General features: G+C 45.2%; 47 protein-coding genes and 1 rRNA gene (1 of these 48 cut by a window edge). 27 read left to right on the top strand and 21 right to left on the bottom strand.

Annotated elements, in window-relative coordinates:
• From rrf to ACXAGP_RS06265, 5 genes are all read left to right on the top strand, one after another.
• Positions 1 to 80: ribosomal RNA gene (gene rrf / locus ACXAGP_RS06285) — 5S ribosomal RNA — on the top strand; the annotation flags it as partial.
• Between the two features lie 1,121 nt (positions 81 to 1,201).
• A complete protein-coding gene (locus ACXAGP_RS06280) occupies positions 1,202 to 1,621 on the top strand; it encodes a hypothetical protein (RefSeq protein ID WP_475260240.1) in 420 nt (139 codons plus the stop codon).
• 69 nt (positions 1,622 to 1,690) lie between these two features.
• Complete coding sequence (locus tag ACXAGP_RS06275; RefSeq protein WP_475260238.1) at positions 1,691 to 2,365, top strand: YjbF family lipoprotein; 675 nt, start codon at positions 1,691 to 1,693, stop codon at positions 2,363 to 2,365.
• Between the two features lie 2 nt (positions 2,366 to 2,367).
• On the top strand, positions 2,368 to 3,093 hold the full coding sequence (locus tag ACXAGP_RS06270) for a capsule biosynthesis GfcC D2 domain-containing protein (protein ID WP_475260237.1): 726 nt from the start codon (positions 2,368 to 2,370) through the stop codon (positions 3,091 to 3,093).
• The gene (locus tag ACXAGP_RS06265) at positions 3,090 to 5,210 is read left to right on the top strand and encodes a YjbH domain-containing protein (protein WP_475260236.1); all 2,121 of its coding nucleotides are present in this window, start codon (positions 3,090 to 3,092) and stop codon (positions 5,208 to 5,210) included. The genes ACXAGP_RS06270 and ACXAGP_RS06265 overlap by 4 nt, the downstream gene beginning before the upstream one ends.
• Before the next feature lie 77 nt (positions 5,211 to 5,287).
• On the opposite strand, the gene ACXAGP_RS06260 is transcribed toward ACXAGP_RS06265, so the two are convergent.
• From ACXAGP_RS06260 to imuA, 3 genes are read right to left on the bottom strand one after another with little or no spacing between them, the layout of a single operon-like run.
• Positions 5,288 to 8,371, bottom strand: coding sequence for an error-prone DNA polymerase (locus ACXAGP_RS06260; RefSeq protein ID WP_475260234.1), 3,084 nt, complete (start codon positions 8,369 to 8,371; stop codon positions 5,288 to 5,290).
• A gap of 9 nt (positions 8,372 to 8,380) precedes the next feature.
• Positions 8,381 to 9,784, bottom strand: coding sequence for a Y-family DNA polymerase (locus ACXAGP_RS06255; RefSeq protein ID WP_475260232.1), 1,404 nt, complete (start codon positions 9,782 to 9,784; stop codon positions 8,381 to 8,383).
• 20 nt (positions 9,785 to 9,804) lie between these two features.
• Positions 9,805 to 10,497, bottom strand: coding sequence for a translesion DNA synthesis-associated protein ImuA (gene imuA, locus ACXAGP_RS06250; RefSeq protein ID WP_475260230.1), 693 nt, complete (start codon positions 10,495 to 10,497; stop codon positions 9,805 to 9,807).
• Positions 10,498 to 10,631: 134 nt separating this feature from the next.
• Between imuA and ACXAGP_RS06245 the strand changes: the two genes are divergently transcribed.
• Positions 10,632 to 11,093, top strand: a complete 462-nt coding sequence (locus ACXAGP_RS06245; RefSeq protein ID WP_475260229.1) for an EVE domain-containing protein — start codon at positions 10,632 to 10,634, stop codon at positions 11,091 to 11,093.
• On the opposite strand, the gene ACXAGP_RS06240 is transcribed toward ACXAGP_RS06245, so the two are convergent.
• The 5 genes from ACXAGP_RS06240 to ACXAGP_RS06220 form a co-directional block, all read right to left on the bottom strand.
• A complete protein-coding gene (locus ACXAGP_RS06240; RefSeq protein ID WP_475260227.1) occupies positions 11,090 to 11,605 on the bottom strand; it encodes a hypothetical protein in 516 nt (171 codons plus the stop codon). The genes ACXAGP_RS06245 and ACXAGP_RS06240 overlap by 4 nt on opposite strands.
• A gap of 114 nt (positions 11,606 to 11,719) precedes the next feature.
• Positions 11,720 to 13,471, bottom strand: a complete 1,752-nt coding sequence (locus tag ACXAGP_RS06235) for a DUF885 domain-containing protein (RefSeq protein WP_475260226.1) — start codon at positions 13,469 to 13,471, stop codon at positions 11,720 to 11,722.
• Between the two features lie 70 nt (positions 13,472 to 13,541).
• Positions 13,542 to 13,865, bottom strand: coding sequence for a DUF1820 family protein (locus ACXAGP_RS06230; protein ID WP_475260224.1), 324 nt, complete (start codon positions 13,863 to 13,865; stop codon positions 13,542 to 13,544).
• 76 nt (positions 13,866 to 13,941) lie between these two features.
• Positions 13,942 to 14,628, bottom strand: a complete 687-nt coding sequence (locus ACXAGP_RS06225) for a TetR/AcrR family transcriptional regulator (protein ID WP_475260223.1) — start codon at positions 14,626 to 14,628, stop codon at positions 13,942 to 13,944.
• A gap of 9 nt (positions 14,629 to 14,637) precedes the next feature.
• Positions 14,638 to 15,207, bottom strand: coding sequence for a TetR/AcrR family transcriptional regulator (locus ACXAGP_RS06220; protein ID WP_475260221.1), 570 nt, complete (start codon positions 15,205 to 15,207; stop codon positions 14,638 to 14,640).
• A 174-nt stretch (positions 15,208 to 15,381) separates the two neighbouring features.
• On the opposite strand from ACXAGP_RS06220, the gene ACXAGP_RS06215 reads away from it, so the two are divergent.
• The gene (locus ACXAGP_RS06215) at positions 15,382 to 17,004 is read left to right on the top strand and encodes a M28 family metallopeptidase (protein ID WP_475260220.1); all 1,623 of its coding nucleotides are present in this window, start codon (positions 15,382 to 15,384) and stop codon (positions 17,002 to 17,004) included.
• A 64-nt stretch (positions 17,005 to 17,068) separates the two neighbouring features.
• Here the strand turns inward: ACXAGP_RS06215 and slmA are convergent, their stop codons facing one another.
• From slmA to coaBC, 3 genes are read right to left on the bottom strand one after another with little or no spacing between them, the layout of a single operon-like run.
• On the bottom strand, positions 17,069 to 17,659 hold the full coding sequence (gene slmA, locus ACXAGP_RS06210) for a nucleoid occlusion factor SlmA (protein ID WP_338290303.1): 591 nt from the start codon (positions 17,657 to 17,659) through the stop codon (positions 17,069 to 17,071).
• A gap of 31 nt (positions 17,660 to 17,690) precedes the next feature.
• On the bottom strand, positions 17,691 to 18,146 hold the full coding sequence (gene dut / locus ACXAGP_RS06205; RefSeq protein ID WP_338290305.1) for a dUTP diphosphatase: 456 nt from the start codon (positions 18,144 to 18,146) through the stop codon (positions 17,691 to 17,693).
• A 1-nt stretch (position 18,147) separates the two neighbouring features.
• Positions 18,148 to 19,353 (bottom strand): bifunctional phosphopantothenoylcysteine decarboxylase/phosphopantothenate--cysteine ligase CoaBC, encoded by a 1,206-nt coding sequence (gene coaBC / locus ACXAGP_RS06200; RefSeq protein WP_475260218.1) that lies wholly within the window; start codon positions 19,351 to 19,353, stop codon positions 18,148 to 18,150.
• Between the two features lie 130 nt (positions 19,354 to 19,483).
• Between coaBC and radC the strand changes: the two genes are divergently transcribed.
• The 4 genes from radC to ACXAGP_RS06180 all read left to right on the top strand — a co-directional run bounded on the left by radC (position 19,484) and on the right by ACXAGP_RS06180 (position 21,312).
• Positions 19,484 to 20,158 carry a RadC family protein gene (gene radC, locus ACXAGP_RS06195; protein ID WP_475260256.1) on the top strand — a complete coding sequence of 225 codons (675 nt, stop codon included), beginning with the start codon at positions 19,484 to 19,486 and terminating at the stop codon, positions 20,156 to 20,158.
• A 155-nt stretch (positions 20,159 to 20,313) separates the two neighbouring features.
• A complete protein-coding gene (gene rpmB / locus ACXAGP_RS06190; RefSeq protein WP_229529674.1) occupies positions 20,314 to 20,550 on the top strand; it encodes a 50S ribosomal protein L28 in 237 nt (78 codons plus the stop codon).
• A 12-nt stretch (positions 20,551 to 20,562) separates the two neighbouring features.
• A complete protein-coding gene (gene rpmG, locus ACXAGP_RS06185; protein ID WP_229529675.1) occupies positions 20,563 to 20,718 on the top strand; it encodes a 50S ribosomal protein L33 in 156 nt (51 codons plus the stop codon).
• Between the two features lie 126 nt (positions 20,719 to 20,844).
• Positions 20,845 to 21,312 carry a hypothetical protein gene (locus tag ACXAGP_RS06180; protein ID WP_475260217.1) on the top strand — a complete coding sequence of 156 codons (468 nt, stop codon included), beginning with the start codon at positions 20,845 to 20,847 and terminating at the stop codon, positions 21,310 to 21,312.
• Position 21,313: 1 nt separating this feature from the next.
• Here the strand turns inward: ACXAGP_RS06180 and ACXAGP_RS06175 are convergent, their stop codons facing one another.
• From ACXAGP_RS06175 to ACXAGP_RS06160, 4 genes are all read right to left on the bottom strand, one after another.
• On the bottom strand, positions 21,314 to 21,619 hold the full coding sequence (locus tag ACXAGP_RS06175) for a hypothetical protein (RefSeq protein WP_475260216.1): 306 nt from the start codon (positions 21,617 to 21,619) through the stop codon (positions 21,314 to 21,316).
• A complete protein-coding gene (gene mutM / locus ACXAGP_RS06170; protein WP_475260214.1) occupies positions 21,607 to 22,431 on the bottom strand; it encodes a bifunctional DNA-formamidopyrimidine glycosylase/DNA-(apurinic or apyrimidinic site) lyase in 825 nt (274 codons plus the stop codon). Before mutM ends, ACXAGP_RS06175 begins: the two co-directional genes overlap by 13 nt.
• A gap of 9 nt (positions 22,432 to 22,440) precedes the next feature.
• The gene (gene coaD, locus ACXAGP_RS06165; RefSeq protein ID WP_475260212.1) at positions 22,441 to 22,929 is read right to left on the bottom strand and encodes a pantetheine-phosphate adenylyltransferase; all 489 of its coding nucleotides are present in this window, start codon (positions 22,927 to 22,929) and stop codon (positions 22,441 to 22,443) included.
• 75 nt (positions 22,930 to 23,004) lie between these two features.
• Positions 23,005 to 24,399, bottom strand: coding sequence for a capsule assembly Wzi family protein (locus tag ACXAGP_RS06160; RefSeq protein WP_475260210.1), 1,395 nt, complete (start codon positions 24,397 to 24,399; stop codon positions 23,005 to 23,007).
• 155 nt (positions 24,400 to 24,554) lie between these two features.
• Here ACXAGP_RS06160 and ACXAGP_RS06155 point away from each other — a divergent pair, with 155 nt between their 5' ends.
• The 3 genes from ACXAGP_RS06155 (at position 24,555) to nhaA (ending at position 27,356) form a co-directional block, all read left to right on the top strand.
• The gene (locus tag ACXAGP_RS06155; protein WP_475260209.1) at positions 24,555 to 25,328 is read left to right on the top strand and encodes a glycosyltransferase family 2 protein; all 774 of its coding nucleotides are present in this window, start codon (positions 24,555 to 24,557) and stop codon (positions 25,326 to 25,328) included.
• Positions 25,325 to 26,098, top strand: a complete 774-nt coding sequence (locus ACXAGP_RS06150) for a glycosyltransferase family 2 protein (protein WP_475260208.1) — start codon at positions 25,325 to 25,327, stop codon at positions 26,096 to 26,098. Before ACXAGP_RS06155 ends, ACXAGP_RS06150 begins: the two co-directional genes overlap by 4 nt.
• 73 nt (positions 26,099 to 26,171) lie before the next feature.
• Positions 26,172 to 27,356: a Na+/H+ antiporter NhaA gene (gene nhaA, locus ACXAGP_RS06145; RefSeq protein ID WP_475260207.1), complete on the top strand. Its 1,185-nt coding sequence runs from the start codon at positions 26,172 to 26,174 to the stop codon at positions 27,354 to 27,356.
• A gap of 32 nt (positions 27,357 to 27,388) precedes the next feature.
• Here nhaA and ACXAGP_RS06140 read toward each other — a convergent pair whose 3' ends face one another.
• Both ACXAGP_RS06140 and ACXAGP_RS06135 read right to left on the bottom strand, forming a co-directional pair.
• Positions 27,389 to 27,823 (bottom strand): hypothetical protein, encoded by a 435-nt coding sequence (locus ACXAGP_RS06140; RefSeq protein ID WP_475260205.1) that lies wholly within the window; start codon positions 27,821 to 27,823, stop codon positions 27,389 to 27,391.
• Positions 27,824 to 27,892: 69 nt separating this feature from the next.
• Complete coding sequence (locus tag ACXAGP_RS06135) at positions 27,893 to 28,654, bottom strand: 3-deoxy-D-manno-octulosonic acid kinase (protein ID WP_475260204.1); 762 nt, start codon at positions 28,652 to 28,654, stop codon at positions 27,893 to 27,895.
• 93 nt (positions 28,655 to 28,747) lie between these two features.
• Between ACXAGP_RS06135 and ACXAGP_RS06130 the strand changes: the two genes are divergently transcribed.
• Complete coding sequence (locus ACXAGP_RS06130) at positions 28,748 to 29,782, top strand: glycosyltransferase family 9 protein (RefSeq protein ID WP_475260202.1); 1,035 nt, start codon at positions 28,748 to 28,750, stop codon at positions 29,780 to 29,782.
• Here ACXAGP_RS06130 and ACXAGP_RS06125 read toward each other — a convergent pair.
• The gene (locus ACXAGP_RS06125; protein ID WP_475260201.1) at positions 29,751 to 30,455 is read right to left on the bottom strand and encodes a DUF2306 domain-containing protein; all 705 of its coding nucleotides are present in this window, start codon (positions 30,453 to 30,455) and stop codon (positions 29,751 to 29,753) included. The genes ACXAGP_RS06130 and ACXAGP_RS06125 overlap by 32 nt on opposite strands.
• 118 nt (positions 30,456 to 30,573) lie before the next feature.
• On the opposite strand from ACXAGP_RS06125, the gene ACXAGP_RS06120 reads away from it, so the two are divergent.
• The gene (locus ACXAGP_RS06120) at positions 30,574 to 31,767 is read left to right on the top strand and encodes a helix-turn-helix domain-containing protein (RefSeq protein ID WP_475260199.1); all 1,194 of its coding nucleotides are present in this window, start codon (positions 30,574 to 30,576) and stop codon (positions 31,765 to 31,767) included.
• 1 nt (position 31,768) lies between these two features.
• Here the strand turns inward: ACXAGP_RS06120 and waaA are convergent, their stop codons facing one another.
• Positions 31,769 to 33,070, bottom strand: a complete 1,302-nt coding sequence (waaA, locus tag ACXAGP_RS06115; protein ID WP_475260197.1) for a lipid IV(A) 3-deoxy-D-manno-octulosonic acid transferase — start codon at positions 33,068 to 33,070, stop codon at positions 31,769 to 31,771.
• 140 nt (positions 33,071 to 33,210) lie between these two features.
• Here waaA and ACXAGP_RS06110 point away from each other — a divergent pair, with 140 nt between their 5' ends.
• The 7 genes from ACXAGP_RS06110 (at position 33,211) to ACXAGP_RS06080 (ending at position 39,497) form a co-directional block, all read left to right on the top strand.
• Positions 33,211 to 34,266, top strand: coding sequence for a glycosyltransferase family 9 protein (locus ACXAGP_RS06110; RefSeq protein WP_475260196.1), 1,056 nt, complete (start codon positions 33,211 to 33,213; stop codon positions 34,264 to 34,266).
• Positions 34,263 to 35,366, top strand: a complete 1,104-nt coding sequence (locus tag ACXAGP_RS06105) for a glycosyltransferase family 4 protein (protein WP_475260194.1) — start codon at positions 34,263 to 34,265, stop codon at positions 35,364 to 35,366. The genes ACXAGP_RS06110 and ACXAGP_RS06105 overlap by 4 nt, the downstream gene beginning before the upstream one ends.
• A 152-nt stretch (positions 35,367 to 35,518) precedes the next feature.
• Positions 35,519 to 36,706 carry a glycine C-acetyltransferase gene (locus ACXAGP_RS06100; RefSeq protein ID WP_475260193.1) on the top strand — a complete coding sequence of 396 codons (1,188 nt, stop codon included), beginning with the start codon at positions 35,519 to 35,521 and terminating at the stop codon, positions 36,704 to 36,706.
• Entirely contained in the window at positions 36,706 to 37,728 is a 1,023-nt protein-coding gene (gene tdh, locus ACXAGP_RS06095; protein WP_475260191.1) for an L-threonine 3-dehydrogenase, read from the top strand. Before ACXAGP_RS06100 ends, tdh begins: the two co-directional genes overlap by 1 nt.
• 14 nt (positions 37,729 to 37,742) lie before the next feature.
• Entirely contained in the window at positions 37,743 to 38,054 is a 312-nt protein-coding gene (gene glpE / locus ACXAGP_RS06090; protein WP_475260190.1) for a thiosulfate sulfurtransferase GlpE, read from the top strand.
• Positions 38,054 to 38,893: a rhomboid family intramembrane serine protease GlpG gene (glpG, locus tag ACXAGP_RS06085; RefSeq protein WP_475260188.1), complete on the top strand. Its 840-nt coding sequence runs from the start codon at positions 38,054 to 38,056 to the stop codon at positions 38,891 to 38,893. Before glpE ends, glpG begins: the two co-directional genes overlap by 1 nt.
• Before the next feature lie 121 nt (positions 38,894 to 39,014).
• A complete protein-coding gene (locus ACXAGP_RS06080) occupies positions 39,015 to 39,497 on the top strand; it encodes a hypothetical protein (protein ID WP_475260187.1) in 483 nt (160 codons plus the stop codon).
• A 70-nt stretch (positions 39,498 to 39,567) separates the two neighbouring features.
• On the opposite strand, the gene ACXAGP_RS06075 is transcribed toward ACXAGP_RS06080, so the two are convergent.
• Entirely contained in the window at positions 39,568 to 39,927 is a 360-nt protein-coding gene (locus ACXAGP_RS06075; RefSeq protein ID WP_475260255.1) for a flagellar basal body-associated protein FliL, read from the bottom strand.
• 172 nt (positions 39,928 to 40,099) lie between these two features.
• On the opposite strand from ACXAGP_RS06075, the gene ACXAGP_RS06070 reads away from it, so the two are divergent.
• Both ACXAGP_RS06070 and ubiA read left to right on the top strand, forming a co-directional pair.
• Positions 40,100 to 40,672, top strand: a complete 573-nt coding sequence (locus ACXAGP_RS06070) for a chorismate--pyruvate lyase family protein (RefSeq protein WP_475260186.1) — start codon at positions 40,100 to 40,102, stop codon at positions 40,670 to 40,672.
• Between the two features lie 18 nt (positions 40,673 to 40,690).
• The gene (gene ubiA, locus ACXAGP_RS06065) at positions 40,691 to 41,560 is read left to right on the top strand and encodes a 4-hydroxybenzoate octaprenyltransferase (RefSeq protein ID WP_475260184.1); all 870 of its coding nucleotides are present in this window, start codon (positions 40,691 to 40,693) and stop codon (positions 41,558 to 41,560) included.
• Between the two features lie 21 nt (positions 41,561 to 41,581).
• Here the strand turns inward: ubiA and plsB are convergent, their stop codons facing one another.
• On the bottom strand, positions 41,582 to 44,020 hold the full coding sequence (gene plsB / locus ACXAGP_RS06060) for a glycerol-3-phosphate 1-O-acyltransferase PlsB (protein ID WP_475260254.1): 2,439 nt from the start codon (positions 44,018 to 44,020) through the stop codon (positions 41,582 to 41,584).
• Between the two features lie 158 nt (positions 44,021 to 44,178).
• Here plsB and lexA point away from each other — a divergent pair, with 158 nt between their 5' ends.
• On the top strand, positions 44,179 to 44,802 hold the full coding sequence (lexA, locus tag ACXAGP_RS06055; RefSeq protein ID WP_475260183.1) for a transcriptional repressor LexA: 624 nt from the start codon (positions 44,179 to 44,181) through the stop codon (positions 44,800 to 44,802).
• 390 nt (positions 44,803 to 45,192) lie between these two features.
• Positions 45,193 to 45,267 carry the beginning of a cytochrome c oxidase subunit II gene (gene coxB / locus ACXAGP_RS06050; RefSeq protein WP_475260253.1) on the top strand. It continues 1,041 nt past the right edge of the window, so only the first 75 of its 1,116 coding nucleotides appear in the window; the start codon lies at positions 45,193 to 45,195; its stop codon lies off the right edge, out of view.

Genomic DNA, 45,267 nt, shown 5'->3' with positions numbered 1-45,267 from the left:
ATTCCGAACTCAGTAGTGAAACGTATTAGCGGCGATGGTAGTGTGGGGCTTCCCCATGTGAGAGTAGCACACCGCCAGGCTCCTATTTAGAGAAAGGGCTATCCGAAAGGATAGCCCTTTTTTGCATTTGCGATTCTGAAAAGTCCTGTTGTTGCATCAGTTGTCAATGGATAGCCCTTCCCCTAAATAGAACATTACGTGCTACTTCATGGGAAACCTAACCCATTGTTTATCATGGTTATACTTGTTATCTGATTAGTGTACGGGGAACAATCATCCCTGAAGTGGCTTCCTGCCTCGCCATCCATGGCGAATCGTTCAGGCGGGCGCTGCTTCGCAGCTAAAGAATCCGCCTTCACCCCCATGTGAGAGTAGGTCGGGATTGTTCCCGACAATCCTTCGACACTTCCGAGATCCATGGCGGGCGCTATCGACAACTGTTCCAGACGTTGTTCTACCCCCTACATCCATGTAGGGGACCGCCAGGCTCCTATTTAGAGAAAGGGCTATCCGAAAGGATAGCCCTTTTTTGCATTTGCGATTCTCAAAAGTCCTGTTGTTGCATCAGTTGTCAATGGATAGCCCTTCCCCTAAATAGAACATTACGTGCTACTTCATGGGAAACCTAACCCATTGTTTATCATGGTTATACTTGTTATCTGATTAGGGTACGGGGAACAATCATCCCTGAAGTGGCTTCCTGCCTCGCCATCCATGGCGAATCGTTCAGGCGGGCGCTGCTTCGCAGCTAAAGAATCCGCCTTCACCCCCATGTTCGAGTAGGTCGGGATTGTTCCCTGCAATCCTTCGACACTTCCGCCATCCATGGCGGGCGCTATCGACAACTGTTCCAGACGTTGTTCTACCCCCTACATCCATGTAGGGGACCGCCAGGCTCCTATTTAGAGAAAGGGCTACCAGACTCAATGTCATATCCGGTGCAATATCTGAAACGGTATGGCTCCGACTTACACTCATGGGAAAGAGAAAAGATACAAACCGTTACAGCTTCATAACTTTTAAATGGAATAATATTTTTGGTGGTGCGTTATATTGGTATATGGTCCACAACGTGTCTGAAAATGGTTTAAATCGCCAAAATAAATTAAATTTATGTGAAGGATCAAAAATTGATGTTGCAGGTACACAGTTGATCTTGTAGCATTCATATTAGTTAATTATATTTACTTGAGAGCAAACAATGAAAAAATTTATTTCTATAATGATGGTCGCTCTCTTGTCGCTGGGAGCAAACGTATCAGCACAAGAGGAAGCAGGAGCTGGTACAGCAGCAGGTTCAACAATTGGTGGAATCGCAACCTCTACTGTAGTTATCGGGGCCGTTGCAGTGGGTGTTGCTGCTGCAATTATTTCAAATAATGATGGCGGTGGGGTAGATTGTCGTACAGATCAAATCAATTCTGGCGGCGTCTGTGTTTGTCCCGCTGGACAAGAAGAAGTTAACGGTGTTTGTCAAGATATCGTAAATCCACCTTCTTGTAATGCTGGTGATGAGTTAATTGATGGTGTTTGCTACGGTACAGTGCTAACTGAGACACTTTCTGGTACGACAACTGTATTGGTTCCAGTTACTGTAACTTATTTACCTACCGTTCAGTAAAGATTGTACTTCGATTAAATAAAGCCGCCTTCTGGCGGCTTTTTTGTTGACAATAAGACATCAATTACCATGAAAACACATTTCTCATTTTTCTTAATACTTCTGCTTATTGCCGGTTGTACAAATCCCATCCGCTCTCATATCACCACATTAGAGCTAGCTTTCAGGCTAAATCAAGATGCTGAAATTAACTTGCAAGAAGTACAGGAATCTTCAGTTGATCTCGCTTTGATTCGAAGTGGCGAACGCCCTTTAGCAGTTATCGCCAAGGCGTTTTCTGAAGAGGGTAAAGACAAGTGGATATCTAAGGATAAGGCTTTGTTGGTTGTTGAATCTGGGCGTGTTATCAGGACGCAGGGGTTTAAAAATGATTTATTGGCGCTAAATGGTATTGGTGCCGACCCTTTAGCAAACCCGTCTAGCTTAGACGGTGCAAACTGGCGTGCAATTGCTGATTGGGAAGCTGGAGAGTACGGTTATCTGAGTGAATCAAGTTTTAGTATTAGTGAAGACGATATTCTTATCTTTGACAAATCGTTTGCTACATTGAAAGTAACTGAAACCATTCAATATAAAGCGAGTAAAAACTGGTTGGTTGGAGAGCAAAGTTGGGAAAATGTTTATTGGTTCGAAAAAAACAGTAAAAAATTACTAAAATCCAGGCAAAAGGCTGCGCCTCACTCTAACCAGTTTGTAATCACTTATGTAAGCCAGGCTGCATCATTAGTTTCACAAGGAGAGTAAAGGTGAAATATCTACTGTCGCTTGTCATAGCGCTAGTTCCATTTACGACGCCTGCTAACGTCACCATTGATTATTTGGGCAATCAATTGGTTTACGAAGGCAACCCGAGATTAGAAACAGTTCTCAAAGGGACGGTTAAGAGTCGAGACATTTATTGGCCTGCAGCAGCTTTATTTAACTACAAAGCACCAGAAGAAATGAAGCTTAAGCAGCAATTAATGCAAAAGCTTGCTGAGGTAAAGCTAAGAACAGGCACTAAAACAGCTAAGTATAAGGCGCTATTGTCTTTAGAGGCTCAAATCGAAAGTTGGTCGATTGCCCACCGTGTACCAATCCCAATTGATTATGATTTTGCTCGAGTACGAGAAGAATTGAATCCGCGTATAGATGATGGTCATTTCGCTTTGTTTTTGCCTGCCAGAAGCCCTCAGATCAAAGTTTTTGGTGTGTTAGAGAATGAGTTGCAAATTAATCATGTGGGGGCATTACCTGTACAGTCCTATAAAGACAAAATTGACCAGTTGGACTATGCAGATAGTGAGTTCGTTTTTGTTATTTTTCTTGATGGTCATTTTAAAAAGGTTTCTACAAGTACTCATAGTCAGCAACGAGTCGAGGTTCCCCCCGGAGGTAGTATTTACATCCCTTTGAAGGAGCTTCCTTTCGACTCTGAAAATTCTCAGATAAATCAAATGGTCGTTAAGTTGGCAGGGAGTAGATTACAGTGAACGCATACAAAATCTCACTGTTGAGTGCAGCTGTCACGTTTTTGCTATTGGCTGGCAAGGGACATGCTGACCAGGCGGATAAGGCATACCATCACAAGGTGCAATCATTATCACAAAATGATTTAGGCGGGGTTGGACTGTTGCAAACGCCGACAGCCCGTATGCTAGAAGAAGGCGACCTGACATTAGGGTATAAGGACAATGGAGAATATCGCTTTTGGACGGCCAGTTTGCAGTTGTTCCCATGGATGGAGGCCACAGTAAGATATACCGACTTTAGAAATCTTTTGTACAGCAATGTACCTGAGTTCAGTGGCGATCAAACGGCAAAAGATAAGGGGATAGATGTTAAATTTCGGTTGTTGAAAGAGTCTATGTATTTTCCTCAAGTCGCTGTCGGCTTTCGAGATTTTGGTGGTACAGGCTTTTTTGAAAGTGAGTATATAACCGCCAGCAAAAGAGTCGGGGATTTTGATATACATCTTGGCGTGGGATTTGGTTATTTAGGGAACGCCGGGTCCATAAAAAATCCATTTTGTGAAGTCGCCGATCGATTTTGTGAGCGAAAAGGATTTGGAGGTTTTGGTGAAGATCAGGGCGGACAAATTAACTTTGATGATTTCTTTAGTGGCAACGCATCTCTTATTGGCGGAATTGAGTACCAAACTCCATGGGATCCGCTGAGAGTAAAAATCGAATACGAAGGCAATGATTATACTGACGAGCGCGCATCTCCTCTGGATCAAGACAGCCGTTGGAATTTTGGTGTTAACTATCGGTATAAAGACTTTGATTTAGGATTGTCTTGGGAAAGAGGTAATACACTCGGCTTTAGTGTCAATTACGCTTTTAATTTCCACACGGCAAAACAAGTTAAGGTACAGCCGGAGCCTCAATCTTTAAAAGAGAGAGAGGTAAACCAAAGTGTCAACGACGTAGAACAGTACAAATTGTTGGCGAAAGTGTCTCAATCAGGAATGATAGTATCTAACACGGTACTCAATGAAGAACAATTTATAGTCTATGGTACCCGAACTCGTTACAGGGACGAAGACGAGGCGATTGAGAGAATGGGGCGCGCCGCAGCGGCTATGTTACCTGATAGTGTAAAAAGCTATCACATCGTAGAAACTGCGATGGGCATACCTGCGGTAGAAACCGTGATAGATGCTCCTGAATTTATTAAAGTCGCTAATTATGACACTTTAGAGCGTGATATTACTAAGACCTGGAAACGCCAACAGCCTGACGAGAAAATTGTAGCTAAACAGCCAGAAAATGAAATCAGTGGTTTTTATGCCGACATTAATACGTTTTGGATCCAAACATTTGGTTCTCCTGAGGCATTTTACATATATCAAGGTGGGCTTTATGGCACGGGTGGATATGCTTTTAATTCAAACTTCAGGATCTCCGCTGGCGTAAAAGCGACGCTGTTGGAGAATATGGATAAGTTTAATTTCGGAGTTGATAACTTCGATTCTCCAGTTCCCAGAGTCAGAACTTATATACGTGAATACGTCAGAAAGAGTCGCGTCTCCCTCGATACGCTATACGCCAGTTGGGTGGATCAGATAGCTCCAAATACCTATGCTCAAGTGTATGCTGGTTATTTGGAAACCATGTATGGCGGTATTGGTGGCGAAGTCTTTTATCAGGAAGTAGACAGTAATATTGGTTTTGGACTTGACTTAAATTATGTCAAGCAGCGTTCATTCGAAAACGATTACGATTTTAGAGATTATGAAGCGCTGACTGGTCATGCAAGTATTTATTGGAAACCCGCTTTTTGGAAGGATGTGCAGTTGAGTTTCAACGTAGGTCAATTCCTTGCTGAAGACAAAGGGGTTAACATTGAATTTGCGCGGCGATTTGATAGCGGCATTGTGGTTGGTGCCTACGCAGCACTCACTGATATTTCGGCTGAAGATTATGGCGAGGGTAGCTTTACTAAAGGCTTTTATATCTCAATACCTTTCGATCTGTTCTCTCTAAGACCTTCAACAGGTAGAGGACGGATTCCATGGGTGCCCATTGCTCGAGATGGTGGCCAACCGTTAATACGACCGGTTAAGTTAAGTTCTATTGCTGATATTCGCAGCCCATTTGTGGACTAATAACCCACATGTTACGAAGTTAAGGCACTCAATAGAGTGCCTTATTAATTTATACTCTAGGAATGGGTTGTGAGGTACTAGCGGAAATTTCTGCTGCGTGTGTCCAGTTGCGCCAACAAGTGGCTTTGATCTTCCAGTTTGCCGGCAATCAGGTGAGTAACCCCGCCATCACCTCGTTCCAGAATACCCGTTACTTTTAGTATTTGAGCTTTCAGATAGGCTTGTTTCTGGGCTCTGGCAGTGGCTCTCCAGACGATAACGTTAATATTGCCCGTATGATCTTCTAAGGTGATAAAGGTTACGCCTGAAGCCGTTCCGGGAGCCTGACGACCTGTTACCATGCCTATAGCGGTAATAATTGATTGATGACGTGCATTAGCCAGTTCGCGAGCGCAGGTAAACTTGCTAAGCTGCCCTTGTGCTTGTAACAGGGCTATTGGATGTTGTTTTAGTGTTAGTCGGGTAGACTGATAATCCTCTAACAGATTTTCAATATCGTCAGGTTGGTGCTGATAACCTTGCGCTGGCTCGTGCAGTTCGTTGAACAGTGGCAATTCAGATTCGCGATTTAATAGCGCCCAGCGGGTTTGATATCGGTTTTGTTCAATCTGATGCATGGCATCCGCGCTGGCCAGGGCCTGCAGTTCGTTGCTTTTAATGGCGAGTTGTTTTAGCTCACTGACATATCGATACCCCTCTTTAGGGCGGTTCCCCAGTAGTACATGGGCTGCGCTTTCTGAAAAGCCTTTCACTTGCCTCAAGCCCAGGCGCAGAGCATAACCTTTGCTTTGTTTTTCCATCTGATGATCCCAGCTTGAGTGGTTTATACACACAGGCAATACCTTGATATTGTGCTGTCTGGCATCCTGAACCAGTTGCGAAGGCGTATAGAAGCCCATCGGCCAGCTATTCATCAAACCGGTATAAAAGGCTTCGGGATAATAATATTTTAGCCAAGAAGATACATAAGCCAGAATGGCAAATGAAGCGGAATGGGACTCGGGAAAACCGTATTCGCCAAAACCACAGATCTGTTTAAAAATACGCTCAGCGTATTCGTAGTTGTAGCCGCGATTCATCATGCCGCTGATGAGCTTACTTTTGAACTTCAGCAGTTCACCATTTTTTTTCCAGGAGGCCATCGCTCGTCGTAGCTGGTCTGCTTCGCCGCCGGTAAAACCCGCAGCTACCATAGCCAATTTGATTACTTGTTCCTGAAAGATGGGTACGCCTCGGGTGCGTTTAAGTACAGATTTAACCTCTTCTGAGGGATAGGTTTCAGGCTCTTTGCCGTCACGACGGCGTAAAAAGGGATGTACCATATCGCCTTGAATAGGGCCTGGTCGCACAATGGCTATCTGGATCACCAGATCGTAATAATTACGAGGCTTCAGGCGGGGCAACATACTCATTTGCGCCCGGGATTCAATCTGAAATACTCCCACGGTGTCAGCTTGTTGGATCATGCGATACACATTGGCATCGTCTTGTTCGCGGGTAATGTCGGCAATACTGAGTTTACGCCCATAATGTTGCCATACAAGTTGGAACATCTTACGTATGGCAGTGAGCATGCCCAAGGCCAAAACATCCACTTTCAGTAGTGCCAGACTTTCCAGGTCGTCTTTATCCCATTGGATCACTGTGCGTTCTGGCATGGCAGCATTCTCTACGGGAACAAGCTGGTACAGTGGCCCCGCGGATATCACGAAGCCGCCAACATGCTGCGATAAATGGCGCGGAAAGCCTTTTAGTTCTTCTACCAGGTTCACCAGTTTTTCGCTTTGACTGGCACTACTGGCAAGGCCCAGTTCCACGATTTGTGCCTGCCAGTCCAGACCGCGATCCCGGCGGTTTATATTTTTAATAAAATAATCTAATTGTACTTCGGCAATCCCCAAGGCTTTTCCCACCTCGCGCAAGGCACTTTTGAAGCGGTAAGTGGTGACGGTGGCCGCGAGCGCCGTGCGCTCCCGACCGTATTTCTGATAGATGTATTGAATGACCTCTTCGCGTCGTTCGTGTTCAAAATCCACATCAATATCTGGCGGTTCATTGCGTTCTTTGGAAATGAAACGCTCAAAGAGCACCGAAATCTGTCTGGGATCGACGGCGGTGATCTCCAGGCAATAACATACAACTGAATTGGCGGCAGAGCCGCGTCCTTGATAGAGAATGCGTTGTTGCTTGGCAAACTGTACGATGTCGTAAATAGTCAGAAAGAAGTATTCGTACTCCATCTCGGCGATGAGTTTGAGCTCTTTGGCAATAATGCGTTTGATGGCAAAGTAGTTCTCTGGAGGCTGAGCAAAACGCACTTGCATACCTTTTAATACGCATTCTCGTAAGTATTTCTTGGGGGTATAACCTGCGGGGATCAGCTCTTGCGGATATTGATACTTAAGCTCCTGTGGGCTAAAGCTACACCGTTGTGCAATGTGAGTACTTGCTTCTATCCATTCGCTTGGGAATAGACTTTTTATCTTATCGATTGGCCTTAAACAACGCTCAGCATTACTGAGTAAATTACGACCTAATTGCGCCACTGGCGCACCCGCTTTAATGGCGCTGACAATATGTTGTAACGGTAAACGCTCTGCTTCGTGCATGAGCACCCCGCCACAGGCGCTGATGGGAATGTGCCATTGATTAGCAAGCTGTTTGCAGTGAGACAGGTAGTTTTGCTCGTTAGCCTTTAAATGTCTTTGCACACCCAGCCACAAACGCTGTTTATAATGTTTTTTTAACCATTCTGCCCAGTGTTTGTCAGTCTCCCTGTCTCCGTGGGGAAGCCACAGTACCAGGCAGTGTTGGCAGGTTTTCAGATCCCATTCCTGTAATTGATATTCGCCTTTGGGCGAACGTCGTCTGGCGTTGGTGATAATACGGCACAGTTCACTGTAGGCTTCTTTATGAGGACACAGCAATACCAACTGCAATTCATCCTGAAAGCGAAAGTAACTGCCAACAATAAGTTTGATGGGTAAATCGTGTTTTTGCTGTTCGCTATAAGCGCGAACAATGCCTGCCACCGAGCATTCATCGGTGATCGCCAGCGCCTGATACCTTAAAAAATGGGCGCGCTGAATCAATTCCTCCGGATGTGAAGCTCCGCTGAGAAACGAAAAATTGCTCTGACAAAACAATTCAGCATAAGACATAGGTTTGGCTCAACTGAAAATGCCGTGCAGGAACCATTGCTGTTTTGCGCTGCGGAACACCCAGTACCAGCGCCCCTGCACAGAATGGGCGATAAAATAATCTCGCAGTACCTGATGATCGTCCCACCAACCGGACAGAATACGCTCCGGCCCTTGCACCAGCTGAACTTTTTCGGTCAACCGCTGTGGTTCTGCGAGCAAAAAGAAGGGCCGATTGGCTTGCAATTGGGGGATTGCTGGTAAAGGTTTTCCGGCAGCCTGATAACAATTGATGTACTCAGGACGAAAATCATCTTGCAAACTAACTGTCTGTACCTTTTCCAAACCCAGTCTGGCTTGCAATAAGCTAATCAGCTGTGCTTGAGATAAAACACTTTTTTTGCCGCTAAACAAATCATTGCTTTGTGCTGTTTTGAGTCTGACATTGCCGGTTTCCAATGACAGGGCATATACAGGAGATTGTAGTTGTACATTTTCCAACTTTAATTTTAACAGGGCCTGCCATGTGGTTGCCCGATATTCACCTTCAGCACTATTGATCTGTACGGGCAAGCTAGCTTGCTCACGTTGGTGCAGGCTCAAGATAATTTCTTCGGTAACTTGCTCCCTGATAAGTAAAAAGTCTTCCAGCGCTTCCAAAAGCAATGTCGCTGGAGGTAATAATATCTGGGTATTGTCGATTTCGTAAAGCAACTCAAGGCGACGGTTAAAGCGCTTCTCCGGATGATAAAAATTCACACTGTGATGTAATTCACCCAGCAAGCGCCCCATGTAAGTCAGAAGCTGGATATCAAAGCGCTTGGCGATATCATTGAGAGAAATTGCCGCCAGATCGCCAACCAATCGGATACCGACGCGTTTCAGATTTTCAATGGTTTTGTTATCTAGCTCACTTGCCTCTATAGGTTGTGCTAGTACCTGTTTGCGCATATTGGGATGATTATCGGTGATTGTATCCCAACCTGATTCGGCCAGTAGCTTGGCAGCAAAAGGAGTTGAACCTGTTGCGTAATGAAACCTCACCAGGTTGTTATACAGGGTTCTGGAGATGGCTTGCCAGTAGTTATCCAGGCCTTGATAAAAACGCAGCATGGTATGAATGCGCAATAAAATGCCATTGGGCGAAAATGGCACTATATCGGAAGTGAGTTGGTACAAACTATCGCAAAGATGTTTTATTTTATTGGCTTCATAATCTGAGTTATAAGGCTCTACCTGGAGCTCATGACACAAAGCACTGGCGGTGCCCAGACCCATACCCGGCTTGAGTCCAGCCTGTTGCGCCTTGCTGTTTAACTGGCGGATACGGTTGTCTTTGGCATCCAGAATAATAATAGATTTATCGCTTTCCGTTGCAAATTGACAGTCCATTTGCAGAGCAGGGAAATGCAGGTATAACCACAGTTTCTTCATACGCCACCCGATATTGATGCTTAACTGGCGTGTCTTTTCGGGAAAGGGATGACGTTATTATGATTATTATGACTTTCCGTGAGTTGCAATGCCGGCCAGTGGGGCTGCATATTTACATGGATGTTGCGATGTACCCAGCTACCAATGCGCTTATTGATTTTAACTTCTAAACCTTTGGGTTGTGCACTTAACGACATGGCTAAGGTGACGGGCAGTGACAAACCCCGGGTGAGTTGTGGTCGAAAGATAAATTGCACCGCATTACTTTGTTTTGCCGCCAGCTGTAAGCGCTTAATTTGATGTATTTCTAAATCTTGCAACCAGCTTAATACGGTATGGCAACAATCACTTTTTAAGCATTGTTCTGCGGCCCATAAGGCTTGTTGTTGGTCGCCAGGTGTGATTAACAGCACCAGACTTAAATCAATGCCCATTTGCGCTAACATTTCACCATTAATTAGCAATGGCGGAGCAATAATTACCAGCAGGCGTTGCTGTTGCTCTTGACGGCTTAACAGGTAAGGTAAAAACAAGCGTAGCTCACCAATACCAATATCACTGTGAACATCGATAACACCTTGTCCCGGTAACCCGCCGTCTAACTCAGCATCCAGCTCAGGGTAGCCAGACAAGCCTCCTTCACCGGGCTCGTGTAACGCTTTTCCCTGCCATATCAAATGCTTATTTTTAAGATAGCTAAGGATATTATTCACTGGAAACACCTGAAGAAACGATATAAATATACTGTATTTATATACAGTATATTTGTTGTCGAAAAACTTGCAAGTTTTGTTTTGGCTTGCCGCTTGTTAAAGTCATATCTCTTTGAACTGTGGTGAAAAATATAATGGGATATTGGCTATTTAAAACTGAACCCGATGCGTTTGGCATTGATGATTTGGCGGCTCGGCCGGATCAAACTGAACCTTGGGATGGGGTCCGCAACTATCAGGCGCGCAACTTCTTAAGAGACGATATCAAGCTTGGCGATCAGGTGTTTATTTACCACTCCAGCTGTAAAAATGTGGGTATTGTGGGATTGGCTGAGGTGGTTAAAGAGGGCTATGTGGATGGCAGCCAATTTGACCCTGAGGCGAAATATTACGATCCAAAAGCAAAAACAGAGAATCCTCGTTGGTACCGGGTGGACATTAAGTTCATCAAAAAATATGCGAATTTATTGCCTTTGGCAGAGATAAAATCCATGCCGGAGATTCAGGAATTGGCGCTAGTGAAAAAAGGCGCGAGGTTGTCGGTAATGCCAGTACCTGAGCAGGAAGCTCAGGCGTTACTGAAACGGCTTGCTTAGCTTGCTTCCGATTGATCTGAGATTTCTTTTTTGGAACTGGGATTAGTAAAGTGGTTAACGATGTTGGTGCAGGCAATCACAAAACTGCCCACATTATTTTTAACCCAAGGGACACGCACTTCTGAAGGCATCTCAGAGATAAACTTTCTAACGTCATCCAGTGATTTTCCTTCACTGGCAAGAGCGCGTGTTAAGGCTTCCTCTACAGTGGCACCGTGCTCGCAGCACTGCATTACAACGGTTTCAAAGCCTTTAAAAATTGCTGAGGTGTGTTCGTACTGCTCACCTTTGATCAAGCCGCGTTTATGAGCCGATTCCAGCTGCGAAGTGAGCATCTTCTGAATTTGTGCCGCCAGTGAATCTACCGTGGTCAGGGCAAACCTTGAGCGGTTTTCTGCGCTACGGGCCAAATGCCGGAATTCTCTGAGTTCTTTTGCCATGGTTTGGTTTTTCACAACAAAATAAATCAGGATCATCACCATAAACATAATTATGGAGACTGCTGCAATCATTTTCTTTTTTCCTTTGACGCTAACAAAAGGGCGATACACAAAATAAGGTATCGCCCTGATTCTAAATAAACTGAGTTTAAACTCAACCAGCCTGAATCTTTTTTTTGTATCCGGCTATTTATCTTTCTGCTTGAGGGTCTCGCTAATATAACGAGCGATGTTTTCTTCCAGTGTGGTTAATGGCACAGAACCGTGGGCTAAAACGGCTTTGTGAAAGGCCCGTACATCAAACTTATCCGCCAGCTTAGTTTCGGCTTCCTGACGCAAACGCTTAATGGTGAGTTCCCCTATTTTGTAAGAAAGTGCTTGTGCAGGCCAGGTAATGTAACGATCTACTTCAGTACGCACGTTATGCTCAGACAGCGCCGTATTTTCAAGCATGTAGTTAACAGCTTGTTGACGTGTCCAACCTTTTGTATGAATACCGGTATCCACCACTAATCGCGTTGCGCGCCACATTTCATAACTCAGACGACCAAATTCATCGTAAGGTGTTTCGTAAAAATCCACTTCTTTACCCAGATACTCAGAATACAAGCCCCAGCCCTCACCAAAGGCAGAGATATAGGTGTAGCGTCGCACGTTGGGTAAATCGTTCAGTTCTTGTGAAAGGGCGATCTGTAAGTGGTGGCCAGGAACCGCTTCATGCAGGGTCAGCGCGGGTAATGCGTATAGAGGCCGTTTGTCCAAAGCATAAGTGTTAACCCAGTAATAACCCGGCTCTGTGTCGTTAGTAGGTGAGATGTAGCGACCCGTGGTGTAATTGGGAGCAATGCTCTCTGGTACCGGGGCTACACCATAGGGAGTGCGCGGTAAGTAAGAAAACAATTTCGGTAGCCTGGCATCAATGCGCTTTGATAAATAAGCAGCGTAACGCAAAATTTCGTCTTCAGTTTCGGCGTAAAACTGTGGGTCGGTACGCAAAAACTGAATAAACTGTGCCAGATCGCCTTCATACTGTAACGAGTCAATTACATCCTGCATCTCTGAACGGATACGCTTTACTTCGCTTAAGCCCAGCTGGTGGATCTCATCTGCGGTAAGACTGGTGGTGGTGTAATAGGCAGCGCGATTCTGATAGTAAGCTTCACCATCTGGCCAGCTTATTGCTCCTAAGGTTTTTTTGGCACCGGGAAGGTACTCTTCATTGAGAAATTCATAGAACTTTTGATAGGCCACAATAACGCGATTAGAAATAACCTGTTGTGCTTGTTTTTGTAGCGCCAGCCAGTCATCGTCATTCATAAACGCCACGCCGTCTTTTGCAAATGGCCCATAAAAACCACTTTCCGTTGGGTTTTCATGGATAAAGTTTTGCACTAGTTGTGGCACGATATCCAGCACTTCTCTTGGCTGAGTCTTTCCCGACTTTAAGCCTTCCTTGAGCCAGTGGGTTTGCTCGGCAAAATAACGAGGAAAGTCACTGAGACGCTGCAAATAAAATTCATAATCGGCGGCGCTGTTAAACTTGTGAGTATTGGGTAAAAACGCCAGTCCGCTGTAAAAACCTGATTCGGAGGTAAAAGGCAGATAATGACCTTTGAATTGATACTCATCAATTTGGTTTTGCAGTCGCAGTTTTTGCACAGAAAGTGATATTTGCTCTGATACATCCAGTCGTTTAACTTTGATCTTGTTAAGAGACTGCATGTATTGCAACGCCTGTTGATGTTGCGTTGCCAGTCCCTCTGGCGACAAATCAGCCAGCCGGCCAAATTCTTGTTTCTGGCCCATACGCGTGGCCAGTACCGGGCTGTTATTCAGCTCCCATGTCCAGATGGTATTCAGTAGTTCATTGAGTTTTTTGCTTTCTGAAGCAAAGCTGGTGCCGCTCACCAACAGCAAGGCAAGGAGAAGATGTTTCATTTTTGATTATCATTATTTTACAGATGGCTTAGTGTAAGCCACCTGAGAAGAAATACAAATTTGCTGATGATCAGTTTTTGGGAGTGTAAATGGGAGAGGGGAACTGCGTCACCTTGTCACCCAGCTCAGTGATTTTTGCTGTGCCTTGCTTTTTCACTTCATCAACTTTGAGCACGCTGTGCAAAGGGATGTAAGTGCGGTTAACGTTAGCGTACTCGGATTTGAGTTTTTCATGGCTAGGATCCACCACTAAACTTGTATGGTTATCCCAAACGAAATCTCCGATTTCGATAAAACCAAACAAATTGCCCTGAGTCACTTCGCGCACATAGAGCTCATAGCGCTCACTATTGGCAATAAACTGGATCCGATATAAGGGTTGCTTGTCACTCATGGTCGACCGTCAATTCTAAAAAGAGTCATAATTCGCCATTAAATGGCGCTGATTTGGCGCTTTTCAAGATGGCTGTTTAAGAAAACAGCTTTTTCCAGATACCACTTTTTTCAGGTTTGTTATTGACAATAGTGGCTCGCCAAAGCTGCTCTAAAGCGTGACGTGCCGAGGTGCTAAAGTCAGGCTTCAGTATCTGCAGGCTAGGTGACATTAGCACCTTTGCGATATTGTCAGTGGGATGAGACAACTGCCATAAGCCCAGTAACAACGCATAACTGCGCACAATTAATGAGGCCGCATCTTCTTCGGGTAAGGCGGGTAACATGGCTGATATTGAACGAGCAGCCTGTTTTGTGGCCTTTGCTTGTTCATTCTTATGCGCCAGCAATACTTTGCTATCAACATTTTGTTCGATAACACTGGTGCTCATGCAGGCAAGCTGCATAAAGACCGGGTTGTCTTCCATGTAGGCACAACAGGTATCCAACAAAGTGAGCATGATGGATTCATCAAATTGCCCGTTTTTATGGAAGGTCTTGAGCCAGTTAAGGTGATATTCCTCCAGAATGGCCAGAAAAATCTCTTCCTTACTGCGAAAGTATAGATATAGCGTACCTTTCGCAACACCGGCATCTTTGCCGATTTGCGCTGTAGTAGGCAAAACACCGGGGTTGTTTTGATAAAGCGTGATGGCCGATTGCAGAATGGCTTTGCGCCGAACTTCTTTTTCTTTTGCGCCACGCGCCCGTTTAAATTCAGTCATATCAACCTTCTATGCAGCCAATGGCCCAAGTAGCGCTTCGGTAGCGAGTTCCAATTCATCTGTGGCACCTGCAATGATGCCAGTTACGGCAAAACCCTGCACATAATTACACAGTTGCAGCGCCGTTGCTTCAATATTGATATCAGCGCGAACCTGTTTGTGCTCAATGGCGCGCTCCAGGCAGCCGATAAAACCAATTTCTAATTGGTCAACATAATGCCGACCAATACTGCGTATGTGTTTGTCATCATAGCCCAGCTCTGTCACCGTATTCACCAATAAGCAGCCTTTGCCTTTCACCAGGCTGACATAGTCATTAAAAAACTGCGTAATGGAGCTCAAACCTTGATTGCGTTCCAGGTTACCGAGTATTTGTTGCAGTACGGTGGCCTGGTAGTGTGCTAATACCTTGTACAAAAAAGACTGTTTGGAGCCAAACTCCAGATAAAAGCCCCGGCGATTAAAGCCGGTACGGGCGATAATTTCGTCCATCACGGCGCCATTGTAGCCGTGCTCTAAGAAAATCTGCACGGCTTCGGTGAGTACTTCATCAACATCGTATTGTGGTCTTCTCGCCATTTATACGGTTCCTAAGAATAGCTGTTCTCTTAGCATAAATTATCAACAATGCCTGTCAAGCTGGAAAAAAAGAAACTTATGCCCTAAGGTAGGCGGCATGCGAACACATGGCTCTAATGCGACATGATAAGCCAGTGCTCGAAAAACCAACCCATTCTGGAACGATAAGCCTCTATGAAAAAAATAAAACTCACTCTTTGTTTGCTGCTCGGTGCATTTATCAGCACTGCCAGCCATGCTGACATTCTTAAAGCGGATGACAGCCGTATAAAAGCGCATTTGCGCTTCTTATCTCACGATTTGCTTGAGGGCCGTGATACTGGCTCGCAAGGATTGGAAATTGCATCTTTGTACATTGCTTCACAGTTTGAGCAGTATGGCTTGTTACCCGCGGGTGACAATGGTAGTTACATGCAGCGTGTTACCTTTCGCCAGTCTTTTCTTGATCAAGATTCGCCTGAATTTGTATTGAACAAAGGTGGCGAGACTACAGAGTTGAAATATCCGAAAGAGTTTCTGGTTAGCCCCAGTGCAATGTATGAAGATGCCCATGTTTCAGGGGAATTGGTCTTTGTCGGATACGGAATCATTGCGCCGGAGTTGGAGCACAATGACTATGCGGGAGTTGATGTCGACGGTAAAATTGTGGTGATGCTTTCAGGCAAGCCGCAGTCTTTCCCCAGTGAAGAGGGTGCTCATTTCGCTTCGGGTTACCAGAAGGGCAAATACGCCGCCGAAAATGGTGCTATTGGCACTATTGTAATCCCTACGCCGCGCAGTGAAAAAGCACGTCCTTACGAACGTTCATTAAATTATATTCACGTACCTCGTGTGCGCTGGTTAAAAGAAGATGGTATGCCTGCAAACACCTTTGCTGAACTCAAAAATGGCGCTTCTTTAAGCCCTGAGACAGCGAAAATGTTATTCGCTGATGAGCAAATGAGCCTGGACGATATCTACGCGGAACTGGAAGATGATAAATCTCCCAAAGGTTTTGCCATGCAATCCAGCATCGAATTGAGCAAAAAGAGCGAATTCAAAGAAATTACCAGCCCTAATGTTGTGGCAATATTGCCCGGTAGCGACCCTGAGTTAGCGAAAGAGTATGTTTCGTTTTCTGCCCACCACGATCATATTGGCATCGCCAAAACGGTTGAAAAAGACAAGATCAATAACGGCGCATTAGACAATGCCAGCGGTACGTCAGTATTGTTAGAAACTGCGCGTTTATTAGCCCAAGCACCGGCGCCGAAGCGCTCAATTTTGTTTGTAGCAGTAACGGGCGAAGAAAAGGGTTTACTGGGTTCGGATTATTACGCGCAAAACCCAACCGTACCAATTGAAAGCATTGTGGCCAACGTTAATCTCGATATGCCGGTATTAACCTATGAGTTTGCCGATGTGATTGCCTTCGGCGCAGAACACAGTAGTTTGAAAGCATCAGTGACTGCTGCAGCTAAATACCATGACTTAACTCTCGGACCTGATCCAATGCCCGACCAGGCGATTTTCACCCGCTCAGACCACTACAGCTTCGTTAAACAAGGTGTACCCTCTGTATTTGTGATCCCCGGTTGGACTGCTGTCGATCCTGAAGTAGATGGCGCTAAGAAGTTTGGTGAATTTTTCGGTAAGTGTTACCACAAACCTTGTGACGAATTCTCCGAAGACTTCAATTGGAAAGCGGCTGTGAAGTTTGCGGAAGTGAATATTCAGATAGGCCAAACCATTGCGAATCAAATGGAAAAGCCCACCTGGAATGACGATAGCTTCTTTGGTAATACCTTTGGACGCTAATACAATACGCCATTGAAAAAGGCTGCGAATGCAGCCTTTTTTGTGATTATTTTACAGTCTCAGTTTAGCCAAAAAAACGCTCTCGCATAAACTTCCACTGCGCACCAAAGCCATCAGTGGGGCGGGCGCTGAACTCTGAACGCACAAACTGATTGATGCGGCCATCCACATAGCAAATCAGAATATTGGCAATCAATGTTTCGTCGGCGGGCAGGGCTTTGCCTTCGCGTAATTTACGCTCCCTCAGGATTTGTCTGAGTTGGGTTTCAAGGCGTTCGAAAAGCTGCGCAATGCGAGTGCGTAAGCGCTCCTGTTCACCCTGTAAGGCGTCACCGTTGAGAATACGGGTTATACCGGGGTTTTTCTCAGCAAAACCCAGAATCAAATGCAAGATTAACTGGCAGCGGTTACCGGTATCTTTTTCTTCATCGACAATCTTATTGATGCGGCTGAACAGGGTTTCTTCAATAAACTCTATCAAACCTTCAAACATGCGCGCCTTACTGGGAAAGTGACGATAAAGTGCAGCTTCTGAAACGCCCACTTTTTCCGCCAGTTTGGCCGTTGTTATGCGTTGTCCATGATGGGTTTCCAACATTACCGCGAGTGATTGTAATATCTGGGCTTTGCGGTTGTTTTTACGAGTTGCTGGCATAATGGTGTCCTGAGGTATTCTCGTCCTTGGATTAATGCGTGCCAGAGGAGCCAAAGCCACCCTGACCTCTTTCGCTTTCGGTAAATTCTTCTACAACTTCAAATTGTGCCTGAATTACTGGCAATATCACAAGCTGAGCAATGCGCTCACCGGGATTAATTTGCTGGCTTTGTTGCCCACGATTCCAAACTGACACCATCAGTTGCCCTTGGTAATCAGAATCGATTAACCCTACCAGGTTACCCAGCACTAAGCCTTTTTTATGGCCCAGTCCAGAACGCGGTAAAATGGTGGCGCATAAGCCCGGATCGCCAATATACATGGCAAGACCGGTAGGTATTAACTCAGTTTGACCTGGCTCCAGGGTTAATGTGTTATCCAAACAGGCACGCAGATCCATACCGGCTGAACCCGGAGTGGCGTATTCTGGCAGTGGAAATTCATTACCCAGTCGTGGGTCCAGTATTTTAAGGTCGATTTTGTGCATATCAGCTGTGTTTCTGGTTAAATCGTTGTGCAACTGCTTCTAATAATTGCAGCGCAATTTGTTGTTTATTCGCCTTCGCCAATGGTTGCTCACCATCCGCCCAATACAAAGTGAGCGCGTTTTCATCACTATTAAAGCCAATGTCTAAACGCGATACGTCGTTTGCGGCAATTAAGTCTAACTTTTTACGGGCCAGCTTATCCTTGGCATATTGCGCCACATTTTGTGTTTCAGCGGCGAAGCCAACAGTAAAAGGTGGTTTGGGTAAAGCTGCCACCGAAGCAAGAATATCGGGATTTCTAACAAAAGTAAGTGTTAACTCAATATTACTTTTTTTAATCTTGTGATCAACTGCTTGTGTCGGTTTGTAATCCGCCACAGCAGCACAGCCAATAAATATATCGCAATCCTGAACTTCTGCCATTACCGCGCTCAACATTTCTTCCGCAGTATTCACGTTGTGCAGTGATGCTTGGGGGGGCGCATTAATATTCACCGGGCCGGACACCAGGCAAACTTCAGCTCCGAGTTTGAGTGCAGCCTCTGCAATCGCATAGCCCATTTTTCCGGAGCTGTGATTACTCATGTAGCGCACTGGGTCAATATGCTCACGGGTAGGACCCGCGGTAATAATGACTTTTTTACCGGCCAGTAACTGGCTGCTGGTTTGCGCATCCAATAACTCAGCAATCTCTTCTGGCTCTATCATTCTGCCAGGTCCAATGTCGCCACAGGCTTGTTCTCCCTGGTCCGGGCCGATGAAACTGACATTGCGTTTAGCCAGGATTGCTAAATTTTCTTGGGTAGCCGGGGCACGCCACATTTGCTGGTTCATGGCCGGGGCTAAGTGAATTGGTGCGGTGGTAGCTAATACCAAGGTAGTGAGAAGATCATCTGCCAGGCCATGGGCTAATTTGGCAATGGTATTGGCTGTTGCTGGCGCAATCAGTAATAGATCTGCCCATTTGGCCAGTTCTATATGTCCCATAGCGGCCTCTGCGGCAGGATCGAGTAAATCATCGGAGACAATATTGCCAGAGACGGCTTGCAAGGAGAGAGGACTAACAAACTCTTTGGCGGATTGAGTTAAAACCACTCTAACGTTGGCGCCCCGCGCTTTGAGTTTACGCACCAGATCAGGCGTTTTATAAGCCGCGATTCCACCGCTGATACCCAGAAGAATATTGGTGTTGAGCAAAGATCCCATAGAAGAAATGATGTTGTTCTTTTTCGACTAATTATGTAGATTAACACGAAAGCACAGGAACTGCTTTGTTAATACTGTTAACCAGCACTATTTTTGAATAAAAATTTTGCTTTATACATGGAACGTAATGATGAAACTATCTCAATGGCCCGAGGCGGAAAGACCTCGTGAAAAACTACTCAATTTAGGTCCTCAATCTCTCAGTGACGCTGAATTATTAGCGATATTTTTGCGTACTGGTATTCCCGGCTTTAATGCCGTTGAACTGGCGCGTCAGTTGCTGGTGGAATTTGGCTCTGTAAAGCGCCTGTTAAGCGCCAATCTGGCGCAATTCTGCCAAGGTAAAGGGTTAGGCAAAGCGAAATTTGTGCAACTGCAGGCTGTATTAGAGCTGTCCCGCAGATATTTTGAGTCTGAACCTCAAAGCAAAACACAATTTACCTCTTCGTCGTTTACATGTGAATTTATCAGTCGCAGAATGGCGGGATACAGTCAGGAGGTGTTTGCCATGCTGATGTTAGACTCTCAGCATCAGTATCTGCATTTTCAGCCGGTTTTCTTTGGCACTATTAATGCCGCCCCGGTTTACCCAAGAGAGCTGGTTAAACTGGCGCTTTCTTACAATGCTGCAGCCGTTATTTTGTCTCATAATCATCCTTCGGGTATTGCTGAGCCAAGTCAAGCTGACAAACATATCACTCAGCGTATTGTGCAAGCCATGGAGTTAATGGATATTCGGGTGCTAGACCATATTGTGATAGGCGATGGGCAACATACATCAATGGCAGAGCGGGGAATGATGTAAAGTGTTGAAAATGGCCCATTAATTCAACTTTTACTTGAATCTGCTGATTTTATACTGTATAAAGTGCGCCCTCTTGTATGAGCATCTTCTGACCAGCGGCAATTTGCCGAGTTGAAAAGGTCGGGTTAAGTAAGTAATTTTTGGAGACAACAACAATGTCCAGAGTATGTCAAGTTACTGGCAAACGTCCTGCGGTAGGTAACAACCGCTCTCACGCGAACAATGCAACGCGTCGTCGCTTTTTGCCAAACCTACAATCTCACCGTTTTTGGGTTGAGTCTGAAAACCGTTTCGTTAAACTGCGTGTTTCTACTAAAGGCATGCGTATTATCGATAAGAAAGGCATCGATTCAGTATTAACTGAAATGCGTGCTCGCGGCGAAAAAGTTTAAGGAGTCTGAGTAATGCGCGATAAAATTAAATTAGTATCTACAGCTAACACAGGCTATTACTACACGACAGACAAAAACAAGCGTAACATGCCGGGCAAAATGGAGATCAAAAAGTACGATCCCGTTGTTCGCAAACACGTGCTTTTTAAGGAAGCAAAGATTAAGTAATCTTTTTGGTTTTTGTCTCCCGAAAAACCCGGTTAATTCCGGGTTTTTTGCGTTATCTCGCTGAAAAATTTTAATTTTTCTGTTAAATCGTTACACTGCAGCCATCGCAACTCATATATCAATTCAATGCTCAGACTCAGCCATCGCGCCTGGAACAATGTCGTTATTCTGGCCATGTTATTTATGGTTTATCTGTTTACCCTCAGCAATGACATGATTAACAGCGATGAGGGCATTCCTGAAGAGCTTATGCCACTTTTTCCACCCTTTAGTGTCATCATGACGCTAGATTTTGGTATCGCGCGCATAGAACGAATAGGACAGGATTGGCGCATTCAGGACAACGCAGAAGCGCCACTCAATGATCTTGTGCAAATCTGTGAAAACTGGCGCTCGTTAGAGGTGCGTCCTACAGCAATCATACCGGAACAATCCCCTTATATCGTCTCTGTATTGCTGGCGGGTGAAGATAAAAAGCGGGTTTTCCAGCTGTTTCCTGAAGAGAGTGGGCTCGTTCTACATTCCAATGGTCAACACTATCAAGTCGACAATGTTGCCATTCAGTCTCTATTCCCCATTGCTTTAGTGGATTAGGTTAAAAACCAACAAACAAGGGCTGCAGCGTTAATAGCAACATCAATATCAACGCTGCATGAGTGATTAGGTTGCCTGCAGTCAGCGGTTTGTTTAACTGGCATAGTTTTATGATTATTACACCATAAAAAACAGATTCTAACGCCAATTTACTCGTTACCAGTGATGTGATGGGGTGGCGGGAATAATCGATGAAATACTCAAAAGCCAGAAACCACAACAACTGCCAGGCAAACCATATCGGTATAATGCGCTGCCATAATAGTCGATAAAAGGTCGCCTTGGGTGGTCGCTCTATTTTTGGCATTGACCGCAATAAACAGAGCTGCGGTTAGATAGACGGATCTCTTTTAGTGTTGTCGCGCAGTTGGGGCAGGGCTCCCCCTTGCGACCGTACACCAGCAGTTGTTGTGCGAAGTAACCCGGCTTGCCGTCACCACCGACAAAATCTCTCAGGGTGGTGCCACCTTGGGTAATGGAGCGTTCCAGGGTGCGTTTGGCGTCCGTTACGAATAAGGCATATTTGGCTTTTGACACCTTGCCTGCTGCTTTGTTGGGGTGTATGCCGGCCGTGAATAGTGCTTCAGTGGCGTAAATATTACCGATGCCAGTTACCACCTTTTGATCCATGACAAATTGCTTTACGGCAATGGATTTGCCGCGCGATTTTTGCCATAGATATTCGCCATTAAACTCTTCTGATAGTGGCTCTGGCCCCAAATGACTGAGTAGTTTGTTTTCTAAAGGCGGCGTGTCCAGCCATAAAATACAGCCAAAACGGCGTGGATCGGAATAGCGCAATATCAAGCCGTTTTCAAAGCCAATATCCGCATGATCGTGTTTCAAAATGGCATCATCTGGTTTGGCAATGCGCAAGCTTCCGGACATGCCCAAATGAATAAGCAAAGCTTGTTGGTTGTTACTCTCTAAGTACAAGAGTAAATATTTGGCGCGGCGCTCAATGGCTGTTATTCGTTTTCCGGTGAGTACTTGCTCAATATTCTCAGGTATTGGCCAGCGCAAAGATCGCTGGCGAATGGTCACTTTTGAGATCCGTTGCTGCAAAATGTGAGGACTGATACCACGCTTAGTGGTTTCGACTTCTGGTAACTCTGGCATACCTGGTAATTAAGCTTTTTGGTGAAACTTTTCTATTAATGCTTTTTGCACAATGGGGTGACAAAATTCATGTACTTTACCGCGGTGCAATGCTACCTCCTTTACTAACGTGGAGGAGATAAAGGAGTTTTCCTCTGCAGGCGTTAAAAATACACTCTCCAGATCGCGGTTCAGCCGGCGGTTCATGTTAGCCAATTGGAATTCATATTCGAAATCAGACACAGCCCTTAAACCTCGAATAAGGACATTGGCGTTGTGCTCTTTGGCAAAATCAGCAAGCAGGCCCTGAAAGCCCACCACATCAACATTGTCGAGATGTTCTGTCACCTTTTGGGCCAGTTCAACTCGTTCATCTAAAGTAAACAATGGCTTTTTACTGGGGTTAGAAGCAATAGCAACCGTAACCTTGGAAAATAGTTTGGCGGCACGTTCAATAAGATCGGCATGTCCATTGGTAATAGGATCAAATGTACCTGGATACAGTGCGGCTGTTTTCATAGGGGTCTACCGTTATCCTTAAAAAGCTAGCTTAGCGTGATTGTGGTGCATTTTGAACGCTTTCATCGATAAATATTACCAACGGTAAAACGCGCTCAAGCGGTTGTAGTTGTCACCGAAAGCATCTCTGCCAAACGTACCATCAATCCCAAAAAAGCCATACTCTGTGGCAATACTGTACCTGGCTTTCATCTGAAAGGTATCTGATAAACCAGCGATGTCTTCAATATTCTGATGAGTTAATTTAATGGCGAGTTGTTGCGCATCCCATATCTCCCAATCCATCATAATATGATGAGACAAGGCTTCTGGGCTTAAACCTGCTGCGAACTCGTCAGCGCTCCAATGTCCCATTAACACGTTTTTATTGCGCAACCCTTGAGGATAAAAAGACGATTCGTACCAGCCGGCTTCTCGACTGGTAATTTCGTAACGCAATGACATGGTTTCAAATAATACCGGGGCATAAAAACCCGCTGAAATGGCATGTCCTGAATCATCTTCTGCACTTAAATTGTCCCTCTGATATTGTGCAAACTCAACATAAACGGAAAACGGCACCTCAAGCCCCATATTCCACTTGGCGCTAATTGCCGTTTGCCCATAACCTTGTTCATTATTGTCTTGTGTAGTGTCTTCCAGAGATGATGGGCTGAACAAGCCTTTTAAACCAAGACTTAAATCATTGTCTCGCAGTCCGCCACCGAAATAATAAGTTCGGCTGAAGCCCACAGAAAATCGCTCAAAAGGACTAAGGCTGATATGCATACCCGTCATTTCCGGTTTGCCCTGAGTGATATTGCCTTGACTGATAACGTCCGTTTCTTCGTCATATTTGGCGTAAAATACCTCATAGCGAAGGTTGAAATCGGTTATTCCTGTTGTGTTGCTGAAAGTTACGGAAGGCGGATTTTCAGCGTGAGTGCTGAGCAACATGGCAGAGTCTTGCATCGGCGATAGCCAATGATCTCTGAAGCCAATATCCATTTGTATGTATTCGTTGCCCATACTCAAGTGGGTATTGGTTGCGGCTCTGCCGCCTTCATCGCTGTAATTGGCACCAGCGGAAAGAAAAATATAAGGGTTGTAAAATACATGTCCTGCTGCGGAAACTTCAATCGAAGAAGTATGTTTAACGCCACGGTTGTTCTCCAGGCTACGAGCATTGTCATCACTTGTCGAGAGTGTCACGGCGCGATGAGTGTTGGCGATTTCCTGAGTGTAGCGCTTTAAATAGGCAGACAAGCGGTTGTAAAGTACGGGATGATAATCTTTGATGGCCTCAAGTCGCACCAGTAACTCGGTTGCTTTGTATGGACGAGTAAGTGGCGTATTTCCCGTCATGGCCATCAGCTTCTCAATTTGCAATTCGACTTCCGGCGCCAGATTAATGGGCAAGTAAGGGGATACTCCCTTTGCTGTGCTTTGGCCGATAAATCCCATCAATATCAGGAAAACAATTTGCTTCACGTTTCATCCTCTGTTTGCAATGCGAGGCAATTCTAACAGTGAGAAAAAGTAAGTTGCCAATTTTTCATGGCATTTTTTGGTATTTTGTAACGGAATCGCTTTAAAATGGCTGAAAAGATGATTTTAAAACTAAATAAGCAATACGGGGAGGCGTGATGCGACGCAAGATTTCTTGTTTTGTCATTACCTGTAACGAAGAAGATCGTATTGAGGCCTGTCTGCAATCTGTTGTTGGCTGGGTCGATGAACTTATTGTGCTGGATTCGGGAAGTGATGACGGTACAGTGGCTATCGCAAAACAATATGCTGATACCGTATATGAAACCGATTGGCCGGGGTACGGACCGCAACGCAATCGTGCTCTGGGCTGGTGTAACCACGACTGGGTGTTGAGCCTGGACGCCGATGAAGTGGTGACAGAAGCCTTGAAAAAAGAAGTGGATGAGGTACTCAGCGAGCCCCAATTGCAGGCCAATTTTATCAAATTTCCGTGGCACACCTTTTTGTTTGGCAAACCGTTAAAACACGGTCGCTATGCCACGCCACAGGGAAAACTATTCTTAAAAACAGGGGCTCAATTTAAAGATCGCAGTGTACATGAGTCACTACTTTTACCTGAATACCGTACCCGGGTCTTAAAAGCACCTTTGTTACATTACAGTTGGCGAGATTATCGACACGTGATGTCTAAGCATTTGGATTATGGGGTTTTGGGGGCACAAGAAAAGGCGAATAAGGGGAAAACTGGTTCTTTGGGCTTTGCCATCTTGCGCATGTTTGTGGATTTTTGTCAGCAATATTTTTTGCGTCTTGGTTTTCTGGATGGCAAACGCGGTTTATTGATGGCCATTATTCTGAGCCAGTATGCCTTTCACAAATACGCAGCACTGTGGTCGATTCAAAACAACGGTGAGCAAGATAAGAAATGAGCGCGCAACCAAAACTGCCAATTAGTGTCTTTATAATTACTTTAAATGAAGCGGCACATCTGCAAGAAGTTCTTGAACCCTTAAAGATATTTGACGAGGTAATACTTGTGGATTCAGGCAGCACGGATGATACCGTCAACATTGCTGAATCCTTTGGCGCTAATGTGATTTTTAATCCATGGCCTGGATTTGCACGGCAAAAACAGTTTGCTATGCAGCAGTGTCGCAATGAATGGGTCTTGAACCTTGATGGTGATGAAGTCATTTGCGAAGCTTTGATAAATGAAATTGCTGGCTTGGTAGCTGCCGATGAATGCGATGCCATAAGATTGTTTTTTGAAGATTTGTTTTGGGGCAAACCTATGTCTCGCCGCTCCGACAAACGTTCTATTATTCGTTGCTTTAAACGCAGTAAAGCTTCTTATCCCACCGATCGAAAAGTGCATGAGAATATCGTATTAGAGGCTGGGGCCAGGGTATTTAAAAGCCGATATTTGGTTAAACACTATGGCTATGAAAGTAGCCATATATTGATGGAAAAGCAGAACAAGTACTCGCTGCTAAAAGCGCAAGAGAAGTTTGCCAAGAACAAAAAATCCTCGCTGTTAAAGTTATGGCTGATTTTTCCACTCACTTTTATCAAATTTTACCTGTTCAAAAAAATGTGTTTTTCGGGGCGACGAGGATTGGTACATGCCATGATAGAGGCGCAGTACGCCTTTTTGAAAGAGGCTAAACTCATGGAATTGTGGTCCACGAAACAAGGATGATAGCCGTCACCGCGCTTTCACACTATAGTGATTAAATTCAATTTGTATTCAAACCAATAACGGAAGTCTAGTTGTGCGCAAATCAGTGATTGATGAGTTTTTAGAAAAAGAATCCTCCGCAGGTATCATTCTGATGTTTGCTGCGGCATTGGCCATGATTGTTGCCAATACCCCCCTCTCAGTTTGGTACGACATGCTAATTGACACGCCAGTAGCTGTTAAGGTGGGTAATCTGGAAATTGCCAAGCCGCTATTGTTGTGGATCAACGATGGTTTGATGGCGGTATTTTTCCTTTTGGTGGGATTGGAATTAAAGCGAGAAGTATTAGAGGGCGAACTATCAGATCCGGCAAATATCGTATTTCCCGCCTTGGGTGCCATCGGCGGGATGTTAGTGCCTGCAGCAGTATATTTTTTCTTCAATCAGCACGATCCCATGACATTAAAAGGCTGGGCTATTCCGGCAGCGACAGATATCGCTTTTGCGTTGGGTATTTTGTCTTTACTGGGCAGCAGGGTACCGGTGAGTTTGAAAATATTCTTAACCTCTCTCGCCATCTTCGATGACTTAGGAGCCATCATCATCATTGCTCTGTTTTACACCAGTAAGATCTCTATCGGGGCTTTAGTGGTTGCGGCTCTATGCACCGCTGTATTGTGGTTCATGAACTATCGCGGTATTTCTGATCGAAGTCGTTATGTTTTTGTCGGAGTTATCATGTGGGTAGCCATGCTCAAATCTGGCGTACATGCCACATTAGCCGGTGTGATCATCGCTATGTTTATCCCTATTAAAAACAGCGACCCTGATGAGCCTTCTCCGTTAAAAGAAATGGAGCACGATCTGCACGGGGTAGTGGCGTTTTTCATCCTACCTATTTTTGCTTTTGCCAATGCCGGCATCAGTCTCGAAGGTGTGACTATGGAGCAGGTGCTTCACCCTGTGCCACTGGGAATTGCTGCCGGGTTATTTATTGGTAAGCAGATTGGCATTTTCGGGCTCTGCTGGTTAGGTATTAAATTGGGTTTTGCTCAATTACCTAAAGGCATGTCCTACACGAGTTTATATGGCATCGCCTGTTTATGTGGTGTTGGGTTTACTATGAGTTTGTTTATTGGCTCCCTGGCTTTTGAAGAAACCGGGATTCAGCTATTTGACGAAAGATTGGGCATTATTATTGGTTCATTGCTTTCTGGTATTGTGGGCTTTGTGGTTTTGAAGGCTAGTCTCAAAGAGCCTGAGAAATCCGCAAATTAAAGAATATTCTGAGATTTATTGAGAGAAACTGTTCACTCTGCATCCGGTGTGAGCAGTTTTTCGTAACCTTCAAGCTTATATTTACAAATGTATTCCGGCGTTTTTAGCAAGGAGTTAGCGTAGAACAACCCGTAAATACCTGTCATTAGGATGCTGGGAGCAACTGTCGCAAGAATATCTGGTGTGTTGTTCAGGGCATTGAGCAAAATCACAGTGATGCTTTGAAATAGCAGTGGCGGCAACACGGCTATCTGGGGACGCTTATGGCATTTCATTTTGCTCAATGTCCAATTGAGAAAAGCGGTAAATGTTACCGTCATCAGGGCGCTGTAGGTACCCTGTAGCAGAGCACTGCGCAGTACTAGTGCCTGATCATCACTGGCCATGCTATTAACCCACCAAGACCACAAGCTATAAAAGCTAAAGGCGACGATAGCGGATAGTAAGGCACGCGTTCTGGCTGTCATGGTTAACTTCCCGGAGCAAAGATTATAGGTGTAGACCTTAGCTAGTATTGTTTGCTTTCGCTATAGATGCTAATTGCTATCATTATAGCCAGCTAGCAATACATCCCATTGCTGTTCTTGCCAGTGCAACTCAGGCAGTTTTCGCTTTTCCTTGAGCAATGAGCGCTGCAATCTTGCCAGATTATGCTGCTTCCAACCGTCACCAGATTTGAATCCGCATTTATCAAAATCGATAAGCCAAGGCTTGGCCAGGTTATCCAACAGAATATTTCGGATGTTCAAGTCGTGGTGGTAAACCTGATTGTCATGAAAGGTGCGAATGGTTTTACCCACGGTGAGCCATGTCTCTTCAGACAGGTTTTCTCGACACAGTATGTGATGTAAATCCGCTGCCTCAGGTATGCGTTTAATAATAATGCTATTGCGATAAATTAATCCGCTTTTTTGTATGTAAGCCATGACGGGGGCGGGAACAGGAAGTTGTAACGCCAGCATCTCCAGCAGTAAAAAAAACTCTTGCCAGGCGCGAGTGCGTTCAAAGCCTGCGAACAAAAATTGATTGGATAAAATTTTGCCGGGGATCCCTCCGCGCAGATAGGGGCGTAAAATTAAATCCTGCTGCTGATGACGCACAAACAGGGTTTTGCCGCGCCCTGAAGCTGAGCCAGTGATTTCACCGTTTTTTTGCCACCAGGAGGCGGTAAAAACCGAATTCTCTGCCGGCAAGCTGCAATTCTGTAGCTGAATTATTCGGCTATTCGCATCTCCATAACTACTGACATTGTTATATTTTTTCTGATAATCAGCTGGCATTTGAAGCGGTGTTGTCATCGGATACGCTTGCGGGAGATGGTTAACTGGGGAACAATAGTGCCAGATTACGTTGAATAGTGACAGACTGTCGCTGTCCAGACAGGAAAGTTCGTGCGAGAAAACGCTAAATTATGTTTATTACGTTTGTCAGCGATTGGCGATGTGTGTCATGCCGTTGCGCTGGTGGAGCGGATCCAAAGAATGCGCCCGGATATCCAATTAACTTGGGTGATTGGCAAAGTAGAATATCAGCTTGTATGTGATATTCCCGGTGTTCAGTTTATTATTTTTGACAAAAAACAAGGATGGCGTGCTTATCAAAAATTGCGCTCAGATCTGAAAGGACAGCGATTTGATGCCTTGTTTTTGATGCAAATCGCGCTGCGTGCAAACTTAGCCAGTTTGTTTATTAAGGCGGATAAGACCTTTGGCTTCGATCTCGAACGCGCCAAAGAGTTACATCATCTGTTTATTTCCCACCCCATCAGAAAGCAAGCGCATCCCCATGTCTTAGACGGATTTATGGCCTTTGCGGATGCAGCACAAATCCCCGATGGTGGAATACCCCGTTGGCATATTCCTCTGCCCTACGCAGCACGAGCTAAAGCACAAGCTATCTGCGCAGCGCACGGACGGTTTGCGGTAATATGTCCGTCAGCCAGCAAAGCGGAAAGGAACTGGACTGTGGAAGGTTATCAGCAACTTGCCAGTTGGCTTCAAAGTAAGCAAGTGCCTGTGTTGTTATGTGGTGGACCATCCGACGGTGAGCGTACTTTAGCAAAAGAGATAGCATTAGGGGGCGTTATAACAGAGGATTTAACCGGCCAAACCAGCTTAAAAGAGTTGTTGGCGATTTTAACAAAAGCAGAACTGGTGATTGCGCCGGATACTGGTCCGGCACACATGGCCACCACTGTGGGTACGCCTGTGGTGGGCTTGTATGCTCATAGTAATCCGTTGCGCACTGGACCATACAACAATAAGGACGATGTTGTATCCGTGTACGAAGAGGTTATCTCTGAGCAGCAGGGTAAACCATGGACAGAGTTAACCTGGGGCACCAGAGCCAAAGGGCCAAATCTGATGCAGCGAATTACGCTTGAGCAAGTGATAGCTAAAGTGACGCCGCTTTTACCGCAGGACTAGCTCCATTTTGTTTTTCTCCTTGTTGCATAGAGGTTAAGTTCTTGTTCCCCTGCGGAATAATGAACAGCTCTGCCACGGCAAGGTTCACCAGGAAACCCACCCAAATACCAACTCCTATTACCCATTGTTCGATAGAGCCCATGATTAAATAGGCGGGAATAAAGAATAAGCGCTGAGTGGCTGGACCCAAGGCAACAGCGGTGGCGCGGATCATCCAGGCTCTGTGGGCAGGAATATTGCGTTGTTTTATCCTGATGATCCCCATCATGACGCAGACACAAATGGCCAGTGAAAATGTCATGACACCAAAATATTTCAGCGCTCCACCAAAAGCAGGGTAAATCTCATTCATTAGCAAGGCCGTGATACCAGCACATAGCGCGCAAATGACCATCAAACCGCCGTTACAACGGTGCAACCAGGTGAGTTTTGCGCGAATTGTGCTGGAAAACTGCAATGGACTGAGTAAATTAAACAGCACTCCACTAATAATATGCAGTAGCACAGGTAATGGCATTTGATAGTAGTGGGGAACGTCGGGGTCGTGAGAACTATCGCCAGTCATCAAGCCCGTATTAAGCGCATCCAGTTGCAAGCTGCCGGATGCAATGCTGATGAAGGCGAGCAAATACAGACCTAAAATCTTGAAGTTGAACCAGTATTGCAGTTTCATTGAAGTTTCCACTTGAGTTGTTTTAATGACAGCTTGCAGAAAAGGGAAATAAATATCGTCTTGCTGGTTTGAGAAGGACAAAAAAGTCAGGATTGATTTTAATGACTATGGTTCACTAATGGTTTATGAGATGCAGGAATCGCTATCCAATCACGTATTCGCCATGACTCAAGGGATTAGCTTGGTGTCATTGGCGTGGCTGTGGCTGAGTCACTCAGATGCTGCATTGAAACGGCTTTTTTCACAGCTGATAGTTTCGCTGCTGATAATTTCAATTGCCCCATTTTTAGAGAGCAGTAAAGAAAGCCATATCAACATAGCAATTGCATTGCTACTTATTGCCTTTTTCTGGTTGCCAGTGATTTACTGGCGCCTGATTCACTATCTAACGGCTACCGTCTCGAACCAAAATAGGTGGGGAAAGAAGCACAATATTTTTCCGGGCCTTGTGACCATCCTGGCGGGCTGGTTAATGCTCTTATCAGAAGAAAGAAGTCGCGCCTTATTTGTGCTGGAAGACGCCAACTTGTCAGTCAGTGAAACGATACTTTTGGTGTCGGTGTTTTTGCTGTTTCTGGGCTGGCTTATTTTTTCCTTGTATTACGTCGTTAAAATTACACAGCGACTGGTTTGGTATCGACAGCAATTACCCAAGTTATTTTCCAACTTTACAGGCAAAGATCTGCGTTGGGTTGATTGGCAGGGGGGCTTATTGTTATTGGCTTGGCTGGCTATAGCTCTTGGGTACAGTGATGTGTTTGGCCAAACGCGCTTTTTAAGCCTGCTCACCGGAAGCTTACTTTTAATGGCGCTATTGCTGGTCATCGCTATTTGGGGTATTTCTCAGTTCCCGGCATTTGCCACCATTACATCCTTGAAAGAGCCGTTGGAGGTGTTGATTACCACAGAAGCTACAGCTCCGGGGGAGGATGAAGACAAATCCCGGCGATATCAGAATTCAGCACTGACGGAAAAGGATATTGAGGTTTATAAGCAGAAACTGCTTGAGCAGATGGAGCGAGATATTTATCTGGATCCTGAGCTCAGTATGCCCAAGTTGGCCAGAAGTGCTGGAGTGCCCGCTAATTATGTATCGCAAACAATCAATGAAGCATTCAACTGTAATTTTTATCAATTAATTAACGGTTATCGCATTGGTTATGCCCAGAAAGCGCTGAGAGAAACCGATAATAATGTGCTTAATATTGCGCTTGCCAGTGGATTTAACACGCGCTCGGCATTCTACAATGCCTTTAAACAAGTTACGGGTGTAACGCCATCACTGTACCGACTAAAGCAGCAATCAAGTTAAACTAAAAACCAATCACCTTCAGGGTGCGATCAATCGCACCGGCGTTCTCGCTGAGCACTTTGGCACCAGCTTCTCCGGCCGCGTTTGCATCCTTGGGATTAGCTAGCCAAAATCGAATTTTGTCGGTGAGTTCATTTTCCTCTGCAACGGTTTCCATTGCCTCTGACTGTGCCAGCGCGTCGCAAATGGCAGGATTATTGTGTTGTGAAGGCCCCATCAATACAGGCTTAGACAACAACGCGGCTTCAAGCGCATTATGACCCCCTCTGTCTGCAAGGCTACCGCCCACAAATGCAATTGTGGCAAGCGCATAAATACTCCTGAGCACGCCCATCTCATCGACAAGCAATACATCTGTACTGCTCGCTATGAGCTTTTTGTCGGAAAGTTTCTGATAAATGAGCTTACTCTGAATGATTGTATTTTCCACTCGCTCAAAGCGCTGTGGATGCCTGGGTGTCAGTATCAAAAGTAAATCCGGAAACGCAGGCTTTAAGGCTTGATAACATCTCAGTAGTATTTTCTCTTCTGGGTCGTGGGTACTGGCACCCAGCAATACCGGGCGTGTTCCAGGTTGTAGGACTTTGTTAAGTTCTACCGTTTTTTGTTTGTCTTGTTCCGTTAATTGCAGGTCGAACTTCATATTATTGGTAAGTAACAATTTGTCCTCTTCAACGCCGAGCTTTTGATAGTTGGCAAGATCCCGCTCTCCCTGCGCACAAACGGTATGTATCTTTTGCATCATTGGGGTGAACAATACCTTGAATTTGGCATATCTGGCTGCAGACTTGTCAGTTAATCTCGCGTTGATCAGATAAACCGGAATACTTTTCTGCCAGCAGGCATGGATTAGGTTTGGCCACAATTCTACTTCGGTGATGAGTAATTTTTCTGGTTTAACCCTGCGTAACAAGCCATACATTGCCATATGTAAATCGTAGGGTAGGTAAAAGTGAGTGACGCTCTCGCCGAAGGTTTTTCTTACCTGACTGGACCCTGTAGGTGTTGTGGTGGTAAAGGTAATGGGCAACTCGGGTTGTTGCTTCTGGATACGCTTTATCAATGGCGTTGCCGCAACGACTTCCCCCACTGAAACACAGTGAATGAGTATTCCTCCCTGTTTGTCTATTTTGGGAAGAAAACCAAAGCGCTCTAGTTTGCGCTTGCGATACTCCGGACCTCGAATACCTGCTTTGATCAAAAGGTTAAGTAGAGCAAAAGGGATTAGCACGGCGATAATACTGGAATAGAGCCAGCGCATCATAAATTCGGTCACAGTTTGTTTATAAGGTGATGATGGCATTGATATTATGGTTCGCGAAAGGGCTCGGAAAATTCACATAACTGTATTAATTATGTGCTTTTATCGTCAAGAAAATAATTATGACGGTTTTCTTGCTGATCATACCTGTTTGTCACCCTTTTTGCTGAGTTTTCTGCGTTATGTTGCCTGACTTAAACCATCCTAAAAGCCTTTTGCTAATTCGTTTGAGCGCTATTGGCGATATTGTGATGGCTAGTGGTTTATTATCCGCCATCAAAGCCAAATGGCCAGATTGTCAGATCACCTGGTTGGCTGAACCTGTCGGTGCAGGGCTACTGCGTGGTCATCCATTGCTCGCTGATGTAATAGAGTTACCCAGAACAAAGTGGAAAACTTTGCGCAAACAAGGTCGATTTTTATCACTCATTAGCAGTATTTCACGGACCAGAACTGAACTCAGAAAACAACATTTTGATGTGATTTTGGATACTCAAGGTTTGTTAAAAAGTGGGATTTGGGCCGGGATGGCCAAGGGAAAGCGCAAAATTGGTCTCGGCAGTAAAGAAGGCAGTGCGATGTTTTTTGACTACGTCTTACCTAGAGATGTTTCACCCGTTATTTCATCTGAATACCTGGAACTGGCACGTCAAATTGGCTGTGATAGCCAGCATTTCAGCATGAGCCTGGCCAATAGTGAGCAGGATCGGCATACAGTAACCTCATTTTTGCTTAAACATAACATCCAACAGTATGCGGTTTTTTGTGTCTACACCACTCGCCCTCAGAAACATTGGTTCGACGACTACTGGCAAGCATTGGCAAAAAAGATAGAGCAACAGTTTGGCATTCCCGCCATCGTCGTGGGAGGCCCCGCAGATGTAAAGAGAGCCGAAAAACTAGTGTCGGGCGGTAATATGTACAATGCTGCAAGCCAAACGTCACTTACCGCCACTGCCGAGTTGGTTAAGCGCGCGCAATTTGTCGTAGGAGTTGATACCGGCGTAACGCACATGGGTATCATGCACAAGGTTCCTACCGTTTGTATTTTTGGTTCAACCGCCCCCTATTTGCAAGCAGATGGTGCTGAGATTGTTTATCTCAATAAAGCCTGTTCTCCGTGTCGTCGCAAACCTACCTGTAATGGATCATTTGACTGTATGTCGGATATCTCTCCAGAAATGGTGATGCAGACATTACGGCAGCTTTTAACAGAGCAGGACCAAAGCAAATCATGAGCGTTTCACAGTCAATAAAAGTGCTGCATATTGAAGCGGGTAAACACCTCTATGGAGGGGCCCAGCAGGTGGCGTATTTACTTCAGGGGTTACGAGATTACCCTGTGGAAAATGTGGTGTTGTGTCCACCCAATAGTGGCATTGCCAGGGCAGCTGACAGGTTTGCCAAGGTGATAGAAGTAAAAATGGGGGGAGACCTGGATTTTGGATTGGTCAATCGAATTGGCCAGCAAATCGCCCGGGAAGCCCCTGATATCGTGCATGTTCACAGCCGCAGAGGGGCAGATCTTTTCGGGGCCATTGCAGCAAAAAAATGTCAGGTACCAGCTGTTTGTTCACGCCGGGTAGACAATACTGAAAACCCTTTGTTTGCGCGTTGGAAATACGCCAAATATCAGAAGGTTGTATGTATCTCAGAAGGTATTGCTGGGGTCGTAAAAGCCACCGGTTATCCAACCCGAAAAATACAAACCATCCACAGTGCGGTGGACCTGGAGCGTTACACTCCGGGCGGTGATATGCAATGGTTTCGTCGAGAGTTTAATATTCTAGAAGACGATTTTGTGATTGCTAACTTTGCACAAATGATTGAGCGCAAGGGGCAGCGACACCTGATTGACGCTTTTCATCGAATACACCATCAATATCCAAAAGTGCGATTATTACTATTTGGGAAAGGTCCAAAACTTGAACAGTATCAACAACAGGTAAGAACTTTAGAACTGGAGAACAAAATACAATTTCCGGGTTTTCGAAGTGATTTAAACAATATTATTCCGCTAGTCGACCTTGTGGTTCATCCAGCCGTAACCGAGGGCTTGGGGGTGGCGCTGCTGCAGTCAGCGGCCTGTAGTCGACCCATTGTCGCCACTCGAGCAGGCGGCATACCAGAGGTGGTTAGACATGAGCAAAATGGTTTATTGGTGCCTGTTGGCGATATTAATACACTTGCGAAGGCGATGAGTCGCTTGATTGAGCAACCGGAACTTCGTTTACAAATGGGGGAGTGTGGCCGAAAAATCATGCTAGAGAATTTCTCCATTGCCACCATGGCCAGACGCAATTTTGAAACCTACCAGTCTATTTTCAAGAGCACTTAACCGACTTCCCTGTCAGTTTTTAATTACATTTTAAATCAGGATCTAACCAGCCTGTCTAACAGGAATGTGTTGAGTCAGTTACTATTGCCTCGGAATCAATTAAAATAATCAGAAATTATAAAAGAAATAAACAATTTAACGCAGGCCTACGAATGAGCATGATAGAACATCTACAAAACGAACTGGCAAATCTGAAAGAAGAAGGGCTTTATAAGTCTGAACGCATTATCACTTCTCAGCAGGACGCCGATGTCAGCGTCTCTACAGGAGACCAGGTGCTGAACTTCTGCGCCAACAATTACCTCGGATTAGCCAATCATCCGGAACTAATCGAAGCTGCGAAAAGTGGCTTGGACAGCCATGGTTTTGGTATGGCTTCTGTGCGTTTTATTTGTGGTACCCAAGATAATCACAAGGTACTGGAAGGCAAAATCGCTGAATTCTTAGGTATGGAAGATACGATTTTGTATTCTTCCTGTTTTGATGCCAACGCAGGGTTATTTGAAACCATTTTAGGTCCCGAAGACGCCATTATTTCTGACGCGCTCAATCACGCCAGTATTATCGATGGTGTGCGCTTGTGTAAGGCCAAGCGTTTTCGCTATGCCAATAACGACATGGCTGACCTGGAAGCCAAATTGCAGGAAGCGACAGAACAGGGAGCGCGTTTTAAGCTTATCGCCACTGACGGCGTTTTTTCCATGGATGGCATAATCGCCAATCTCAAAGGTGTATGTGATTTAGCTGACAAATATGGCGCCATGGTGATGGTGGATGACTCTCACGCCGTGGGATTTGTGGGCGAAAATGGTCGAGGTAGTCACGAGCATTGTGACGTGATGGGGCGCGTTGATATCATCACTGGCACCTTGGGTAAAGCCCTTGGTGGTGCTTCTGGCGGTTACACTTCTGGCAAAAAAGAGGTGATTGACTGGCTGCGTCAACGCTCTCGACCTTATTTGTTTTCTAATTCTCTAGCTCCCTCTATTGTGGCCGCTTCTATTCGCGTTATCGATATGTTGCAGGAAGGCAATGAACTACGCGCTAAGCTGGTGGAAAACAGCCAGTATTTCAGAGAAAAGATGTCGGCTGCAGGCTTTACTTTAGCTGGTGCTGATCACGCTATTATTCCGGTGATGATCGGTGATGCCAAACTCGCTTCTGAAATGGCTGATAAGATGCTGCAAAAAGGTATCTATGTAGTGGGATTTTCTTTTCCTGTGGTGCCCAAAGGCCAGGCGCGCATTCGCACCCAAATGTCTTCAGCTCACTCTAAAGCACAACTGGATAAAGCGATTGATGCCTTTATCAGCACGGGTAAAGAGTTGGGAGTTATCTGATGAAAGCCTTATCTAAACTGCATTCGGAAAAAGGCATCTGGATGGTGGATGCCGAAAAGCCTGAGATGGGGCACAACGACTTACTCATAAAAATCCGTAAATCTGCGATCTGCGGTACTGACATGCATATTTACCATTGGGACGAATGGGCGCAAAAAACCATTCCAGTACCCATGGTGGTGGGTCATGAATACGTCGGCGAAGTCGTGGACATGGGCAGTGAAGTCGCCGGCTTTAAAAAGGGTGACAGGGTGTCAGGTGAAGGACATATTACTTGTGGTCATTGCCGCAATTGTCGTGCTGGACGTCGTCATTTATGTCGCAATACCTATGGTGTTGGTGTTGACCGCCCCGGCTCTTTTGCCGAATACCTGGTGATACCTGCATTTAACGCGTTTAAAATTCCCGACAACATCAGCGATGATCTGGCCGCGATTTTTGATCCCTTTGGCAATGCCGTTCACACAGCGTTATCTTTTGACCTGGTGGGTGAAGATGTGCTTATTACAGGCGCGGGGCCAATTGGTATTATGGCCGCTGCCGTAGCCAAACACGTAGGTGCCCGGAATGTGGTGATCACCGATGTAAATGAGTATCGACTTGAATTGGCTCGAACAATGGGCGCGACTCGCGCGGTTAATGTGGCATCGGAATCCCTCAAAGATGTGATGCGTGAATTGGGAATGACAGAAGGTTTCGATGTTGGCCTGGAGATGTCCGGCGTCCCTATGGCGTTCCGCGATATGCTCAACAATATGAATCACGGGGGGAAAATATCCCTGCTGGGCATTCCGCCATCAGACATGGCCATTGACTGGAATCAGGTGATTTTTAAAGGCCTTGTGATCAAAGGCATTTACGGTCGGGAAATGTTTGAAACCTGGTACAAGATGGCCAGTTTGATCCAATCGGGACTCAATCTCGAACCTATGATTACTCATCAATTTAAGATAGATGACTTCCAACAGGGCTTTGAAGTGATGGCTTCCGGCCAGTCGGGCAAAGTGCTGTTGAATTGGTAGGAGCAATGGCTTAAATGGAAAGCTTTAAACACATCGATGTAGCGGGCACCCTCAAGTTGTTAGAGCAGGGAGCGACAGTTTACGATATTCGCGATCCTGGCAGTTTTGCCGCCGGGCATATACCCGGTGCTGCACGCCTGACCAATGACAATATACAGCAAGAAATTACCGAAACACCCGTAGATACCCCTGTTGTGATCTGTTGTTATCACGGGATTAGTAGCCAACAAGCGGCTCAGTATTTTGTTGCTCAAGGTTTTACTGATGTTTATAGCATGGATGGCGGCTTTGAGGCGTGGCGCAATTCCGGGGCTGATACAGAATAATGCTGTTGGTGGCGTTTCCACAAAAGGGGCCTGCCAGTACGCTGGTGGCTTACCTACAGGGCAAGGGAATCGAATGCCATTGTTACGAAGAAACACAGCAGTATCAGGTAATACTAAATAATGAAGCCGATTTTCAGATCGCGCGCGAGATATTGCAGCAATTTTTGCAAAATCCCAATGCACGGGAGTTTCAACAAATTGCCTGGCAGAATTCCGAACCTGTTTCTTTAATCGGCCCTGGTACTGGTTTATCGCTGACTAAGGTAATTAATTCACTGGGCAATGCCCCTGTTAGTGCATTAGTACTACTTGTTGCATTAGCGATCCACACTGTGGTGTTTCTGTTTGGCCAGGTGCAATTGTTTGACCATCTCTATTTTGTGCCATGGTCAGAGGTTGCCAACAGTGGTGAGTATTGGAGGCTACTTACTCCCACTTTGATGCATTTTTCTGCCCTGCATTTGATTTTTAATTTGGCCTGGTGGTGGACGCTGGGAAAAGACATTGAAGCTAAATTTGGAGCCAGTGGCCTTATCTTGCTCTATTTGGCGACAGGCTTGCTGTCTAACTATGCCCAATTTTTGGTTTCTGGCCCTGGTTTTGGAGGTTTAAGTGGTGTGGTGTATGGCTTATTCGGCTTTGTATGGTGGTGTGGTTGGCTGCGTCCGCAATGGGGCTTGAGTTTATCGAAACCTTTGTTGGGCTTTATGCTGCTGTGGCTGGTGATAGGATTTGCAGACGTGCTTTGGATAAACATGGCGAACACCGCTCATTTAACGGGCTTGGTTAGTGGTTGTTTGCTGGCATTGCTGGCCAGTAGAGTTTTTACCAAGGTGTAAGCTGCGGCTTTAAATATTTCAAATTTTTATCCACAATTAATTGGTGTAATTTTTTCCACATTTCTATATGATTCAAACTCGTTTGGTTTCTCGCGATAACTTTATGCAATCAGGAGTGCTTATGAATCACCTTACTCGACGTAACTTTCTCCAGGCTGGGGGCGCTGTTCTAGGCGTTTCAGCAATGGGTTTTCCTCACTTTGTGAGTGCAAAACAAGATCATTTGACTGGCGATTACCCCATTCCAACTGCGCCCCTGGACGACTTTGTGTCGGTTCTAAGGAATATTATCCCGGATAGCGACGCGGAATATTGGCAAGTCAATTGGCAGTTTGCCGAAGATCCTTATTTCGAATCGGTCGTTAATGCAGATAGTGTGAAATACAAAGCTGATGGTGAAAAATTGATTTTCATCAGATTGGAAAAAGTGCCTGCAGGTAAAAAGCTCTATTTCAAAATTGAGTGTGAGAATTGTTATGCGGATGAGTTGACCAGGGGTTTGGACAAATACGCTGCTACGCAGTTTGTTGTTTTCCCGACCTCTGAAATGTCTACTGAGGGCTTAGATGTTAAAACATCCCCGACACTGGCAGCAGTTTACTGAGCTTCAGTATAGCCGGAAATCGGGTTATCTGCCTGAACAAAGAGTGTTCAGGCGGAGCCAGAGCAGTGATTTAACCTTGATAAAGATATTTGGTGAAAATCACGTCTTTAATCATTTCTGAGCCGGTTTCGGCTTTCATTAACTTGCGCAATTCATCCAGACAGGCACGGCGGATATCCTCTCTTCCTGTCAGTGATTTCACTTGCTCTTCAGATTGACGGCCAAAGATGTCTATTGTGGTGGCGCGCAATAGCGGTGCGTGATGTTCCGCTGCTTCAAGGTGCTTTGAAGAGTCCAGCATTAATTCTATCGTGACTCTGACATAGCCGATTTTGCTACTGTTAGAGCTGATGTAATTGGTAACAATGTCTGGCTCAAGGCCAAAATAGGCGGTGTCACGGGCGAGGGCGCCGGGACTGGAGAGCAACATACTGGCCAAAAAGGCAAAACCCAACAATTTCATTTTCATAATTGCTACCAAAAAACCAATAATAAACAGAGTGATACTGAATCAGATAACTGTAGATTATATTACGCTTACGCTTTTGTCTAAATCCCGTAATTGTTATTATTTTACATAATCTAATCAAATAGAATGAATTTTGACTGAAAGTCTGCTGAATATCGGGCCGATCAAAGAGCCTTGGCTATCTCCTGAGCGTTTATGTCCTCAAGATCCTCTGCTGCGTAACTGGCTGTTAAATACCGGATCTTTAACTGAACGGCTGCAATCACAGTGTTTGCGTTTTACGGTTGAGGTGTTAAGCCAAAGCGTTAATGATATTTCACAAGATGAAACTCACTACCTTTACGGTCAATTTGATGTGCCAGCACAAAGTACTCAAGTAAGAGAAGTAATTCTCAAAGGCAATGATCAGCATTGGGTGTTTGCCAGGTCGTTGTTACCTTGCGATTTTTTACAGCAGGAAATGGCAGAACTAACCCAACTGGGTAATCAACCATTGGGTAAAATTATCTTCAATGATGACCGATTTGAGCGCTTGGGTTTTCAGTTAGTGGAATGTCCGGTGGCGGGAGCAACGCAAGCAAGTCTTGCCATTCGGGCCGGGTTCTCTCTTTGGGGTAGACGTTCTTTGTTTCGTTTTAAACAACACCATATTATGGTGGCCGAGATATTTTTACCTGATAGCCCTGCTTATTCTTACAATCCTTGAACATGAAGAGAATCACTAATGCCTAGTCATCAGGCTAAATGGAATGCATATTGGCGCTTAATGCGCGCAGATAAACCCATTGGAAGCTGGTTATTGCTGTGGCCTACAGCTTGGGGATTGTTACTTGCTGCACAAGGGTTACCCTCATGGCATATCATTTTAGTATTTTTCGCGGGGACTTTGTTGATGCGTGCCGCAGGGTGTGTGATTAATGATTTTGCTGATCGAAAAATTGATGGCCATGTGGAGCGTACGCAAGCCCGTCCAATAGTCAGTGGTGAGGTTTCCACCAAGGAAGCTCTGGGCTTATTTCTCCTGCTGGTGGTTGTCGCTTTTTTGCTGGTCTTAACCTTGAATTGGCAAACGGTAATGCTGTCATTTGTGGCTCTGGCATTGGCGTTTTGTTATCCCTTCATGAAGCGATATACCTATTTACCTCAGTTCGTATTGGGTATGGCATTTAGCTTTGGTATCCCGATGGCGTTTATGGCTATCAGAGAAGAATTACCTTGGTGGTTGTGGGGAGTTTATCTGGCCAATCTTTTATGGACTGTTGCATACGATACCGTGTACGCCATGGTAGACAGGGACGATGATCTGCGCATCGGTGTAAAGTCAACGGCGATACTATTTGGAAAATTTGATAAATTGATTATCGGGCTATTGCAACTACTTAGTTTGTTGTCTTTATTTGTTGTCTATCAGCACCTGCAGCTGGGTTGGTTTGCTTACGGTGGGCTTGCTATTTCGGCTGTGATGTTTGTTCAGCAACAAAAAATGATCGTAGAGAGGCAAAGGGAAGCTTGTTTTCGGGCTTTTTTACACAATAACAAGGTGGGAATGGTGATCACTTTAGGTTTGCTGGGGGAGTTTCTTCTCCCCCTTTAAAATGCCAGATTAAACAGCGGGTTATTTGATTTGTTGTAAGCGCTTTACAAACTCCGGGGAAACTAAGCTAAACAACAAATTTTGCAGCTCCCGGCTTTTGTCTGAATGCAACAATAATCCCTCTTCATTTGCTTCCCAAATTTCATATTCTCTTGCTGCCGCAATAAACGTGGCCAGCACATTTTTATCGTAAAACTCTGGTGCGCTAATTCCTTGTAGTGTCGACATGCGCTCTGCCACCTGACGACTGCGTTTTTCCAGAGCTCCGCGCGAGGTTGTGCCCAGTTGTTCCAATTGATTGAGCACTAATGCGTAACGCTGCAAGGTTTCCTGGATCACGGATTTTAGCAACCACAGGCTGTAAAACTGCACACTATTGGTTTCGGCAGGTGTTAATGTATCCTCATTATTGATTAACATACCTTGGGCCACCATTCCGTCAATCAGACTGTCGGTGTACGCCATTGCCTGTTCTTCGCTCATATAGATGAATAGCTCTTTCTTGAGCAACGGGTAGATGCGGCCGACTAAGGTGAGCAATTGCTCACGATGGCATTCTCCATGCGCTATTACAATGGCAGCAATTAAACCGGGTATACAAAACATGTGTAAAATGTTGTTGCGGTAATAGGTCAGAATAATGGCATTGTTGCGTTCAATGGAAATGATTTCACCAAAGCTGTCTTCAGTGACGTCGAATTTTTCCAGGCGCAAGGTGTTTTCCAGTAATTTTTCGGCACTGACCTGTGGAAAACTACTCTGTTCACTAAAGGGACATTGACGTAACAAGCCCAGATAGCTCTCCATCACTTGTAATAGTTCCTCTCGACTCATTGCGCGTTTTTCTGCGGCCAATAAACACAAGGACGCCAGAGCCATTCCGCTGACAGCCGACGCTTGGTTAATGCGTTCATTGATATTGTGACTTAAGCTATTAACTGTGGGGGTTAACCAAGCGGGCTTTTTGTCATCAATGGTAGCTTGATCCTGGCGCCACTCTGGCGTTTTCACATCCAGGTACTGGCTCAGGTGGATTGGGTCGCCAAAATTCAAAAAACCGTAGCCATAATTTTTTAGCTTGCGAATCGCGGAAAACACCCCGAGAAAGGATTCTTTCTCTTTGTTCTTACCTCTGAGCTCTTTGAGGTAACTTTTTACCTCCATGACATGCTCGTAACCAATGTATACCGGTACGATACTCACCGGGCGTTTAACGCCTTTCACCATTGCCTGAATGGTCATGGCTAACATCCCTGTTTTTGGCGGAAGCAATCGACCGGTTCTGCTGCGGCCACCCTCAGCGTAGAATTTAACGGAATAACCTTTGTTAAATAGCTGCTCCAGGTATTCACGAAATACCGCTGTGTAGAGCTTGTTACCGGCAAAAGAGCGGCGGATGAAAAAGGCACCGCCGCGTCTGAATAACCCACCGATGGGCCAGAAGTTGAGATTAATACCCGCGGCGATATGGGGTGTGACCAAGCCTTCGTGATAAATAACGTAGGTGAGTAACAGGTAATCCATATGACTTCTGTGGCAGGGAACATAAATTATTTCGTGGCCGTTTTGCGCAAGCTCGCGAACCTTATCGGCATTTTTCACTTCAATACCGTTGTAGATTTTATTCCAGACACGACCCAGCAAGCGGTCGCCTAAGCGTATAACGCCCTCGCGATAATCGGCGGCAATTTCTGAAATGTAGCTTTTGGCCCGGGCGCGAGCTTTTGCAAGCTCCGCTGGAGAATTTTTGGCTTCTAATGCCATAGCACGTTTTACCGATGCAGAGCCTAAGATACTGTTAAACAACTGATGCCTATCCATCAGCATCGGACCGTTCATGCTTTGCTGCCGGCGATAAAAATGAGTTCTGGCCAGTCGGATTAGCTTATGGGCTATTTCTGAATCGGTGCCGTGCGTGGTGGCCATTTTTTTACTGGATACCGCTGGGCTGTAATAGGCAAAATTATCTCTGCCCAGGAATAGCACGATAAAAAACTTGCGTAACCAGGAAGGTGAAGCTCGATCGGCAAGTAACTCTGCCCAGCCTCTTGTTTCTTTGCCGGGTGCTCGTCCCCAGAAGATAGACACAGGCACAATTTGCAGATCCAGTTCTTCATCATTGCGGTGCATTTTGAACAAGCGGGTGAAGCTTTTATTGATATCAGTATGCTTGGTTTTTTTGGAAAGCAATGATTCTGGTTCTTGTAAAAATAAGCAGCTGGCTAGCTTTTTAGAACCAATTTTTAATTGTTTGTCCGGGGCGGGTAAATCCAGCATTTTGGTGGAAATTTCAAGCGCCACTCTGTCGGTCAGGGAATTAGTGCGCAACAAGTAAATAATCGGACGATGTTTGTCGATCCCCAGCTCGCTTTCTATGTTTGCGGGGATGTTGCTGGTTTTTACTAACCAACGGGTCGGGTATTTAACAAGGTTAAAAAAGAGGTTTTGATACCAGGCCATCATCAATAAAAAATAATTAAAACTGCACCGATCATAGCACGGCCTGGCAGCTTTGGCTCTTGTAACTCTATAAATCCAAGAAAATCAGCAAATTATGTTGAGTTTATGGCTTGACTGTATATACTGCCAGTTACACTGTACGAAAAAACAGGTTTGTTATGCGCCCACTTACATTGCGTCAAGAACAAGTTCTTACTCTTATTAAAGATACCATCGCCGATACTGGTATGCCGCCAACCAGAGCAGAGATTGCGAGGCAGCTTGGCTTTAAAAGCGCTAATGCAGCAGAAGAGCACCTCAAAGCATTGGCTCGTAAAGGGGTTATAGAGATTCTACCGGGTACCTCCAGAGGGATCCGTCTTGTGGGGCAGTTAGATGAGCCTGCCGAAGATGATGGCTTGCCGTTAATTGGTAAGGTGGCAGCAGGTGAGCCCATTTTGGCTCAAGAGCATATTGAGAGTCATTACCAGGTGGCTGCAAATATGTTTCAGCCGGAAGCCCATTATTTATTGCGAGTCGATGGCGAAAGCATGAAAGACATCGGCATTATGGATGGGGACTTGTTGGCAGTGCATCGCACCAACCAAGCGCGAAATGGTCAAGTAGTGGTGGCGCGAGTAGAAGACGATGTAACTGTGAAACGTTTTGAAAAGTCGGGATCTGAAGTGTTACTTCACGCAGAGAACAGTGATTTTGCTCCTATTAAGGTGGATTTGAACTCGCAACCTTTAAATATTGAAGGTATAGCTGTTGGAATCATCCGAAACAACGCTTGGATGTAAATAACTTCGAGACGTACTGTTTTACCTGATTAATTTGCCTTTTCTTGATAGCCCATTGATTAATGGGCTTTTTTGTATCTGTGGTACGGCCACATTTATTCACCCAGACAAAAATTTGCACAAAAAATAGCGAATTAATTTCCTTTTTTCCTATTCGGGTCTATTTTTGACACATCAGCTGGTTAAAAAAGCGTCTTTTTTAGCCGTCTAAATGTTTTTTATCTTCGAAAATTGTTTACATATCATTCGGTTTTTAACATAGTAATAACAAATATGTTTCAAAATCGTAACTTATGGTGCGATTTCCGTTGTGCTAATGACCAAAAATAAAGCAACGGACAGGAAAGGAGGAACACACAGGTGAGCAGAATTTTAATAGGTTTTTGGGGATTGTTGCTTAGTTGCGCATCATTTGCCGCTTCTAATCCGCAGCCGGACCAATATCAGCTGAATTTGAGACCGGGT

It is taken from the genome of Planctobacterium sp. AWM4_229 (genome assembly GCF_056160305.1).
This window is presented reverse-complemented; position numbering and strand designations above follow the sequence as displayed.

Excerpts from the sequence above, each read along its gene's own strand:
- ACXAGP_RS06155 (WP_475260209.1), top strand. The coding sequence starts at position 24,555 with ATGCGACGCAAGATTTCTTGTTTTGTCATTACCTGTAACGAAGAAGAT.
- rpmG (WP_229529675.1), top strand. The coding sequence starts at position 20,563 with ATGCGCGATAAAATTAAATTAGTATCTACAGCTAACACAGGCTATTAC.
- plsB (WP_475260254.1), bottom strand. The coding sequence starts at position 44,020 with ATGGCCTGGTATCAAAACCTCTTTTTTAACCTTGTTAAATACCCGACC.
- ACXAGP_RS06215 (WP_475260220.1), top strand. The coding sequence starts at position 15,382 with ATGAAAAAAATAAAACTCACTCTTTGTTTGCTGCTCGGTGCATTTATC.
- ACXAGP_RS06220 (WP_475260221.1), bottom strand. The coding sequence starts at position 15,207 with ATGGCGAGAAGACCACAATACGATGTTGATGAAGTACTCACCGAAGCC.
- glpE (WP_475260190.1), top strand. The coding sequence starts at position 37,743 with ATGGAAAGCTTTAAACACATCGATGTAGCGGGCACCCTCAAGTTGTTA.
- slmA (WP_338290303.1), bottom strand. The coding sequence starts at position 17,659 with ATGCCAGCAACTCGTAAAAACAACCGCAAAGCCCAGATATTACAATCA.
- tdh (WP_475260191.1), top strand. The coding sequence starts at position 36,706 with ATGAAAGCCTTATCTAAACTGCATTCGGAAAAAGGCATCTGGATGGTG.
- ACXAGP_RS06080 (WP_475260187.1), top strand. The coding sequence starts at position 39,015 with ATGAATCACCTTACTCGACGTAACTTTCTCCAGGCTGGGGGCGCTGTT.
- ACXAGP_RS06140 (WP_475260205.1), bottom strand. The coding sequence starts at position 27,823 with ATGACAGCCAGAACGCGTGCCTTACTATCCGCTATCGTCGCCTTTAGC.
- ACXAGP_RS06125 (WP_475260201.1), bottom strand. The coding sequence starts at position 30,455 with ATGAAACTGCAATACTGGTTCAACTTCAAGATTTTAGGTCTGTATTTG.
- glpG (WP_475260188.1), top strand. The coding sequence starts at position 38,054 with ATGCTGTTGGTGGCGTTTCCACAAAAGGGGCCTGCCAGTACGCTGGTG.
- ubiA (WP_475260184.1), top strand. The coding sequence starts at position 40,691 with ATGCCTAGTCATCAGGCTAAATGGAATGCATATTGGCGCTTAATGCGC.
- ACXAGP_RS06240 (WP_475260227.1), bottom strand. The coding sequence starts at position 11,605 with ATGATTGCAGCAGTCTCCATAATTATGTTTATGGTGATGATCCTGATT.
- ACXAGP_RS06150 (WP_475260208.1), top strand. The coding sequence starts at position 25,325 with ATGAGCGCGCAACCAAAACTGCCAATTAGTGTCTTTATAATTACTTTA.
- coaD (WP_475260212.1), bottom strand. The coding sequence starts at position 22,929 with ATGAAAACAGCCGCACTGTATCCAGGTACATTTGATCCTATTACCAAT.
- ACXAGP_RS06255 (WP_475260232.1), bottom strand. The coding sequence starts at position 9,784 with ATGAAGAAACTGTGGTTATACCTGCATTTCCCTGCTCTGCAAATGGAC.
- ACXAGP_RS06100 (WP_475260193.1), top strand. The coding sequence starts at position 35,519 with ATGAGCATGATAGAACATCTACAAAACGAACTGGCAAATCTGAAAGAA.
- ACXAGP_RS06175 (WP_475260216.1), bottom strand. The coding sequence starts at position 21,619 with ATGCCAAAAATAGAGCGACCACCCAAGGCGACCTTTTATCGACTATTA.
- ACXAGP_RS06180 (WP_475260217.1), top strand. The coding sequence starts at position 20,845 with ATGCTCAGACTCAGCCATCGCGCCTGGAACAATGTCGTTATTCTGGCC.
- ACXAGP_RS06280 (WP_475260240.1), top strand. The coding sequence starts at position 1,202 with ATGAAAAAATTTATTTCTATAATGATGGTCGCTCTCTTGTCGCTGGGA.
- lexA (WP_475260183.1), top strand. The coding sequence starts at position 44,179 with ATGCGCCCACTTACATTGCGTCAAGAACAAGTTCTTACTCTTATTAAA.
- ACXAGP_RS06275 (WP_475260238.1), top strand. The coding sequence starts at position 1,691 with ATGAAAACACATTTCTCATTTTTCTTAATACTTCTGCTTATTGCCGGT.
- ACXAGP_RS06260 (WP_475260234.1), bottom strand. The coding sequence starts at position 8,371 with ATGTCTTATGCTGAATTGTTTTGTCAGAGCAATTTTTCGTTTCTCAGC.
- mutM (WP_475260214.1), bottom strand. The coding sequence starts at position 22,431 with ATGCCAGAGTTACCAGAAGTCGAAACCACTAAGCGTGGTATCAGTCCT.
- rpmB (WP_229529674.1), top strand. The coding sequence starts at position 20,314 with ATGTCCAGAGTATGTCAAGTTACTGGCAAACGTCCTGCGGTAGGTAAC.
- coaBC (WP_475260218.1), bottom strand. The coding sequence starts at position 19,353 with ATGGGATCTTTGCTCAACACCAATATTCTTCTGGGTATCAGCGGTGGA.
- ACXAGP_RS06235 (WP_475260226.1), bottom strand. The coding sequence starts at position 13,471 with ATGAAACATCTTCTCCTTGCCTTGCTGTTGGTGAGCGGCACCAGCTTT.
- waaA (WP_475260197.1), bottom strand. The coding sequence starts at position 33,070 with ATGCCATCATCACCTTATAAACAAACTGTGACCGAATTTATGATGCGC.
- ACXAGP_RS06225 (WP_475260223.1), bottom strand. The coding sequence starts at position 14,628 with ATGACTGAATTTAAACGGGCGCGTGGCGCAAAAGAAAAAGAAGTTCGG.
- ACXAGP_RS06135 (WP_475260204.1), bottom strand. The coding sequence starts at position 28,654 with ATGACAACACCGCTTCAAATGCCAGCTGATTATCAGAAAAAATATAAC.
- radC (WP_475260256.1), top strand. The coding sequence starts at position 19,484 with ATGAAACTATCTCAATGGCCCGAGGCGGAAAGACCTCGTGAAAAACTA.
- dut (WP_338290305.1), bottom strand. The coding sequence starts at position 18,146 with ATGCACAAAATCGACCTTAAAATACTGGACCCACGACTGGGTAATGAA.
- ACXAGP_RS06120 (WP_475260199.1), top strand. The coding sequence starts at position 30,574 with ATGGTTTATGAGATGCAGGAATCGCTATCCAATCACGTATTCGCCATG.
- ACXAGP_RS06075 (WP_475260255.1), bottom strand. The coding sequence starts at position 39,927 with ATGTTGCTCTCCAGTCCCGGCGCCCTCGCCCGTGACACCGCCTATTTT.
- ACXAGP_RS06245 (WP_475260229.1), top strand. The coding sequence starts at position 10,632 with ATGGGATATTGGCTATTTAAAACTGAACCCGATGCGTTTGGCATTGAT.
- ACXAGP_RS06110 (WP_475260196.1), top strand. The coding sequence starts at position 33,211 with ATGTTGCCTGACTTAAACCATCCTAAAAGCCTTTTGCTAATTCGTTTG.
- ACXAGP_RS06105 (WP_475260194.1), top strand. The coding sequence starts at position 34,263 with ATGAGCGTTTCACAGTCAATAAAAGTGCTGCATATTGAAGCGGGTAAA.
- ACXAGP_RS06230 (WP_475260224.1), bottom strand. The coding sequence starts at position 13,865 with ATGAGTGACAAGCAACCCTTATATCGGATCCAGTTTATTGCCAATAGT.